The organism is Janthinobacterium sp. LPB2021202312-11-4, from assembly GCF_037049705.1.
GTDB lineage: Bacteria > Pseudomonadota > Gammaproteobacteria > Pseudomonadales > Pseudomonadaceae > Aquipseudomonas.
In genome coordinates this window covers 1-57,671 of sequence record NZ_JBAGKV010000033.1, presented here as the reverse complement: position 1 = coordinate 57,671, position 57,671 = coordinate 1, and the positions used below count along the sequence as shown (strand labels likewise).

The following is a 57,671-nucleotide window of genomic DNA, read 5'->3' as shown; positions in this document are numbered from 1 at the left end:
TGAGTTCACCACCGATTAACACCGGTAATACTTAACGTTCGCCCCTGTTGTTTCACTGGAGATACACCATGAAACTTGTGCTTGTCAGTACATTGACTGTTGCAGCACTGTTAGTTGGATGCTCCGTCCCCACCGCGCCTAAATCCGTCTCCGCCCTCGATACATTATTCAGCGCACCGGTCGGTCGATCCGCCGCCACCAGTGTTGCCAGCGGCAGCACGGTGTCCCTGGGCATTGTCTACAGCCCCGGCACCCAGGCCAATCGCGACTATCTACGCCACTACCAGGCCAACGCCGGCACCGGTTTCGGCCAGAGCCTGCTTGTGCAGCCGATCCACGATGCTTACGTCGCCACATCCAACCCGGACTTTGCCATCGATGGGGTCAAGGCCTCATTACAGCGTCAATTCGGCTCGGTGACGGTCTATCCGGACATGCAAAGCCTGCGCGCCGCCAGGCCGGATGTGGTCGCGATTGTCGACACCCACAGCCAATTGATGACCTCTCGCAGCTCGGACATCAAGGCCGATGTCAGCGCGGACTTTTATGATGCGAAGTTCAATTACATCGGTACGGCCCAAGGCCATGACGCTAAATCGTTGAGCCCGGTCTGGGCGGACTTTAAACGTAGCCAGGAGATTGTGGCGGATATTAATCAGCAACAGGACGTGCAAGTTCGCGCACTTCAGAAGTTTGACCAGTCGCTCAGCAATTTATTGACCAGGCCGGCAGATAAATTGTCGATGAATGCTGAGACCATGAAAGTCTTCAAGTAATCCGTACTTGCCGAATACATCATCGCAGGGCAGTGCCTCGCGATGATGTCGTTCAATCCCGTCACCTTGTCCCTGCCGAACTACCGTGATACGCCGGCACCACAAAAGCCATGACTCGCTCACACCTGTCAGCACTGACAGTTGACAACTTTAAAAAGCGTCAAAACAAACTTTTTATCGCGATTTATTACCCGCCACCTGTCAACTCTGACAGTAGACGCCAGCATTGGAAACTTGCATAAAAGAAGACTCAGATTGCGAAGAATCAAATTCGTTCTGACCCTTTCAATTGACAAGACGTGATGAGTTTTCAAGGAGAAATGCCATGGCTACTGCATCCAAACTTCCCGCTGGCTCCCTGGACCCCACCTTCGGTAATGGAGGTAAAGCGTTCCCGGTCTATCCCCCCGATCCCGTGGGATCTGTCAGGGGTTTCACCGTGGCCCCCGATGGCAAGTTGGTTCTGGCGGGCACGTTCGGTGATGACTACGCCATCATCCGTCTGGAAGCGGATGGGCGTGCCGATACGTCATTCGGTCAGGAAGGCGTTGTGACGGGCATGTTTGAGGAAGGATTCAGGTCTCGCGGCGCCAGCATCATCTTGTTGGAAGACGGCAAAATCCTGCTATCGGGACGTCGTTACGAGTCGGAACTCGATAACGAGGGAGTGCCTGCACTCGCAAGTCACCACGCGAATGGCAGTCTGGATACCCAATTCGGTAATCAAGGCACATTGGTGATTCGGGTACCTATTCTAAAAGGCGAGACTACTACTCGCCCTGAACTGTCAGATGATCAACTCACTTATAGCACCGATGGCGCAGTTCTTTTACCCGACGATAAAATCCTGTTAATCGGCAATTACACCGACACCCAACACCTAACAACTGGGCTGCTTATTCGTCTCAACCTTGATGGTACTTTCGATACGAGCTTTAACGAAGGCCGGGGATTTACGTTCATCAAACATCCGAGTTATTCAACGACGGTATTCACAAAACTGTCTCAACCCGACGGGAAAATTATCGTTGCAGGCGTCGCCGCCATCCCGAGAGAGTCAGGGACCGCAGGGTTGGTGGCACGTTATTTGGCTGACGGCACATTGGATTCAAGTTTTGGAGACGATGGATTTTTCCTCAACAACTCATCAGGTGAATCTCGTCTTCTTTCCTCAATCGCTCTACAAGACAATGGAAATATCGTCGCCGCTGGCAAGGTTGTTACTCCTACCGGCCTCATCAAGTGCCTGCTTTTAAGTTTGACCGCTTCAGGCACATTCGATCCTCTTTTTAATAATGGCCGACCCTTGGAAACCGTAGAGGACGATAACCCGACCGGGTTTGAATGGATTTCTGTCGTAACGCAATCAGACGCGAAAATTGTCGTTCAGGGGAACAGCCTGGGCAGACGGGAGGAGGTAGACGTCATCCTTCGCCGCTTTTCAGCGCATGGAACACAGGATCTAACTTTCGGTGATGAAACGGGACTAGTGCGTACCCACGTCGGTGAATCCTCTGATATCGGTACATCGATGGGATTGGACGGCAGCCGGATCATCGTCACAGGGTTGTACGACAGCGCAGGAGACGCCAATCCTTTTGTCCTGCGCTACCTGAGTTAAATCATCAAAAAAAAACCCCTTCTCTCTCAAGAAGGGGTTTTTTCATTCAGCGGCTGATCAGGCCACCGGTTCCAGCTCAAGGGCCGCAGCGGCAGGCACTACCGCCTGACCGCTCAACGCCAGGTCCAGCAACTCACGGTTGGCGACGGCGTACATGGCGTAGTCCGTGCCACTGGCGGCACGGATTTCCACCAGCATGGCGCGCCAGCGTTCGATCATGCCTTCGTGCGCTTCCATCCACAGCGCCAGGCGTGTTTCCACGTCTTGGGTGCCGTCGCCCTGTTGCAGGACCGAGATGGTGATCGCACGTTGCTGCCAGTCCACGTCATCACGGAACGCTTCACGGGCCAGGGCCTGCCAGTTGTTTTCAACCGGCAGCGCGCTGATCTGTTGCAGGTACCAGGTGATGTCCAGCGCGCTGCCGACGGCGAAGTAAGCCTTCGCGACGTCTGCTGCGTTCTGGCCGGTCACGTCCGACGCTTCGATGATCGGCAGCAAGGTGTACAGGTGAGTGGTGCCTGCAACCATGCGCGCCAGCAACTCAGGGACGCCAGCGGCGACGTACGCCTGATAACGGGTCTGCCAGCCTTCGCGGGTCGGGCCTTCCAGCAGTTCGTCGAGCTTGAGGCCCAGCGCTGCCAAGTGTGGACCGAAGTGCGCGACGTCACGGGCAGCGTTCTGCTCGTTGCGACGGCTGCGCAGGAACCAGCGCGTAGCGCGACGGCCCAGACGCATCAGCTCGTCCATCAACTCAAGTTGCACGTCAGCGGAAACCTGGTAATCCAGGGCTTCAATCTGACGGAACCAGTGCGGGAGATGGAAAATGTCACGCACGATCACATAAGCGCCGGCCACGTTCGCCGGGCTCATGCCGGTCGACTCTTTGAGTCGTTGAACGAAGGTGATGCCCATGTGGTTCACCAGATCGTTGGCGATCTGGGTGCTGACGATCTCGCGCTTGAGACGGTGACGGCGCATGGCTTCGGAGAACTTGCTCACCAGCGATGGCGGGAAAGCGGTTTCCATGTCGCGGGTCAGGTAATCGTCGTCCGGCACCAGGGAGTTGAGCAGCGCTTCCTTGAGGTCGATCTTGCTGTAGGAGATCAGCACCGAGAGTTCGGCACGGGTCAGGCCATGGCCTGCCGCAACGCGCTCGTTGATCGCTTCTTCAGCCGGCAGGAACTCGATGGCACGATCCAGCTTGCCACGGCCTTCCAGGTCGTTCATCAGACGCTTGTATTCGGCAATACGCGGCAAGGCACGACGGGCGGCCAGAGACAGCGCCTGCGTCTGCTTGTAGTTGTTGCCGAGCACCAGATTGCCCACTTCGTCGGTCATGCTCGCCAGCAACTGGTTACGTTGCTTGTCGGTCATGTCACCGGCCTGAACCACTTCGTTCAGCAGGATCTTGATGTTCACTTCGTGGTCGGAGCAGTCCACGCCACCGGCGTTGTCGATGAAGTCGGTGTTGGAGCCGCCGCCATTGAGGCCGAACTCGACACGACCCAGTTGGGTCATTCCGAGGTTACCGCCCTCGCCCACGACTTTGCAGCGCAGTTCGTTGCCGTTCACGCGCAGCGCATCGTTGGCCTTGTCGCCGACATCGGCGTGGCTTTCGGTGCTGGCCTTGACGTAGGTGCCGATGCCGCCGTTCCACAACAGGTCTACCGGCGCCTTGAGCAAGGCGTTCAGCAGTTCGGTCGGGGTCAGCTTGTCAGCCTGAATGTCGAAGCGCTCTTTCATCTGCGGGGAAATCGCGATGCTTTTCGCGCTGCGGGAGAAGATCCCGCCGCCTTCGGACATGATGCTGGTGTCGTAGTCCGACCAGGCCGAACGCGGCAGGTCGAACAGGCGCTGACGCTCGACGAAGCTGTTGGCCGGTTGCGGGTTCGGGTCGATGAAGATGTGCAGGTGGTTGAACGCTGCGACCAGTTGCAGCTTGTCGGACATCAACAAGCCGTTACCGAACACGTCACCGGCCATGTCGCCGACGCCCACGACCGTGATGCTGTCTTCCTGGACATTGATGCCGCGCTCGCGGAAGTGGCGTTGTACGCCGACCCACGCGCCTTTGGCGGTGATGCCCATTTTCTTGTGGTCGTAACCGGCGGAACCACCGGACGCAAACGCGTCACCCAGCCAGAAGCCGTAGTCGATGGCGATGCCGTTGGCGATGTCGGAGAAAGTCGCAGTGCCTTTGTCCGCCGCCACTACCAGGTACGGGTCATCGTCGTCATGACGCACGACGTTGGCCGGCGGAACCAGCGCGCCGTCCTTCAGGTTGTCGGTGATGTCCAACAGGCCCGAGATGAAGATGCGGTAGCAGGCGATGCCCTCGGCCGCGATCTCGTCCCGACCGCCGCCCAATGGCAGGCGACGCGGCAGGAAGCCGCCCTTGGCGCCAACCGGCACGATGACCGAGTTCTTCACTTGCTGGGCTTTTACCAGGCCCAGGACTTCGGTGCGGTAGTCTTCTTCACGGTCGGACCAGCGCAGGCCACCGCGAGCAACGTTGCCGAAGCGCAGGTGCACGCCTTCGACGCGAGGCGAGTAGACGAAGATTTCGAACTTCGGTACCGGCTTCGGCAGCTCAGGGATCAGGTGCGGGTTGAACTTGAAGCTGAAGTAGGACTTGTTATGGCCCTGGGCATCAGTCTGGTAGAAGTTGGTGCGCAGAGTCGCTTTGATCAGGTCCAGGTAGCGGCGCAGGATACGGTCTTCGTTCAACACCTGAACGTCGTCCAGCGCGCTGACGATGGCTTGTTCCAGGCGCTGCTGCTTGTCTTCCAAGTCATCGCCGGAGAGTTTGCGCGCCAGGTAGAAACGGGTCTTGAACAACCGGGTCAACTCGCGAGCGATGTCGGTGTGGTTGTTCAGGGTGCTGGCGATGTAGCCCAGGTCGAAGCCCAGACGAATCTGCTTCATGTAACGGGCATAGGCACGCAGCAGTGCCACGTCGCGCCATGGCAGGCCAGCGGTCAGCACCAGACGGTTGAACGCATCGTTCTCGGCATCGCCACGCACGATGTGGACGAAGGCGTCCTGCAGCGTGTCGTTGAGTTGCTGGATATCGAGTTCCAGGCCTTCGGCGGCGGTGAACGCGAAATCGTGAATCCAGAACTCGCGGCCATTGTTGTGACGCAGGCGATACGGGAATTCACCCAGCACGCGCAGGCCGAGGTTTTCCAGGATCGGCAACACGTCGGACAACGCCAGCGGGGTATCGGCGTGGTACAGCTTGCAATGCAGCTCGCGCTGACCGGACACCTGGCCCAGCGGCTGATAGAAGCTCATCACCAGCGGATTTTTTTCGGTCAGGCTCAGCAGGTGCTGCATGTCGACCACCGCCGAATGCGCCGCGAAACGCTCGCGGTAACCGGCCGGGAAGCCTTTCGGGAAGTCTGCCAGCACGTTGGTGCCATGGGCTTCGCCGAAGCTTTCAACAACGAGGCTGGCGTAGTCGTCCTGCCAACTGCGGCAGGCCTGAACCACTTCTTTTTCCAGCAGGACCGGGTCGATGTCGAGACGGTTCTTTGGATCGACGCGCAGAATCAGTTGCACGCGGGCCAGCACGGACTCGGAGAAGAAGGTCCAGAACTCGCAGTCCGAGGCTTTCAGGCGATCCATCAGCACTTGCTGGATCTTCTGGCGCACTTCGGTGGAGTAGATGTCGCGCGGCACGTAGGCCAGGCAGTAGCAGAAGCGGCCGTACGGGTCTTTGCGCAGGAACACGCGGATCTTGTTGCGTTCCTGGATCTGCACGATCGACATCACGGTGCTGAACAGTTCATCGACCGGGGTCTGGAACAGATCGTCACGGGGCAGTACTTCGACGACCTGCGCCAGTTCCTTGCCCAAGTGAGCCTTGGCCTGGAAGCCGGAGCGGCGTTCGATTTCCTCGACCTTGCGGCGGATGTACGGGATGACCCGCACGCTCTCGCCATACACCGAGGAGGTGTAGAGGCCCATGAAACGGCATTCCTTGATGACTTTGCCGTCGGCGTCGATTTCGCGGATCGACACGTAGTCAGGGTAAGCCGGACGGTGCACTCGGCTTGGGTGCGCAGCCTTGGCGAACGACAGCAAGGTCGGTTCGCGCAGGTAGTTCACGGCGTAGTCTTCGATGCGCAGGTCATCGTAGGTCAGGCCGGTACGCAGCAGCTTGGTCAGGCCGAGGAAGGAATTCTGGTCGTAAACGATGTGGCCGCCATCGGCTTCATCTTCAACCACGAACTCTTCATAGCCCAGGAAGGTGAAGTGGTTGCCCACCAGCCATTCCAGGAAGCTTTTGATTTCGGATTTTTCTTGCGGATCGACAGCGAACTGGCTGTTGTCCAGGCCGGTCAGGATTTCCTGGACCTTGGCTTTCATCGGCTCGAAATCGGCGACCGCGACGCGGACTTCGCCGAGCACCTGTTCCAGCTCTTTGCTCAGGACGTTGAGTTCGGCCGCGTTGGCGCAACGGTCGATTTCCAGGTACATCAGCGATTCTTGCAGAATGCCTTCGCCCTGGGTGCCCTTGGGCAGGATTTCCAGCAACTCGCCCTTGCTGCCGCGACGCACGCTCAGCACAGTGGTTTGCAAGGTGTGGATGCTGTAGCCGCGACGGTTCAGCTCGGTACGCACCGAGTCCACGAGGAAGGGCAAGTCGTGGTGCAGCACTTCGACCGCGGTGTGGGTCGACTGCCAGCCGTGGCGTTCGTAATCAGGGTTGTAGACGCGCACTTGCGGTTGCGCGTGATCGAAGCGCTCAAGCAGGCGCCACGCAGAAAGGGTGCAGCCGGCGAGGTCGGACAACCGACGTTGAGTCAGCTCGTCGAGGGAAATGATGCCGAAAAATTGTTCAGCAAACAGCGCCACTTGTGGCAGTGCCTGTTCACTGATGTGCTGCGCCAGTGCCGCTTGCAGTTGGTGCTGGAAGTCGGCTTTGCTGGCTGCGGTGAAGAACGCCATCTGTGGTACTCCGCTTGGGCTTGTTATTGATGGAAGCGTCGCGTGCATAACCCCTTTCGGGGCGATCCGTCACCCTGTTCCTGATTCTCGGGCAGAGGAAACAGGGAGACAGGTGGGTGAAGCTGGACGAGACACTCAGGTCACATTCACCTTCCATGAATGGGTATCGGCAAAAGCGACTGTACGATGAATTGCACAATGCCTTTACGGGTATCCATTCGATGCGCAGCTTAACGAGTGCGGCAACGCCTGTGCTTGCGGCGCTGCGACATATTCGGTCATCCGCACGCAGCTTGCGCCTTGTGCATCGGACAACACTAGCAGCCACGCGGCAAAACGGGAGGTTTAAGCCCGGTTTTGCGGCACATCCGTGCCAGAAATGACCAGCAACACACCGGTTGTTCACGACACGGGCTCTGACACTCAAACGAGCAGAAATTCCCGTCTGCTGGCAGAATCGCCGTTTGTTCGTCTTCACCATGCTCGTCGAGCCAGGAATTCCCCATGCAAATGACCACCGCCCTCTTGATCGTCAACCCGTGCGATGACGAAGAAGACAACATGGCCATGCTCTGCTGCCACAGTGATCAGGGCGATATGTTCCTGATGACCCGCTACCCGGACGAGGATGCGCTGGACATCACCCTCGACGGCGAGCCGTCCACCCTGGACGGCGTGAAAGTCACCCTCAGCCCTACCCGCCTGCTGATCGAAATCGCAGCGGGCGATGTGGATGCGCTCAATGGTGATGACTCTTTGGAAATCATTCACAACACCGATGCCAGTGATTTGGCTGAGGTGGAAGAAACCTTGCAGAACATTCTCAAGGGCACGGGCACCTATATAAGCGAGCTCGCCTGATAGATCGCTAAAAGATCGCAGCCTTCGGCAGCTCCTACAGGGGCCGTGTGGTGCATGGCCATTGCGTCGAACGCAGTCGGTGTAGGAGCTGCCGAAGGTTGCGATCTTTTGATCTTCCCCACCCACCGCACATTTTCTGAAAAATGCCGTTAGTCGCCACCCCCCGCGATGCATTAAAGTAACGCCCCCAGCCCTGGCGTTATTCGAACGTCTTCGGTCACCCTTTCCAGGAACAGTCATCGATGGAACATCGTGAAGCGCTGCTTGCGCTGCGAACCTTTCTTTCAACGCAGATTCTCGGCCAGGAAAAACTCATCGAGCGCTTGCTCATCGCCTTGCTCGCCGACGGCCACATGCTGGTCGAGGGCGCACCGGGGCTGGCCAAGACCAAGGCCATCAAAGAGCTCGCCGAAGGCATCGAAGCGCAGTTCCATCGCATCCAGTTCACCCCCGACCTGTTGCCGGCCGACATCACCGGCACCGAGATCTATCGCCCGGAAACCGGCAGCTTCGTGTTCCAGCAAGGCCCGATCTTCCACAACCTGGTGCTGGCGGACGAAATCAACCGTGCCCCGGCCAAGGTCCAGTCGGCGCTGCTCGAAGCCATGGCCGAGCGTCAGGTCAGCGTCGGGCGCAGCACTTACGAGTTGTCGCCGCTGTTTCTGGTGATGGCCACGCAAAACCCGATCGAGCAGGAAGGCACCTACCCGCTGCCCGAAGCCCAGCTCGACCGTTTCCTGATGCACGTCAAAATCGGTTTCCCGGACGCCGCCGTCGAACGGCGCATCCTGCAACAGGCTCGCGGCGAAGCCCTCAACGGCGAAACCAAGCCTGAACGCCGGGTCAGCCAGCAAGCAATCTTCGCCGCACGCAAGGAAATCCTCGGCTTGTACATGGCCGACGCCGTGGAGGAATACCTGGTGCAACTGGTCATGGCGACGCGCACGCCGGCCAAGTTCGACCCGGAAATGGCCGAATGGATCGCCTACGGCGCCAGCCCGCGCGGCTCGATTGCCCTCGACCGCTGCGCCCGCGCTCACGCGTGGCTTGCCGGACGCGACTTCGTCAGCCCGGAAGACATTCAAGCGGTGCTGTTCGACGTGTTGCGTCACCGCATCATTCTGTCCTTTGAAGCCGAAGCGGCGGGCATCGATCAGGACCGGGTGGTCCAGCGGATTCTCGACGTCGTAGCCGTCGCTTGACCCCGATGAACGCCCTCCTGCCGCCCGAGCCGGGCATCCGCGTCAGCCTCGCCGAGCTGATCGAGATGCGCCATCGGGTGCGCGAAGTGCAATTGTTCTCCACGCCGAGCCAGCGCAGCCCGTTGATCGGCCTGCACCACTCCAAGCTGCGCGGCCGTGGTGTCGATTTCGATCAAGTGCGGGTCTATCAGGCCGGCGACGACGTGCGCACCATCGACTGGCGCGTCACCGCCCGCACCCAGGAGCCGCACACCAAACTGTTCCATGAAGAACGCGAGCGGCCGATTTTCATCATGGTCGAGCAAAGTCGTCGGCTGTTTTTCGGCTCGGGGCTGATGTTCAAATCGGTGCTCGCCGCCCAAGCCGCGAGCCTGATCGGCTGGGCCGCCCTGGGGCATAACGACCGGATCGGCGGCTTGGTGTTCGGCGATAACGAGCACTACGAAATCAAGCCCCGGCGCAGCAAGCAGAGCCTGTTGCAATTGCTCAACCGACTGGTGCGGGTCAACCAGTCGCTGCACACCGAAAGCGAGCAGAACCGCGATTCGCTGAACATGGCCCTGCGCCGCGCCCGCGAGGTGTTGCGCCCCGGCAGCCTGGTAATCGTGATCTGCGACGAACGCGCACTGACCGAAGGTTCCGAGCAACAACTGAGCCTGTTGTCGCGCCATTGCGATCTGTTACTGCTGCCGCTATCCGATCCGCTGGACCACGCCCTGCCCGCCGCCGGGCTTTTGCGTTTTGCCGAACGCGGCGCGCAATTGGAACTCGACACGCTGAATTTCGACCTGCGCCAGACCTACCGCGCCCAGGCCGAAGCGCGCATCGCCCGCTGGGAATTGCTCGCGCAAAAGCTGCGGGTGTTGTTGATGCCCTTAAGCACCCAAAGCGAGATGGTCGAGCAACTGCGCGAATACCTGAACCCACAGAAACCGGGGAAAGGTCGATGAGCAGCCTCGAACAACTGCAACCGCTGATGACCCCGCCACCCATTGGTTTCTGGCCGCCGGCGCCGGGTTGGTGGCTATTGCTGTTGTTGCTGCCGCTGATCGGTTTCGGCCTGTGGCAATTGCGCCGGTTCATTCCCGACAAACGCCCCATCGTGCGCGCCGAACAACCGCTGGACCCGGTGCGCATCGCCGCCCTGGTCGAACTGGCACAGATGCCCAAACCCTACGACGGCGCGCCGGCCGGGGCCTGGTTGCAGCAACTCAACGGCTTGCTCAAACGCTTGTGCCGCAACCATTACCCCTACAGCCAGAGCCACACCCTCAACGGCCGCAAATGGCTGGCGTTCCTCGACAACCGCTGCCCTGCCGCCGGCCTGACGCGCTGGATGGTGCTGGTGGAAGGCGCCTACAAACCCGAATGCAAACTCGACGACAAGGCCATCGCCGGCCTGACCCAAGCCGTCGACACCTGGATTCGCAAACATGTTTGAGTTCGCCTGGCCGTGGATCTTCGCGCTGCTGCCGCTGCCGTGGCTCATGCGCGTGCTGCTGCCGGTGGCCGACAGCGGCGAACCGGCGCTTAAAGTCAGCTTCCTCAGCGACCTCGAAGGCCTGACCCGCCGCCGTGCCCGCGCCAATCTGCCGGCCTGGCGCCAGCAAGCGCCGTTTATTCTGCTGTGGCTGTTGCTGCTGATCGCCGCCGCGCGCCCGCAATGGCTCGGCGAACCGCTGCCGATTGCCGCCAGTGGCCGCGACCTGCTGGTGGCGGTGGACGTGTCCGGCTCGATGGATTTCCCCGACATGCAATGGCAGGACGAAGACGTCAGCCGGCTCTCGCTGGTGCAGCACTTGCTCGGTGATTTTCTGGAAAGCCGCGAAGGCGACCGGGTGGGTTTGATCCTGTTCGGCAGCCAGGCGTATCTGCAAGCGCCGCTGACCTTCGACCGGCGCACGGTGCGGGTCTGGCTCGATGAAGCGCGGATCGGCATCGCCGGCAAGAACACCGCCATCGGCGATGCCATCGGCCTGGCCCTCAAGCGCTTGCGGATGCGTCCGGCGCAAAGCCGCGTGCTGATTCTGGTCACCGACGGTGCCAACAATGGCGGCGAAATCGACCCACTGACCGCCGCGCGACTGGCCGCCAATGAAGGGGTGAAAATCTACCCGATCGGCATCGGCGCCGACCCGGAGCAAAGCGGTACCTTGGGCTTCCTCGGCGTCAACCCGAGCCTGGACCTCGACGAGCCGGCGCTGAAAGCCATCGCCCAAGCCACCGGTGGCCAGTACTTCCGCGCCCGTGACGGCAAGGAACTGGAAGCGATCAGGGCCACCCTCGACAAACTGGAACCGGTGACCCAGCAACCGACCCAGGCCCGCCCGGCCCAGGCGTTGTATCACTGGCCGCTGGCCTTCGCGTTGCTGTTGAGCCTGTTGCTGGTGGTGCGCGAGCGCTGGCCGGACAACCCGCTGCAACGCTTCCTCAGCAAGGACCTGTTTTTGCAAAGCCAATTGCCGGACTGGCGCCAGCGGCTTAAACGCCTGCGCCTGCGGAGGCGCCGATGAGTGCGCTCTGGCCTTACTGGTTCCGCCCGTGGTGGCTGATGCTGTTGCCGGTGCTCGGCTGGTTGCTCTGGCAACTCTGGCACCGGCAGAAACGCGCCGGGCGCTGGCAGATGATTCTGCCGCCGGCCTTCCACGCGGCGCTGCTCAGCGGCGGGAAAGGTCATGACAGCAAATTGCCGTGGGTGGTGCTGGGCCTGGCCTGGGTGCTGACCATTGGCGCGTTGCTCGGGCCGAGTTGGGAACGGGTTGAACAAACCAGCCAGAAACCCGCCGACCCGTTAGTGGTGCTGCTCGAACTGACCCCGGAAATGCTCGCCACCGACAGCCCGCCGACCCGGTTGGAACAAGCGAAGCGCAAGCTGTTCGACCTGCTGCAAAGCCGCAGCGATGCCCAGACCGCGATCGTCGTCTACGCCGGCAGTGCCCACACGCTGGTGCCGCTGTCGGATGACTTGTCCACCAGCCGCAACCTGCTGGACGCACTCAAGCCTTCGTTGATGCCCGAGGCCGGTCATCGCGCCGATCTGGCGGTGTTGAAGGCCCTGGCGCTGCTGGATCAGGGTGCACTCGGTCAGGGCCGGATCTTGCTGATCGGCTCGTCCCTGAACGAACAGGAGCGCTTCGGCATTGAGCGGGCCCTGAACGGCAAGTCCACGGAATTTTTGATGCTCGGCGTCGGCACCCCCGAGGGGGCGCCGGTGGCTCAAGAAGACGGCAGCTTCCTCAAGGACGACCAAGGCGCGATTCTGGTGCCGCACCTGGACAATCCAGGCTTGAAGGCCTTCGCCAGTGACTTGGGCGGCCGCTACCACGCGTCAAGGCTGGACGATGCCGACCTCGGCGCCCTCGGCCTGCTCGATGGCCCGCGCAACCTGCGTAACGATGGCCAGACCCTGCGCCTCGACACCTGGGCCGATCAGGGTTACTGGCTGTTGCTGCCGCTGTTGCTGCTGGCCTCTTTTGCCGGGCGTCGGGGCTGGTTGTTCTGCCTGCCGCTCCTGTTTCTGCTGCCGCAACCGAGTTACGCGTTCGACTTTGAAGACCTGTGGCTGCGTCCCGATCAACGGGGCCTGCATTTGCTCAGGCAGGAACACCCGGCCGAAGCCGCGCAACACTTCGAAGACCCACAATGGCAAGGCGTCGCGCTCTACGAGGCCGGCGACTACAGTGGTGCCGCCGAGCGCTTCGCCCAAGGCAACGACGCGCGGGCGCACTACAATCGGGGGAACGCCCTGGCCAAAAGCGGTGAACTGGAAGCCGCGCTGGATGCCTATGACCAGGCCCTGGAGCGGCAGCCGGATTTGCGTCCGGCGCTGACCAACAAGGCGTTGGTGGAAAGCCTGATCAAACAGAAAGCCACGCCGCCGGCGGTTGAACCGGACAAGACTGAAGGCGACGAGAGCGGGACGACCAGCGAAGGCCCGCCACCCGGCTCTGCGACACAACCGTCGAGCAGCGGCGAGCCGAAAACCGATGCTCAACCCGCCACGCCAGACACCGAACAGTCGTCCACCGCCGCGCCGCAACCGGGGGCCAACGAGGTACCGGGCAGCGAACTGGGTGATGAGCAAAGCACCACGCCACCACGGCGTCCGGCCAACGACAGCCTGGAAGGCGAACAAGCCCAGGCGCTGGAGCAATGGCTGCGCAAGATTCCGGATGACCCCGGCGAATTGCTCCGGCGCAAATTCTGGTACGAACAGCAACAACATCAGGATCAGGGAAAAACTCGATGACCCGCTTCACCGCTTTCTTGCTCGCCCTGCTTTTCTGGACTGTTCAGGCCCAGGCTGCGGGGCTGGTCGCCAGTGTCGACCGTAGTCGCCTCAACTCCGGCGAAACGGTCGAGCTGACCCTGGAATCCAACGACGTGACGCTGTTCGGCAAACCCGACCTGACGCCGCTGGAACCGCTGTTCGAAGTGCGCGGCACCCGCCAGGTCAACCAATTGACCACGATCAACGGCGACAACCGCGCCACCACACGCTGGATCATCACGCTGTTGCCCAAGCAAAACGGCAGCGTCGAGATCCCGTCGCTGCAATTGGGCGAAGTCCGCAGTCAGCCGATCAGCATTCAAGTGGTCGAAAGCGAAAACCAGGACACCGCAAAAACCCTGGCACCGGTGTTTATCGAGGCCAGCCTCGACCAGGCCAGCGTGTACGTGCAGGCCCAGGCGATCCTGACCTTGCGCATCTACCATTCGGTGTCGCTGTACGACGACAGCAGCCTGACCCCGTTGCAGATTCCCGATGCGCGCATCGAACAACTGGGCGAGTCGCGCACCTATGAAAAGGTCATCAATGGCCTGCGCCATGGCGTAATCGAAATGCGCTACGCGATCTTTCCCCAGCACAGCGGTGTGTTGACCATCCCGACGCAGGTGTTCAGCGCCACGTTGGTGGACACGCAACCGGCCCAGGACGCCTCCGCGCAAGGGCCCAAATCCGGCAAATTGCTGCGCGTCAGCTCCGCCGAGATACCGCTGACGGTCAAGGCCAAACCCGCCACCTACCCGGCCGACGCCCCTTGGTTGCCTGCCCGCAGCCTGAGCCTGAGCGAAAGCTGGAACCCGGAACCGGATCACGCCCAGGTCGGCGACTCCCTGACCCGCAGCCTGACCCTGAAAGCCGAAGGCCTGGCCAGTTCGCAACTGCCGCCATTGCCCGCCACCGATATCAGCGGCTTGCGCCGCTACCCGGACCAACCGGTGCTGGGCAACCAGAACAGCGAACGCGGCCTGATCGGCAGCCGTGAGGACCGTGAAGCCCTGGTGCCCGCCCACAGCGGCACCCTCGAGTTACCGACGGTGGATGTGGTCTGGTGGAACACCTTCGAAGATCATCTGGAACACAGCAGCCTGCCGGCCCGAACCCTGCAAGTGACGAACAATCCGAGTCTGGTGGTCGACACTCCGGCGGGCACTGCGCAAGTGAATTACGCCGCCGACAGCGAAGCCTTGTGGTGGTGGAAACTCAGCACGGTGATCTTCGCCTGCACCACCCTGCTCGGCTTCGGCCTGTGGTGGCGCGCTCGCTGGCAACCGGCAATCCTGCGCGCCGCGCAAACCGGCCCGAGCCCACGTACAGTGCTCGACGAACTCAAGCGTGCCTGCCAGGCCAACGATCCCCACGCCACCCGCCAGGCCCTCGACGCCTGGGCCCGGCAACAACCGGAAACCCTGGCCGACATGGCGGCGCGTTTCGTGCCGCTGTCGGACGCACTGGACGGTTTGAACGGCGCGCTCTACAGCGAAACCGGCCAGCACTGGCAAGGTGAAGACCTGTGGCGCGCGACCCGGGCGATCCCGTTGGCCGAGCGGGTTCAGGACCCGGTGGGTGATAGCGGGTTGCCGCCGCTTTATCCGAAGTAGCTGTCAGAAAAGATCGCCGGCCCGGCTGCGATTCTGCTTCACGGAAATGCCCTACAAAGGATATCGAATCGACTGACTTCGCCATCGCGAAGATTCACGCAGAGTCCTGTGCCTTAAATGACACAGGGATGCGCGGATGTTCAAAACGGCGAACGAAGGTGTTTTCACACTCGACATTGCAGGGTTTTCCTACGATCTTCAGGTCCTCAGGTTCCGCGCCAAGGAGGCGCTGAACCAGCCCTACGAAGTCAAACTCGAACTGGTGAGCGAACGACCCGTTCTGGATCTCGAGTCGCTGTTGCATCGCTCGGCCTTTCTGACATTCGGCCCCGACAACGCCGGGATTCACGGCCAGGTCTATCGAGTCGCGCAAGGCGACTCGGGCAAACGCCTGACTCACTACCAGATCACTCTGGCACCTCGCCTCGCCTACCTCGCGCATCGCCACAACCAACGTATTTTCCAGCACCTGAGCGTGCCGCAGATCATCGGCAAAGTACTGACTGATCACGGCATACAAGCCGATACCTGGCGCTTCCAACTCAACGCTGAGTACCGGCCGCGACTCTACTGCGTGCAATACACCGAGTCAGATCTGCACTTTGTTCAAAGGCTGTGCGAGGAAGAAGGGCTGCACTTTCACTTCCAGCACAGTGCCGCCGGGCATGTGTTGGTGTTCGGCGATGACCAGACGGTATTCCCGAAACCCAAGAGCCCGACGGCGTATGCCCAAGGCAGCGGCATGGTTGCCGAAGCCCCGGTCATTGATCGCTTCCAGATCAGCCTGGAAACCCGCACCACTCACGTCAGCCGCCGGGACTACAACTTCAAAAAGCCACGCCTGCCGCTCGACAGCGAGAGCAAGGGCGCGCAATTGCCTCATTTGGAGGACTACGCCTTCCCCGGGCAATTCGCCGAGCGCGAACGCGGCAAGCATCTGGCCAGGCGGGCGCTGGAGCGCCATCGCGCTGACTACCGGCGAGCCCGTGGGCGCAGCGATCAAAGTGCCATGCGCAGCGGTCACTTTGTTGACCTGATCGAACACCTGCGCAGCGACTGCAACGGTTTGTGGCTACTGACGGAGGTTGAGCATGCGGGTGAACAACCTCAGGTGCTGGAAGAGTCGATTACGCACAGCAATCCTGACGATGGCTTCAGCCAGGGCTACCGCAACCAGTTCGTCGCCACGCCGTGGGACGTGATCTTCCGCCCGGCCCTTGAACACCCCAAACCGCAAATGGCCGGCCATCAGCATGCCGTGGTCACCGGACCGCCCGGTGAAGAGATCTACTGCGATGAGTACGGCCGCGTAAAAGTCCAGATGGCGTGGGACCGCGACGGTCAACGCAACGAACACTCAAGTTGTTGGCTGCGCGTTGCCGCTGGTTGGGCGAATGACCGCTATGGCAGCGTGCTGATCCCGCGAGTCGGCATGGAAGTGCTGGTGGGCTTCAGCGAAGGCGATCCGGACAAACCCTACGTGCTCGGCTGCTTGCCGAATGCGGCGACGCCCGTGCCACTGGATCTGCCCGCTCAGCACACGCAAAGCATTTTGCGCAGCCAGAGCAGCCCCGGTGGTGGCGGTTACAACGAGTTGCGCATCGAGGACAGAGCCGGCTCAGAGGAAATTGCCCTGCGGGCCCAGCGGGACTTCGTGCAACACGTGCTCAACGACGAACGCATTCAGGTCGATAACCAACGCAGCGTCGTGGTCGGTGGTATCGCCAGCCACGAGCTGCGCGGCGAAGAACACCACCTCACCCACGGCAATCGCCTCACGGAGCTCAAACAGGACGATCACCTGCTGGTGCTGGGCGACCAGCACATCCGCGTCAGCAGTCAGCGACTCAACGCCACCCAGTACCTTCACCTCAGCGCCGGGCAGCACGTCGTCATCGATGGTGGATTGCACCTGACGATGAAGGCCGGCGGGCAATGGCTGACGCTGGGGCCGGACGGCATTTTCAGCAACCTGCCGATTGCACAGGGCGGCGTCCCGGCCGACGGTTTGCCGGCTGAGCCGTTGATGCCGGGCGCGGTGCCGCTGTTGAAGCTGACCTTCGACGCCACCCAACAACGCCAGGCGCTGGTTTCAACCCGCCGTTCTCGCTGCCTGATTTGCGAGGCCGCCCTCGCATGAATCTCTCGACCGCTTTACCTGCCGATCTGCCGTGGAACGAGCAACAGGCGTTTGTGTTGCTCGATGGCGCGACCCTCAGCGATTTGCCGGAGCGCCTGAAGCAACTGAGCCCTGGCGCCAACGCCATCGCGCTGTATGACTGTCCGTCGTTCACCGCGCTGCGGGATATCTCACCGCTGTTAGTGGCCGTTCAACAACCTGATGAACCGCTTGTTCAGTTCTATCTGGAGCACGCGCACGAGGAATGGGGCGTGCTGCTGTTCAGCCCGGCCTCGGCGCACGACATCGCCCAGCACTTGCGCAAACTGCTGACGGTTGAGCTGCCCGAGGGGCTGCCGGTTTTCCTGCGACTGGCCGATGCCGCCGTGGCGCGAATCCTGTTCGGGGGTAGCGATCAGCGTTTGTTTGGGCCGTTGTCCTGCGTGGTGACCGCCGATGGCGTCGCGGCGGATTGGCAGCGGCATCAACCTCGGCTGGCCGAGTGCCCTGAGTTGCCGACGCCCTATCGCCTGAGTGCTGAGCAGAATGCGGCGCTGGACCACGCTGATCGGCGTCGCACATTGCTTGAACTCGACGCTCACCTGCTGAGGTTTTTCTCCGAACGCCCGCACGGCGCAACCGTGGCGGAGCGCTGGCCGATGCTTGAACAGCTGGAAGCCGAGGCCGACATGCTGGGTCTGGGCTGCCAATCCGAGTTGTTTTATTACGCCAACGTCGTGGCATGGCTGGACGGTTCATCGCTGGACCAGCATTCCCACATCGACCGTTTGCTCCATACGCCCTCCCTGCAACCCATCGGTGAGCGTATCGCGCTGGCCGCAAACATGGCCCTTCAATGGGCCAGTGAACGAGGCCGACCATGAACCATCCTGCGAATCTCGCCGCCGCAGCGGCCTCCAAATCCGCCTTCGGCTCCCCCGGCGCCTGCCCTTTGCGGCAAACCCACGTGCAGCTCCTGCCTGTACGTTATGGCCTGGTGGAGAAGATCGTTGACCCCATCGCCAAACTGAAACTGCCCTACGCCCTCCAGACCCGGCCAATGGGCATTCGCATGCTGCGCGACGGCTGGCTGTATGTGATCGACAGCGTCACCGGGCACTTGCACGAATACCGCGTGCTCAACGGCGTGGTCAGCGCCTTGCTGCACAAGGGCGCCAAGGTTGATGGCGATCAACGCACGGCCATCGAAGAACGCCCGGCGCTGATCTTTTCACGGCGCAGCACCTTGCATGTGTGCTTCGCCGAAGTGCAGTGGACCGCCGCCAAATGCGCGCAAGTGACTGACAGCCGCGAGGAGCGCGAGCACTTTATGCAAGCTGTTGACCTCGGCCCGGTGAACTGTGAAACCGGGGGCGAGCATTTACTGACGGTTGGGCAAACCAAGCAGTGGCTGGCGGAGATTGCGACGGTCCCAGCCCAGCAGGCCCAAGCGGAAAAGGACCGTGCCGAGCATGAAAAGGGCTCGCCGCCGGACGCCGTTTTGTTGTCCACGGTGCAGGTCAGCGACGTTCCCGAACATGAGCGCGAACCGTATCTGTGGGAAACACCCCGGCGCTTTCGCGAGGCACACATCGGCGAATTTCTTGGGCGGGTGCGCGCGGCGTATCAGGACGACACGCTGTTCCTGGCGGTGCAGGACGACCTCGGCGTGCTGCGTGATCTGGCCGAGTATCAAGACGCGGTGGTCGGCTGGGTCGATGCCTGGAGCAATGCCGAGCACAACGCGCGTAATTATTTGCTGGCGTGCTACATCGAATCCCTGAGCCAGCTCAGCCCGGCGGATGTTGAAAAACTGGGGGATGTCAGCGACGACCCGGCGGTCAACGCGCTGTTGGGCGATCTGCAACAGTTGCCAGAACCCACTCTGGAGCGCACGCGCAAAGCCCTGCTGGATTACCTGAACAAGGGCGGCAAGGTCGAGCCTGTCGACGGACCAACCCCGCCGGAATTGCTGCAGTTGCGCAAGCAAGCCGAAGCCGACGTCAAAGAGATGCTCAAGTATCAGGGCGGCACGCCAGACTTCACGGCTCAAAGGCGCGCGATTGATGACGCAGACCGCAGTTACTACACCCGTCAGCACTTTGCGATGGCCCCCGCCGACTTCGTTGAGCGGCACCTCAAAGCCCTGATCAAACTCGGCAAGGAGCAAAACAAACGCATCGAGGACGTGATCGAGGGCTCCACTTTCACCGGCAAACGCGGGATCAACGATTTCATCGACCGCGAGGCCATGGACGACGAGCTGTTTCAGTACCGCGCCGACCTTGGTCGCTGGAACCGCCTGCTCGAACGCATCACTGCTGACCGCACGGAGCTGGTGTGTGCCGGGCGCTATCACCGTTCGGCCTGGTACTACGACGCGCATGCACCGCAGCAATTGGCCGAGGTTTTCGCCGCCGAATACGCCTGCGTCAAAGACATCTGCCGCAGCGACCATGCCAGTGAAAAGATGCTGGGTTATCTGGAAAAACACCCGGAGTTGACCCGACCTGGGTTTTACACCTTACCGCTCCGGGCTCGGCCTGATTTGCTGGTGCAATACAGCCTGCTGTCCAATGCCGGGACCGGCCTGTACAGCAAACTGCCGCACTGGTTGCAGACCCTGCAAACCATCGAACAACCGCACCTGCCAGCCCTCGACGAAATGCCCGAACACACCCGCGACATGGCCGACGCGGTGCAGCAAAGCTACAGCCCGGCGCTAAACCTGGGGCTGAGCCGAGCGCTGGAGGGTTTCGATCTGACGGGTGGGAAAATCCCCGACCTCGACGAACTGTTCCGCCATCTGCCCAAAGCGCTGCCGGCGCGAATACTCGATGCGGCGAAAACCACCGGCGTGACGTTCACCGTCGCCACCCCGGGTGAGCACACGGCGCTGCAATCCGACCTCAAGGACGTGCTCAGCGAACGCGCCTACCTCAAAAGTCTGACCCAAGAACGCAACCGGCTGACCCATAACAAAAACCTGCCGGGCCACAGAACCCAGCGGGCGATGGAGTTGCAGACCGAGATCGTTCGGGTGCGGGCGCAGTTGACTCAACTCGAAGGCCGACTGGCCGGTGCGCTGAGCCCGATTGCCGAACTGCCGGATCGGTCGGTGCGCACCTACGGCGCCACACCGGCTCGGGCGGGGGTGACCGTGGTGTTTCCACCCGCGCAGCAGCAGGAGGTGAGGAGTTTGCTGATGAATATTCGGCAGGGGGTGCAGAGCGTGCCGAGGGCAGAACTGATCAAGAGCGAAGGGGTTGGGTTGTTGGTGTTTTTGGCGCAGGTGGTGAATTTGGTGGTGGTTTATCGAGAGATGATGAGGCAGACCAAAAACGAAAAGATACGTGCTGATTTCTTCGCTGCGCTCGCCGCTACCGGTGCAGCTGGTTTTACCGCAGCTCAAGGCTTGGCAGACACCGCACTGAAGGCTCGCAGCGATAAGTTGGTTTTGGCCGCTCAACATCATGCTTTGGAGAGTGTGCATGTGCAGATGGGGAAGATGCACATCGGATTGGGCGGTTTTACTTATGTTCTAGGTTTGGCATCGTCATTGTCCAGCCTCAATGCACAACACCAGAATTGGGAGCACGCGACGCGCAGCGGCAATCGCGCAGCCCAAAACAGTGCGGCTCTTGCCACGGTGGGTGCCGGCGGCATGGCGGCTGTTAATGCCTATGGTCTCAGTCATACCGCGCACGCCACTTTTAAAGTGATGACTGCCGGCAGCCCAGCAGCGCGAACAGCCGCCTGGGCCGCCGCTGGCACACGCCTCTCCACCGTGTTTTTCCGGGTCAATCTGGCCGGGGCATTGTTCACCGTACTGGAATTCGGCGGCACTTGGCTATTCAACCGCTACAACATCAGCGCCCACGACAAATGGCTCAAAACCACGCCTTGGAGCCTGGACACCGATGAGCGCGGTGACTACACCCTGGATCAGTACCAACATTACCTCGGCGAGTTACTTCACGCCCCGACGGCACATCTTGGCTTGATCAAGCATGACTCATTGCTGAAAAACCTGTTTTTGCGCCCCAAACCCAGCGATATCCATCTCGAGCTACCAAGGGTGAAACTAAGCGACTTCCAGCCCCCATTAAGCGGCAACCCCTCTCACCGATTGGGCATTGGTGCCCATCGGCTTTACCGTCCACTTGATAGTCGCGGTACCGCCCGGGAGCGCAAGGATGTGATCAGCGAAGAAGTGTCGGATAGCCTGCAAGTGGTGCAAGCCGACCCGCTGATTTTATGCCTGCGCTATCCGCTGAATCGCAGTAACCCGATGGCGCCCGTGGTCGAGACACTGGAGCTGGCGGTGTGCGTGCAACTACTGAATGCCAAAGGACAATGGATCTCCCGCACCCACATCATTCATCTCAACCCTCGTGGCGAAGGCCGTTTTCCTTCGCTGCCGCGCAACACAGTCACCGAGCATCCGCCTGTGTTGCTGGTTGAAACCCATCTGCTGGAGACGGTCGACCATGCCCAACAACCTGAATGACCCCGTGCCGACACCGCACCTTGAGCAATCGCGCAAAGCCGGAGATATCGAGCCCTTTCCAAGCGGCAAGATCACCTATCTCGCCCCGCTACCGCTTCCTACGCCAATGCCACCTAGTGGTCCTCATATCGGGGAGTTAAATGAGGTGTATATGGACTTTGGGTTGGGGTCGCCGGAGGTGTTTTCATGGCAGGTCATTTTAGGTTTGCCTTTCAGCGGCGCATTTATGATCGCTTTTCTATTTCCATTATTTACCGGGTTTCTAGGAATTGTTTTTGGTTACGGTATGCAAGATATATGGGACTCAATGATTGGCATATTCCATGAAGGTTATGGATATGCAGCGACGACAGGTTTTATCACCCTCTTCATCGGCCTCTGCGTCTGGCTCCACAACCACAATAAACGCGCCGAAACCATCCCCACCCGCTTCAACCGTCAACGCCGCGAAGTCTGCTTCATGCCCGAAGACGCCGCCGAACCGCTCTTCGTCCCCTGGGAATCCCTCCGCGCCTGGGTCATCGAAGCCCAGGGCGTCACTCAGTACGGCGTCCGTCGCCAATACGGCATGGGCATCGGTTTCCAGCACGGCGAAACCCTGACCAGCGTCGAGTTCCCCTGCGCCGGCCTGCCCATCGCCATCAGCTACTGGGAAGCGATTCGCGGCTACATGGAGTACGAGGTCAACGACCTCAAGTCCATCCAGGACCCGCTCGACCTGCAAGGCCCCGACGACCCGCCCCACGAAGGCCTGCACACCTTCCACAACGCCCGCGCCCGCATGCACCAGCAAATCCGCGACGGCTCCCGCAATCGGGTCTCGGGGTTTTTCTGGTACCTGTACCACGTGATGACCCTCTGGACGATTCCCAACCACCTGACCGAATGGGAAATCCGCCGCATCAAAGCGATGGGCCAAAAGATGTTGCCCGAGGTGATGCAGCAATGGTCCGAGCCATTGCCGAAGGCGCAATGGGCGAAACCGAGTGATGACTTGCTCAGAATGAGCGAACAAGTTCGACGTCTACATAAACGTCAACCGGGACGCGCCATTACTCAGATTTTTGCCGAGGTGCAGCGCTTGAATGCCGGCAACAAACAACGCGCATGAAACCGAGCGACTTCCAGCCTCCCTTGAGCGGTAACCCCTCTCATCGCTTGGGCATTGGTGCCCATCGGCTTTACCGCCCGCTCGACAGTCGCGGTACCGCCCGGGAGCGCAAGGATGTGATCAGCGAAGAAGTGGCGGATAGCCTGCAAGTGGTGCAAGCCGACCCGCTGATTTTATGCCTGCAATACCCGCTGAATCGTAATAACCCGATGGCGCCCGTGGTCGAGACACTGGAGCTGGCGGTGTGCGTGCAAGTATTGAATGCCAAGGGGCAGTGGATGTCCCGCACCCACATCATTCATCTCAACCCTCGTGGCGAAGGCCGTTTTCCTTCGCTGCCACGCAACACAGTCACCGAGCATCCTCCTGTGTTGCTGGTTGAAACCCATTTGCTGGAGACGGTAGACCATGCCCAACAACCTGGATAAATCCGTGTCGGCAGCGCACCTTGAGCAATCGCGCAAAGCCGGGGATGTCGAGCCTTTTCCAAGCGGGAATATCACCTATCTCGCCCCTCTGCCGCTGCCTACGCCGATACCGCCCAGTGGTCCTCATATCGGGGAGTTAAATGAGGTGTATATGGACTTTGGGTTGGGGTCGCCGGAGGTGTTCTCATGGCAGGTCGTATTAGGCGGACCATTCACCCTAGCCTTTATGATTGCTTTTTTAATACCTCTGTTCAGCGGCTTCATGTTTTTCCTGTTAGGCCAAAGCTGGGACGATATACATGACATCACAACTCGTATGTTCATAGAGGAGGCGTATGAGCTTGCCCTAGTATCCGGCTTCATCACCCTATTCATCGGCCTCTGCGTCTGGCTCCACAACCACAACAAACGCGCCGAAATCATCCCCACCCGCTTCAACCGTCAACGCCGCGAAGTCTGCTTCATGCCCGAAGACGCCACCGAACCGCTCTTCGTCCCCTGGGAATCCCTCCGCGCCTGGGTCATCGAAGCCCAAGGCGTCACTCAGTACGGCGTCCGTCGCCAATACGGCATGGGCATCGGTTTCCAGCACGGTGAAACCCTGACCAGCGTCGAATTCCCCTGCGCCGGCCTGCCCATCGCCATCAGCTACTGGGAAGCGATTCGCGGCTACATGGAGTACGAGGTCAACGACCTCAAATCCATCCAGGACCCGCTCGACCTGCAAGGCCCCGACGACCCGCCCCACGAAGGCCTGCACACCTTCCACAACGCCCGCGCGCGCATGCATCAACAAATCCGCGACGGTTCACGCAATCGAGTTTCGGGATTTTTCTGGTACCTGTACCACGTGATGACCCTCTGGACGATTCCCAACCACCTGACCGAATGGGAAATCCGCCGCATCAAAGCCATGGGGCAAAAGATGTTGCCCGAGGTCATGCAGCGATGGTCCGAGCCATTGCCGAAGGCGCAATGGGCGAAACCAAGTGAAGACTTGCTCAGAATGAGCGAACAGGTTCGCCGACTGCATAAACGTCAACCGGGACGCGCCATTACTCAGATTTTTGCCGAGGTGCAGCGCTTGAACCCCGGCGGCAAACTCAGCGGCTGAAACCGCTTGTGTGGCGAGGGGGCTTGCCCCCGGTTGGGCTGCGCAGCAGCCGCAGTACCGGATAAATCGTTTTATCAAACAGATCGCAGGGGCCGCTTCGCGCCCCAACGGGAGCAAGCTCCGTCGCCACAGGCATGCCACTTGGTCACGGGCCTGTGGTTTGATCAGATCCGTCGCGCCATCCAGTGTATTTGCCAGTAAACTCCCTCCCCTTTAGCCGCCCATCATTTCCCGCGCGGCCATCACCTTATTTGCGACGGAGTACGCCTTGCGTCTGTTCCACACCTCCGACTGGCACCTTGGGCAGAACCTGCACGGCCAGGACCGCGATTTCGAGCACGGTTGTTTTCTTGAGTGGCTGTTGCGCCAGTTGAAGCTGGACCAGCCCGATGTGCTGCTGATTGCCGGCGATATATTCGACACGGTCAACCCGCCGGTCAAAGCCCAGGAACGTCTCTACGATTTCATCGTCAGCGCCCACGAGCAGCAGCCGTTGCTGACCATCGTGATGATCGCCGGCAACCACGACTCCGGCTCGCGGATCGAACTGCCCGCGCCGTTGATGCGGCGTTTGCGCACCCACGCGTTGGGCCGAGTGCTGTGGCTCGATGACGGTCAACTGGATGCCGAACGCCTGCTATTGCCGTTGCCCGATGCCACCGGCGCGATTGCCGGCTGGTGCCTGGCGCTGCCGTTCCTGCGACCTGCCGAGGTGACCGGCGCGCAGTTGGGCGACAACTATTTGCGCGGTATCGGCCAGGTGCATGAATGGCTGATCGAAGCGGCCAACGCCAAGCGCACGCCGGGCCAGGCCTTGATCGCTATCAGCCACGCGCACATGGCCGGCGGTTCGGTGTCGGAAGATTCGGAGCGCAGCCTGATCATCGGCAACGCCGAAGCCCTGCCCGCCAGCCTGTTCGGGCCGAGCATCAGCTACGTCGCCCTCGGTCATTTGCACAAGCCGCAGAAGGTCAACGGTGAGGAACGCATCCGCTACAGCGGCTCGCCGATTCCGTTGTCGTTCTCCGAGATCAACTATCAGCATCAGATTCTCGACGTCACCCTTGATGGCGAAACCCTGGTCAGCGTCGAGCCGAAACTGATCCCCCGCGCCGTCAATCTGCAACGGATCGGCCCTGCGCCGCTGGCGGACGTCCTGCTGCAACTGGCCGACTTGCCGAACATCGACTTGCTCGCCGATCTCCAGCGCCAGCCGTGGCTGGAAGTGCGGGTGCGCCTCGACGAGCCGCAACCAGACTTGCGTCACCAGGTTGAAACCGCTCTGGAAGACAAGGCTGTGCGACTGGTGCGAATCGCCGCCGAATATGCCGGCAACGGCGGTAAGGATGGGACGGATGACGGCGCCACGTTGATTGAACTGGACCAGCTCTCGCCCCAGGAACTGTTCAGCCGCGCCTGGCAGGATAACTATGGCAGCGAGGTCGATGAGCAAACCCTCAAGGACTTTGCCGAGCTGTTGCAAGACGTGCAGATGGAGAGCGAACAGCCATGAAGATCCTCGCGATCCGCCTGAAAAACCTCGCCTCCCTGGCCGGGCCGTTTGAGATCGACTTCACCGCCGAACCGTTGGCCAGCGCCGGACTGTTTGCCATTACCGGCCCGACCGGCGCCGGCAAAAGTACCTTGCTCGATGCCTTGTGCCTGGCCCTGTTTGGCGCCGTGCCGCGCCTGAACAACACCGGCCGTGACGCCAAAGTGCCGGACGCTGACGGCGAAATCGGCACCGGCGACCCGCGCACCTTGCTGCGGCGCGGCACCGGCGAAGGTTATGCCGAAGTGGATTTTGTCGGCATCGACGGCCGCCGCTACCGGGCGCGCTGGGAGGCCAATCGGGCGCGGGAAAAGGCTGGCGGCAAGCTGCAAGCCAGTCGCCAGAGCCTGCGGGACATCGATCAGGATCAACTGCTGGCCAGTCAGAAAGGCGAGTACAAGGCGCAGCTCGAAGCCGCGCTGGGCCTGAACTTCGAACAGTTCACCCGCGCCGTGCTGCTGGCCCAGAGTGAGTTCAGCGCCTTCCTCAAGGCTGACGACAACGACCGCAGCGAACTGCTGGAAAAACTCACCGATACCGCGCTCTACACCCGTTTGGGTCGCCGGGCATTCGACAAGACCAAAGAGGCCCGCGAAGCCCACAAGCTGTTGCAGGATCAGGCCACCGGTGTCACGCCGCTGCCCCCTGAAGCACGCGCCGAGCTTGATGAGCGCTTCAACGAAGCCCAACAGCAACTCAAGACCCAACAAGCGCAACTCAAGCAGCTTGAGCAGCAACACACCTGGCTCAAAGACCTGCGCCAATTGCAGGACGAGCAACAGAGCGCCACCGAGCAACTGCACAGCGCCCAGCAGCACTGGGAAAGCCTGGCCGGCGAGCGACTGAAGCTGACACGCCTGGAACAACTGGCGCCACAGCGGCATCAATTTGCGCGCAAAACCGAACTCACCGCCCAACTCACACCGCTGGCCGCGCAGATTCAGCAACACACGCAACAGCAACAAGAACTGACCGAGCGCCAGACCCAACTCGAACAGAGCCTGAGCAGCGCCCACGCCGCGTTGACCGAGGCACAAAACCAGCACAGCGCCGGCACACCCTTGCTGCGCCAGGCTTTTGAAGAGCAAAGCACCCTCGCCCGCCTGGCGCGAGAGGCCAGCCTGAGCGCTGAACTCAAGCAACAAGCGGAACTGGCCTGCACCCAGGGCCAAGGCACGATTCAAGGGTTGCTCGACCAGCAAAAACGGGTCGCCGAACGTTTACAACGCATCGCCGGGGAGCTTGAGCAAAGCGTTCATCTGGCGCCGCTCAGCGATGCCTGGAACGCCTACCGCGATCGTCTGCAACAACTGATGCTGATCGGCAATCGCCTGAACAAAGGCCAAGCCGAACTGGCCGATCTGCAGCACAACGCCACCCGCGCCGCTGAAGAACTGAGCGCGCAAAAGCAGAACCTGGAAGTGCTCTACAAAGAGGCCGGCGCCGAGCCCGAAGCCGTGGCCGAGCAGATTCAGTTGCTGAGCACGCTGTTGCAGGACAACCGCAAGCAACTGCGCGCATTCGAAGAACTGACGCGCCTGTGGGCCAGCCAACAGGAACTGGACAAGCGCGGCGCCGAGCTGCAACAACGCCAGCTCAGCGCCCAGCAAGAACGTGAACGCCTGACCCAGGACGGGGTGAAAACCAAGGACCAATTGACCGTCGCCGAGCAAACCCTGACCGTCACCCGCGAACTGCTGGAACGCCAACGCCTGGCCCGCAGTGAAAGCGTCGAAGAGTTGCGCGCACAGTTGCAGGACGATCAGCCATGCCCGGTCTGCGGCAGCCCGGATCATCCTTATCATCAGCCCGAAGCGCTGCTGCAAAGCCTCGGCCGGCATGACGAAAGCGAACTGACCAACGCGCAGAAAGCCGTCGATCTGCTGAAAGAAAAACTCACCGATCTGCGGGCTGAAGTCGGCGGTTTGATTGCCCAGCAAAAGGAGTTGCTGCAACAACAGGAACACCTCGCCACGCAGCAACAGAGCCTGACACCCAGCGTCGAAGCCCATCCGCTGTCCGCTCAGTTGTTGAATCAGGACGCGGTCAAACGCGATGCCTGGCTGGCCCAACAAAACAGTCAGCTAAACCAGAGCATCACCCAGGATGAACAACGGCAAACCGCCCTGCTCACCCTGCAACAGGACGCCGCGCGCCTGGCCCAGCAACTGCGCAACGCCGAAACGGCGAGCCAGCAAGCGACTCAGCACCTGAGCACTCAGCAACAGGCGTTGAGCAGTGATCGCCAACGGCTGGACGAAGAACTCACGGCGTTCAGCACGCTGCTGCCGGCCGATACGCTGCAAGCCCTGCGCACTGAGCCTGCCGCGACGTTCATGCAACTCGACCGGCAGATCGCCCAACGCCTGGAACAACTCGACCAGCAGCGCGACGAACTCGGCGAACAGCAACAACGCCAGCAGACACTGGAGAAAGAACAGGACCGCCAACTGACTCGCGCCCAGCAATTGGACGCCGCGCAACAGCAGTTCAGCGTGCTGGCCGAGCAACAACAGGCTTGCCAGCAGAAACTCGCGCAATTACTCGGCGAGCACGCCAGCGCCGAACAGTGGCAGCAGCAACTTGATCGCGCCGTCGAACAGGCCCGTCACGCCGAAGCCGCCGCCAATCAGGAACTGCAAACAGTGCGCACGCGGCTGGTGCAATTGGCCGCAGAGCTCAAGGCGCAGCAAGAGCGTTCGCACGCCCTGGAAGCTGAAGACCGCGAACTGAGCAGCAAGATTGCCGACTGGCGCGCGCGGCATCCGGAGCTCGATGACGGTGGTCTGGAAGCGTTGCTGAGCGTTGACGATCAACAGCTGAGCGAATTGCGCCAACAGTTGCAGCACAGCGAAAAAGCCATCGAACAGGCCAAGGTGCTGTTGCAGGAGCGCGATGAGCGCCTGCTCAAGCATCAGGCGCAACACAACGGCAACCTCGACGCCGAACAACTGGCCACCGCGCTGACGGAACTGCAAAACCTGTTTGCCGCCAGCGAACATCGCTGCGCCGAATTGCGTGCCGAACAGGCCGAGGACCAACGCCGGCAGAACGCCAATCAGGCCCTGGCCCAGCAAATCGCCGACGCCTACACCGAGTACCAGCGTTGGGCGCGCCTGAGTGCGTTGATCGGCTCGGCCACTGGCGACACGTTCCGCAAAATCGCCCAGGCTTACAACCTCGACCTACTGGTGCACCACGCCAACGTGCAACTGCGGCAACTGGTGCGGCGCTATCGCCTCAAACGCGGCGGCAGCATGCTCGGCTTGTTGGTGATGGACACGGAAATGGGCGATGAACTGCGCTCGGTGCATTCGTTGTCCGGCGGCGAGACGTTCCTGGTGTCGTTGGCGTTGGCGCTGGGGTTGGCGTCGATGGCATCGAGCACGTTGAAAATCGAATCGCTGTTTATCGACGAAGGCTTCGGCAGCCTCGATCCGGAATCCCTGCAACTGGCCATGGACGCCCTCGACGGCTTGCAAGCCCAGGGCCGCAAGGTCGCGGTGATTTCCCATGTGCAGGAAATGCATGAGCGGATTCCGGTGCAGATTCAGGTCCGCCGTCAGGGCAACGGCCTGAGTACCCTGGAGGTGAAATGACCACGTTGTATTCCTTCCGCCGCTGCCCTTACGCCATGCGGGCGCGCATGGCCCTGCGTTATTCAGGGGTTGAGGTGCAGATCGTCGAAGTCAGCCTGAAGGCCAAACCTGCCGAAATGCTCGCGCTGTCGAGCAAAGGCACGGTGCCGGTGTTGGAGGTGACGGGTCAGGTGATCGATGAAAGCCTGGCCATCATGCGCTGGGCTTTGGCGCAGAACGATCCGCAGGATTGGTTGCTCAAGGACGACCCCGCCGGGAGGCTGCTGATGGCTGAACTGATCGAAGAAAACGATCAGGTCTTCAAGGTGCACCTCAATCGCTACAAATACGCCGAACGCTACCCCGAGCAGCCGATGGAACATTACCGGGCCGAGGGTGAGGTGTTCTTGCGCAGGCTCGATGAGCGGCTGGAGGGGCGTGACTACTTGCTCGCCGGGCATCCGAGCCTGGCGGATGTGGCGTTGATGCCATTTGTGCGGCAATTCGCCCATGTGGATCGGGAATGGTTTGGGCAGGCGCCTTATCCACGGCTTCAGGTGTGGCTGCAACGATTTCTGGAATCTGAACTGTTCACCTCGATCATGAAGAAATGAATCCCGTGCAGACGCCGCCGAGGGCTGCAATTTTTCGATCGCCACGTCTGAAAACCTTGTAGGAAAACACCCTTTGTGGCGAGGGAGCTTGCTCCCACCGGGCTGCGAAGCGGCCCCAATCCCCTGCCGCCCATTTCCTCAGACATTTCCGAGCACCCGGTTTACAAGGGCTTCGCCCTCAAGCGCTGCCAATCCCCATCATCACAATGGGCTAAAAGGCGTCCTACCCTCCGGTTGCGAGCCCCAAAGTGGCCACCTATATTCGCCCCGTCGCCGACAGTAATGGGCGATAGGGTTTCGCAGCCCTGTAGAAGTGGAGACACACCGTCAAATGACAACTGTGGCAAAATTCGCCACCGTTACGTTTTATGGCGGCTGTGTGTGGGAGACCTTCGGGTCTGCCGGTTTTAGTCTCTTCTCCGGTCTGCGAACCCGCACATAGCTGCCACCCATTTGTTTCGCAGCAGAAAGGTGGCACTTCTTATCAATTGAAGAGCTGATCCTATGACAAAGAACAATCCGCCTCGCCGCTTCACCCCCATGTCCCAATTCGCCACCGACTACCCCGTCCTCCTCATCGACAGCGACGCTCCCCTGCGTGAACTCCACAACTGCGTCAGCGAACGCCTCAACGCCGTCCTCAAATACCTGAACCTTATGGCCTGCACCAGCCTCCCCGACTACGCCGAAAACGACATCAACACCGTCACCAACATCGCCCGTGTGTTGCTCCAGGACGTCAGCGATGTGTTTCGGGTAATTGAGCATCGCGGGTTTGATACGCCTGAACCTAAGGAAGGTCTGAAGTACCCACCGCTTTTTTGAACTCCAAATGGTTGGAGTATCAAAAAAACGGTGGGTACTTCAGACCTTCCCTAGCCAGGCTTAATTACGAATCGATTCAAGTGCGTTTCTTTTTACCCGAACAAAGAAGCAAAATAAGGCGATTAAAAACACGAGGACCGTCACACCAAAATAAGTAACCCCCTCCAATGGCAAAAACTCCTCAACGAACATCATAATAAAAAACGTAGACAGCATGGAGACAGCAATAAGATTATAATAAAAAACAGCCATTGGAGGCTCTTTAAAATCTGTAGTGACCTCAAGCACTTCGGGTTTCAGATCCGGCACACCATATCGGATACCTATAACCAACTGAATAACAAATATAAGACCAGCCACTGCATTAAAATCCCATCCATCCAGCACAATAAACTCTGTTATTAACCTGACAAAAAGCGCTGCATACAGCATGCAAACCATAATAATCATAAAATACAAAACAACCATTTCACCAATATTTTTTATACGCAAAACCAGCCCTCCCCCCAATCGAACAAATCGCGCTATTCACAGATAGAGCAAATCATCTGCCGCGGCGTGCACCGCCAGAATAAAAACCAACATAAACTATTATCAACATAAATATAACAAACACACCCACAGCAACTAACCAAGAAGTAGCCAAACTTAGTAACTCAACTTCTTCCGCCTGATGCATGAAAATTATAGTCCCTGCTGCGGCCGCAATAGTCATACTGATCCAAGAAGCGATTAGACTACTGAACGCTTGAGCTTTTCAGAAAAGACCCTATCAATTATGAACGAGCGTACAAACAAACGGGAAAGCTGGCACTGGCCTTTGAAGCTTTAGTCGATACAATCACAATAAAAAATATAGCAGAAGAAAAAAATTTAAAATAAGTCAAACCTCAAATATATTACCTTTTTCGACGAAGCTTCATTATACAAAGACATAAACAGAAAAAAACCAATACGAAAATAGCCGCACTAACGAAAAACGAAAGGCTGCCTTGCTGCGAAATTGCTTGATCAATTTGCAGATCGATCACGGCAGTCAAAAATAAAGAACTGATAAAAGCACCAAAATACGCAACCCAAGCAGAGTCTCTGCGGGGATTCCAATCGCGCCCATGTGAAACATCAACATAACTGGGAAAACAATAATAAAAGTTAACGAACAACAAAAAAACAAAAATAAGGCCTAGCACCAGCCAATAATAAATACCACTTAAAGGGACCGCCTTTTCTATTAACTTCGCAAGGAATGCCGCATAAAGTATAGAAAGCATAACTGCTAGCAAGTCCGAAATTAAAACGGTGAAGAAAACCCGCAACCGCATTATTACCCCCTCAGGAAGCCTGATACCCTTTTTGGGTCCCCATACAATCTGCACATGCATCCAAAATTATAATCCTGTCATTACTACTACTCACTCTAACAAACGACATCAAAGGACGACGATCCGAAGACTCCTACACACCACCTTCTTTTTTCTTACATATTTCTCCCAAAACTCCAAAAGCAACGCACCAAAAAAACCAAACCTATAAAGGGTATTCAAACGGGAAACCTAGGGGTTCAGTTGAGCAATAAAAGATATTTTTAGACCTGCGCAAATAATAAAAGTCCGAAACCTGAGCGGGAATCGGACTCTTATCATGCGAGGAAAATCAAATTTGAGCGATGCCAGAGTTCATCGCTATCAGAAGTTCGCCGGCGTATTCGCGCTAATAATCTCCGCCTCATCCGCCCCGATATTGCGAAACCGATGGGGCAACGTCGTCGGGAAGTAATACCCGTCCCCGGCATTCAGCACACTGATCTGCCCATCCACCGTGAGCTCGACCGTCCCGCGAGTTACCAGCCCGCACTCCTCGCCTTCCGAGTGGACGATGGGTTCCTCGCCGGAGCTGGCACCCGGCGCGTATTGCTCGCGCAACAAGCGCATCTGCCGGCTCGGTACGGAGGCGCCGATCAGCAGCAATCGCAGGCCATGACGGCCGAGGTCGGGCTGTTCATTGGCGCGGAACACGTATTGATGCTCGCGCGGTGGCTGGTCGAAGGTGAAGAAGTCCGCCAAAGACATGGGGATGCCTTCGAGCAGTTTTTTGAGGGAACTGACGGAGGGACTGACGCGATTTTGTTCGATCAGGGAGATGGTGGCATTGGTGACGCCGCTACGCCGGGCCAGCTCGCGCTGGGACAGTTTGTAGCTTTCGCGTACTAATTTGAGTCGTGAGCCCGTGTCCATGACAGCCTTATGTGTGTGAACGACTTAAGGGGGTTATGGGGGTGGATGGCGGGCGACTTTTGGCCGCGAGGAACACCGCTTCCCTGTCCCAGAAACATGAAAGGCGGGTATTAAATCACGTTTGTTCGTGTTGCTCAGCAGGTTAGATGGGTGGTGGGGTAAAAAGGTTGGTGCTGGTGATTTGGGGGGGGCAGTCAGGGTTGAGGGTGACTGGCAGGGCCTCATCGCGAGCAAGCTTTGCTCCTACAGGTTTGGGCCTGGCGGGGCACACTTTTTGTGCTCGGCGCGGATCTCTTGTGGGAGCGGGCTTGCTCGCGAATGCGGTGGGTCAGCCATATCTTTGGTGACGGATATGCCGCCTTCGCGAGCAAGCATCGCTCCTACGGGGACTAACTAGATACCGAACCGGTCGCGCAGCGCGTAGTACGCGGCGCCCATGGCGGTGAGCGGGGCCTGGAAGGTGCGGCCGCCGAGCATCGGCATGTGCGGCAGGGAGGCGAAGGCGTCGAAGCGTTCGGCGTCGCCGCGGATCATTTCCGAGATCAGTTTGCCGGCCAGGTGTGAGCAGGTGACGCCGTGGCCACTGTAGCCTTGCATGTAGTAGGCGTTTTTCTCGATGCGGCCGAATTGCGGCATGCGTGACATGGTCAGCAGGAAGTTGCCGGTCCAGCGGTAGTCGATTTTCACGTCCTTCAACTGCGGGAAGGTCTTGAGGATTTTCGGTTTGATCAGTTGCTCGATGTCGTCCGGTTCACGGGCGCCGTAGACCACGCCGCCGCCGTAGAGCAAGCGGTTGTCGGCGGTGAGGCGGTAGTAGTCGAGCAGGTAGTTGCAGTCTTCGACGCAGTAGTTATTTTTGATCAGGCTGCGCGCAACCTTCTCGGACAACGGTTCGGTGACGACGATTTGCGAGCCGCAGGGCATGCTTTTGCGCGTCACGCGGTTGTCGAGGTCTTGTGGCAGGTAGGCGTTGCCAGCGATCAGCAGGTACTTGGCGCGGACCACGCCTTTGGCGGTGCGCACGGTGATCGATTCGCCGTAGGTGATTTCCACCGCCGCCGATTGTTCGTAGATTTTGCCGCCCAGACCGATGATGGCCGAGGCTTCGCCCAGGGCCAGGTTCAGCGGGTGGATGTGGCCGCCCTGCATATCGAGCAGGCCGCCGACGTAGTTGTCGCAGCCGACTTCGCGCTTGATATCAGCCGCGCCGAGCAGGGTCAGGTTTTTGTTGCCGTAACGCTCCCAACTGCTCTTCTGCTCGGCCAGGCCTTTGAGCTGCTTTTTGTTCAGCGCAGCGAAGATGCCGCCGGGCTTGTAGTCGCACTGGATGTCGTAGTGCTGGATACGCTGACGAATGATGTCGGCGCCTTCGAAGATCATGCTGCCGAGGATTTCAGCGGTCTTGTCGCCATAGCGTTCTTCGATCACATCGACGTCGCGGCTGTAGGAGTTGACCAGTTGGCCGCCGTTGCGACCGCTGGCGCCGAACCCGACTTTGGCGGCTTCAAGCACGGTCACGCTGTAGCCCGCTTCGGCGAGGAACAGGGCCGAGGACAGGCCGGTGTAGCCGGCGCCGATCACGCAGACGTCGCATTCCACCAGCTCTTCAAGCACCGGGAATTCGCCGGTGAAGTTGCGGGTGGCGGCGTAGTAGCTGTTTACATGTGTTGTGGGTTTCATAGGTTTCTCCGATGGCCGCAGGCTGGCCTGCGACCGCCGCTGTAAAGGTGTTAGAGCTTGATCCAGGTCGCTTTGAGTTCGGTGTATTTGTCGAACGCGTGCAGCGATTTGTCCCGACCGTTACCCGACTGCTTGAACCCGCCGAACGGCGCGGTCATGTCGCCGCCGTCGTACTGGTTGACCCAGACGCTGCCGGCGCGCAAGCCGCGAGCAAAGGTGTGGGCCTTGCTCAGGTTGCTGGTCCAGACGCCCGCCGCCAGACCGAAGATGCTGTCGTTGGCAATCGCCAAGGCTTCTTCCTCGGTGTCGAAAGTGATCAGCGACAGTACCGGGCCGAAAATCTCTTCCCGGGCGATGGTCATGGCGTTGGTCACGCCATCGAAAATAGCCGGTTCCACGTACAGGCCACCGGTGCTTTCGAGGGTGCGGCTACCGCCGGCAATCAGTTGCGCGCCCTGGTCCTTGCCGACCTGGATGTAGCGCAACACATTGTCCAATTGACGCTGATCGACGACGGCGCCGACGGTGGTTTGCGGATCGAGGGCATGCCCCGGTTTCCAGGCTTGCAGCGCTTCCACCAGCAGCGGAATGAACTGCTCGCGAATCGAGCGCTCCACCAGCAGACGCGAACCGGCGGTGCAGACTTCGCCCTGGTTAAAGGCTATCGCCCCCGCCGCTGCTTGTGCTGCCGCGCGCAAATCCGGCGCGTCGGCGAACACCACGTTTGGACTCTTCCCCCCGGCTTCGAGCCAAACGCGTTTCATGTTGCTTTGCCCGGCGTAGATCAGCAGTTGCTTGGCAATCGCGGTGGAACCGGTGAAGGCCAACACGTCGACGTCCATGTGCAACGCCAGGGCCTTGCCGACGGTGTGGCCATAGCCCGGCAGGACGTTGAACACGCCTTTCGGGACGCCCGCATCCAGCGCCAATTGCGCGATGCGGATCGCGGTCAGCGGCGACTTTTCCGAAGGTTTGAGGATGAACGAGTTGCCGGCGGCCAGGGCCGGGGCGAACTTCCAGCTGGCCATGATCAACGGGAAGTTCCACGGCACGATGGCCGCAACAACACCGGTAGGTTCACGGGTGATAAGGCCGAGTTGATCGTGGGGCGTGGCGGCGACTTCGTCGTAGATCTTGTCGATGGCCTCGGCGCTCCAGCGGATCGCGTTGGCGGTCGCCGGGATGTCGATGCTCATGGAATCGCTGATCGGCTTGCCCATGTCGAGGGTTTCGAGCAGGGCCAGTTCTTCCTGGTTGGCCAGGATCAGATCGGCGAAGCGGATCAGGATTCTTTTGCGCTCGGCGGGAGCTTTTTTCGCCCAGATGCCGGACTCAAACGTCTGGCGTGCGACGGCAACGGCCGCGTTGGCGTCGGCTTCGTCGGTGCTGGCGACGTTGGCCAGGAAACGGCCGTCGACCGGGCTGATGCATTCGAAGGTGTCACCGCTCAATGCCGCGCGGTATTGGCCATCGATAAAGGCCCGGCCTTCAATGGATAAGGACTGGAAGCGTTGCTCCCAGTCGCTGCGAGTGTTTGTCATTGTTGTGACTCGACGCAGGGGAATAAGTGATAGTCAGTTAAAAACTTGAAATGCGATCCCTGTGGGAGTGGGCTTGCTCGCGAAAGCGGTGTGTCAGGCGACATCTATGTTGACTGTGCTGCCGTCTTCGCGAGCAAGCCCGCTCCCACAGTTGATCGGTGTTGTCCGTAAGGTTCGTGAACGACACAAATCCACCGTAGGAGCTGCCGAAGGCTGCGATCTTTTGATCTTGATCTTAAAAAGCAAGATCAAAAGATCGCAGCCTTCGGCAGCTCCTACGGGGTTTTTCACTGGCGGTTAGACCGTGTGCAGATACCAGTTGTACTCAAGGTCCGAGATGGAGTTTTCGAACTCGGCCAACTCGCTTTCCTTGCACGCCACAAACACGTCGATGTACAGCGGGTCGATGTATTTGGCCATGACTTCGCTGTCGTCCAGCTCGCGCAATGCATCGCGAAGGTTGTTCGGCAGGCTTTGCTCGTTCTGCTCGTAGCTGTTGCCTTCGACCGGCGGGCCCGGTTCGATTTCGTTGGTCAGACCGTGGTGAATACCGGCCAGAACCGACGCCATCAGCAGGTACGGGTTGGCATCGGCGCCCGCGACACGGTGTTCGATACGCACCGAGTCCGCGGAACCGGTTGGCACACGCACCGCAACGGTACGGTTGTCGATGCCCCAGCTTGGCGAGTTCGGCACATAAAACTGCGCGCCGAAACGACGGTACGAGTTGACGTTCGGGCACAGGAAGGCCATCTGCGCCGGCAGGGTCTCGAGCACACCGCCGATCGCGTGACGCAGCGCGGCGTTCTGCTCGGGGTCCTCACTGGCAAAGATGTTGTTGCCTTCTTTGTCGAGAATCGAAATGTGCACGTGCAGACCATTGCCCGCCTGGCCCGGATACGGCTTGGCCATGAAGGTGGTGTCCATCTCGTGGTCGTAGGCGATATTCTTCACCAGACGCTTGAGCAACACCGCGTAGTCGCAGGCCTTGATCGGGTCGTTGACGTGATGCAGGTTGACTTCGAACTGCGCCGGGGCGCTTTCCTTGACGATGGCGTCAGCCGGGATGCCCTGCTCTTTCGCGCCTTCGAGGATGTCTTGCAGGCAATCGACGTATTCGTCGAGGTCGTCGATCAGATACACCTGAGTCGACATCGGACGCTTGCCGGACACCGGCGAACGTGGCGATTGCGGACGACCGTTCACGTTGTCCTGGTCGATCAGGTAGAACTCAAGCTCAAACGCCGCACAAATGGTGAGGCCCATGTCGTCGAACTTGCTCACGACCTGACGCAGCACTTCGCGAGGGTCGGCAAAGAACGGCTGGCCTTCGAGTTCGTGCATGGTCATTAACAGTTGCGCGGTCGGGCGCTTCTGCCAGGGCTCGATGCTGAGGGTATTGGGGATGGGGAAGCAGATTCGATCCGAGTCGCCGATGTCCAGACCCAGGCCGGTGCTTTCCACCGTAGAACCGTTGATGTCCAGAGCAAACAGCGAGGCCGGGAGGTTGATGCCTTTTTCGTAAACCTTATGAAGACTGGTGCGTTCGATGCGCTTGCCGCGCACCACACCGTTCATATCCGCAATCAGAAGGTCGACGTACAAAACCTCAGGATATTTCTTAAGGAATGCGTTTGCTTCGTTGAGTTGAACGGCACGCAGAGGGACCGACATGATGCACCTATTAGCTGTTAATTATTATGTTCACTTCACGTTCACGAGCCCAGTCAATCCGAAAGGCAAAGTGAAGTCAATAGCGCACAGCTGGCCTTTCAACCTTTATTTTCGGGCCTTTTATGGGGACGAGAGTGCTAGATAGGTCCCGCACACCGCGTAAATCCTCAGGATCGGACGACCGGCGTTTAGAATTTTTTACATGAGAGTTGTTAATTAAAATCAACAAGGCTAAGCTCCGGAAAAGCTCGTTCAAGTGTGAAACTTCGAGGTGATAAAAATGGCATTCAAGCCATTGATCGGCGTTACAGCGTGCATCAAACAGATTGGCCTGCACCCCTACCACGTCAGCGGCGACAAGTACTTGCGTGCTGTCAGCGTCGCGGCGCTGGGGCTGCCCGTGGTCATTCCCTCCCTGGGCGAACTGACCGAAATCGAGGACCTGCTCGCACAGCTCGACGGTCTGTTGCTGACCGGCTCGCCATCGAATGTGGAACCCTTCCACTATCAAGGCCCCGCCAGCGCCCCCGGCACGGATCACGATCCGGCGCGGGACGCCACGACCCTTCCTTTATTGCGTGCAGCCATCGCGGCCGGTGTGCCGGTGCTGGGCATCTGCCGTGGCTTCCAGGAAATGAACGTGGCGTTCGGCGGCAGCCTGCATCAGAAGGTCCACGAATTGCCCGGCATGCTTGATCACCGTGAAGCGGACAGCCCGGAGCTGGCGGTGCAATACGCCCCGGCCCATGCGGTGACGGTGCAGCCGGGTGGCGTGTTCGAAGCCATGGAGCTGCCGAAGGTGTTCCAGGTGAACTCGATTCACAGCCAGGGCATCGACCGACTCGCCCCCGGCCTGCGCGCCGAAGCGCTCGCGCCGGACGGTTTGATCGAAGCGATCTCGGTGGACCACAGCCCGACCTTCGCCGTCGGCGTGCAATGGCACCCGGAATGGCAGGTGCTGAGCAACCCTCCTTATTTGAGTATTTTCCAGGCGTTTGGCGATGCGTGCCGCAAGCGCGCGGCGCGGCGTAATTTGCGCTGACGTAAAACACATTTGATCCATTTACTGCCCCCGTGGGAGCGGCGGGCGCGCGTTTGTGCGCCCGTTCCTCACGACAACAACACACTGCGATAACAACAAGCACGACCAGGCAGCCAGGACGGCGGCGCCGAATAAGCCCGAGCGGTAGGGGCCAGTGAGTCATGCGTGACCCCCTGTAGGAGCTGCCGAAGGCTGCGATCTTTTGATCTTGAAGAGCAACGTCAAAAGATCGCAGCCTTCGGCAGCTCCTACAGGGGCCGCGTTTGAATTGATTGGCACCGCACCGCCAGGGCTTGCAATCAACTATTAAGTCAGGCCGCGTTGGCCCGACGACTGAAACCTGTTGGGAGTTTCACATGGCAAATGCCTCCAGCACTTACAGGAAGGCTCTTGAAGGTCACCAGGCACCGAAAAAGGTGTTGGTGAAAATCGACCGGGTCACCAAGAAGTTCGACGAAACCACCGCGGTGGACGATGTGTCCCTGGAAATCCACCAAGGCGAAATCTTCGCCCTGCTCGGTGGTTCCGGTTCGGGCAAATCGACCCTGCTGCGCATGCTCGCCGGTTTCGAGCGGCCGACCGAAGGGCGAATCCTGCTCGATGGTGTCGACATCACCGACATGCCGCCCTACGAGCGGCCGATCAACATGATGTTCCAGTCCTACGCGCTATTCCCGCACATGACCGTGGCGCAGAACATCGCCTTCGGCCTCAAGCAGGATCGCTTGTCCGCCAGCGAAATCGACGCCCGCGTCGAAGAGATGCTGCGCCTGGTGCACATGACCCAATACGCCAAACGCAAACCCCATCAGTTGTCCGGCGGCCAGCGTCAGCGCGTCGCCCTCGCCCGCTCCCTGGCCAAACGTCCGAAGCTGTTGCTGCTCGACGAACCCATGGGCGCCCTGGACAAGAAGCTGCGTTCGCAGATGCAACTGGAACTGGTGCAGATCATCGAGCGGGTCGGCGTGACCTGCGTGATGGTGACCCACGACCAGGAAGAAGCCATGACCATGGCTGAACGCATCGCGATCATGCACCTGGGCTGGATCGCCCAAATTGGCAGCCCGGTGGACATCTACGAAGCGCCGGTCAGCCGCATGGTCTGCGAATTCATCGGCAACGTGAACGCCTTCGACGGCACCGTGGTCGACGATCAGGAAGGTCACGCGATCATCCACAGCCCGGACCTGGAACAGAAGATCTACGTCGGCCACGGCGTCAGCACTTCGGTGCAAGACAAGACGATCACCTACGCCATCCGCCCGGAAAAAATGCTAGTCAGCACCCTCAAGCCCGAGCAGCGCTACAACTGGTCCCAAGGCAAGGTGCATGACATCGCTTACCTCGGCGGCCACTCGGTGTTCTACGTCGAGTTGCCTGGCGGCAAAATCGTGCAGTCGTTCATGGCCAACGCCGAACGCCGGGGCGCACGTCCGACCTGGGACGACCAGGTTTACGTGTGGTGGGAAGACGACAGCGGCGTGGTACTGCGCTCATGAAAACCTTCAATCAGCAATTCCTGAGGTTGGTCCCCAGCGGGCGCAAGATGGTGATCGGCATTCCGTTCATCTGGCTGTTCCTGTTCTTCATGCTGCCGTTCTTCCTGGTGATGAAAATCAGCTTCTCGGAAGCGGCCCTGGCGATTCCGCCGTACACCGAAATCTACAACTTCGTTGACCAGAAGCTGCAAGTGCTGCTGAACCTGGGCAACTACGCGCTGCTGACCCAGGATGAGTTGTACATCTCGGCGTATCTGGGTTCGTTGAAGGTCGCGTTGTTCAGCACCCTGGCGTGCCTGGTGATCGGTTTCCCGATGGCCTACGCCATCACCAAGGCGAGCAAGGAAGCGCAAAACGTCCTGATGCTGTTGATCATGATGCCGACCTGGACCGCGATCCTGATCCGCGTTTACGCGTGGATGGGCATCCTCAGCAACAACGGTTTGCTCAACGCATTCTTGATGTGGACCGGTCTGACCTCGGCGCCGATCGAGATCCTCAACACCAACACCGCCGTGTACATCGGCGTGGTCTACGCGTACCTGCCGTTCATGATCCTGCCGCTGTACGCCAACCTGGTGAAACACGATGGCAGCCTGCTGGAAGCCGCGTCGGACCTGGGTTCGAGCAACTTCAACAACTTCTGGAAAATCACCGTGCCGCTGGCCAAGAACGGCATCATCGCCGGTTGCATGCTGGTGTTCATTCCGGTGGTCGGCGAGTTTGTGATCCCGGAACTGCTGGGTGGCCCGGAGACGCTGATGATCGGTCGCGTGCTGTGGCAAGAGTTCTTCAATAACCGCGACTGGCCGGTGGCGTCCGCCCTGGCGGTGGTGATGCTGTTGATCCTGATTGTGCCGATTCTGCTGTTCAACCGCAGCCAGGCCAAAGAGATGGAGGCACGGGGATGAAACGCTTCGGATTTTCAAAGTTCATGCTGATTTTCGGCCTGTCGTTTATCTACCTGCCGATGCTGATTCTGGTGATCTACTCGTTCAACGCCTCGAAACTGGTGACGGTGTGGGGCGGCTGGTCGGTGAAGTGGTACGTCGGCTTGCTCGACAACACCCAACTGATGGGCTCGGTGGTGCGCTCGCTGGAAATCGCCTGCTACACCGCGATTGCCGCCGTGGCGCTGGGGACTTTGGCGGCGTTCGTGCTGACCCGCGTGACCCGTTTCAAGGGCCGCACGCTGTTCGGCGGTCTGGTGACGGCGCCGTTGGTGATGCCGGAAGTGATCACCGGTCTGTCGTTGTTGCTGCTGTTCGTGGCGATGGCGCAGTTGCTCGGCTGGCCGAAAGAACGCGGGTTGGTGACGATCTGGATTGCCCACACCACGTTCTGTGCGGCGTACGTGGCGGTGGTGGTTTCGGCGCGTTTGCGTGAGCTGGACCTGTCCATCGAAGAAGCGGCCATGGACCTGGGAGCGCGGCCATTGAAGGTGTTCTTCCTGATCACCATCCCGATGATCGCGCCATCGTTGGCGGCCGGCGGCATGATGTCGTTTGCCTTGTCGCTGGATGATTTGGTGTTGGCGAGCTTCGTGTCCGGGCCAGGCTCCACCACGTTGCCGATGGAAGTGTTCTCGGCGGTGCGTCTGGGTGTGAAACCTGAGATCAATGCGGTCGCCAGCCTGATTCTGCTCGCTGTATCGATCGTGACGTTCATGGTCTGGTACTTCAGCCGCCGCGCCGAAGCCACCCGCAAACGTGCGATCCAGGAAGCCATGGACCAGACCGCCAACGAATCCTGGCAGCAACCTGAAAAGCGACTGGCTGGAGCCACCGCCTAATGTAGGAGCTGCCGCAGGCTGCGATCTTTTGATCTTGCTGCTAAAAATCAAAAGATCGCAGCCTCGTTTCACTCGGCAGCTCCTACAGGGTGATAAGCCCGCTTCCTCGCTACAGATTTTATGTTCATTGCAATTTTGCTTTGCGTACCTGAATAAAAAGAAATGGAGTTGTACCGATGAAAATGTTTGGCAGGACTCTGCTGACACTGTCCTTACTGGGCGCCATGGCTACGGTTGCCCAGGCCGACGACAAGGTTCTGCGCGTCTACAACTGGTCCGATTACATCGCCCCGGACACCGTCAAAAAGTTCGAAGACGAGACCGGCATCCGCGTGACTTACGATGTGTTCGACAGTAACGAAACCCTTGAGGCCCGCTTGCTGGCCGGCAAATCCGGCTACGACATTGTGGTGCCGTCCAACAGTTTTCTGGCCAAGCAGATCAAGGCCGGCGTCTATCAGACCCTGGACAAATCCAAGCTGCCGAACTGGAAAAACCTTAACCCGGTGCTGCTGAAAAACGCCTCGGCCAGCGACCCGGACAACGCTCACGCCTTCCCGTACATGTGGGGCTCGATCGGCATCGGCTTCAACCCGGCCAAGGTCAAGGAAGTACTCGGGGCCAATGCGCCGACCAATTCCTGGGACCTGCTGTTCAAACCGCAAAATGCGGAAAAACTCAAAGCCTGCGGCATCAGTTTCCTCGACTCGCCCACCGAAATGCTCCCGGCCGCCCTGCACTATCTGGGCTACCCGGTGAATTCCCAGGACAAGGCGCAAATTGCCGAAGCGGAAGCACTGTTCATGAAGATCCGGCCGTCGGTGGCTTACTTCCATTCTTCGAAGTACATCTCCGACCTGGCCAACGGCAACATCTGCGTGGCCGTCGGTTACTCCGGCGATGTGTTGCAGGCCAAGGCTCGCGCCAAAGAGGCCGGCGACACCGTGAAAATCGACTACAGCATTCCGAAGGAAGGCGCCGGCAGCTTCTACGACATGGTCGCCATCCCACGGGACGCGGCGAACGTCGACAACGCCTACCTGTTCATGAACTTCCTGATGCGCCCGGACATCATCGCCGAGATCACCAATAACATCGGCTACAGCAACGCCAACGCGGCGGCGACGCCGTTGGTGGACGAAGCGATCCGCGACGACCCGGGCTCGTACCCGCCGCAAGAAGTGATGGCGACCTTGTATGCGATTCCGGACATGCCGATTGGCATTCAACGCGTAATGACCCGAGGCTGGACCCGGGTAAAACTCGGCAAATAACCCACGCCGGACTGCCTCTGTAGGAGCTGCCGAAGGCTGCGATCTTTTGATCTTGTTTTCGACGTACTGAAGAGCCTGAAGATCAAAAGATCGCAGCCTTCGGCAGCTCCTACGGGTATGGGTACAGCTTTTTTCCGTCTTCCGTTCATGCAGCGCTTTACCACCGCTGCACCTCCTGCGAACGGCCTCACCTGGCTCCTCGGTTAAGGTGAATTTCAGGCGCCCTCGGGCGCCTTTTTTTGTGGCCTATAGTTGAAGGGGTTCGAATCAACCGGAGGGCGTCATGCGAGAGGTCATCAGCAAAGAGCCATGGTGGGCAATGCCGCCACAACCCGGCCAGGATGAGTCCGAGCTGGAATGGGGCTGGCTGGTTCACTACAGCGAAGGTGAGCCGCGTTTCGAGTTTGTCCGGGAGCGACCGACGGACAGCGAAATCCGTAACCGCAAGAGTTGCAGGATCACCCCGTCGCCGGAGTGATCCTGGGGTGACTGTTTACGCTTGCACGATAATGTTGAACCCGCCAAACACCATGCGCTGGCCATCGAACGGCATTGGATTGACGTCCTGCTGCATGCGCGGGTCGCCCATGACTTTCTGCATCCCGGCATCGCGGGTGGCTTTGTCGGGCCAGACGATCCAGGAAAAAATCACGGTTTCGTCTTCCTTGAGTTTCACTGCCATTGGAAACGAGGTCACTTTGCCGTCAGGCACGTCATCGCCCCAGCATTCGGTGATGCTCAAGGCGCCAGCCTCTTTGAAGATGACGGCGGCGGTCTCGGCGTGTTTCTTGAATTTTTCGCGGTTGGCGGTGGGGACAGCGGCGATTAAGCCATCGACGTAGGACATGGTCGTTCTCCTGCTGGGTTGGGGACCAATATGTGGAAACCGTGAACTTGTGGTGAGGGGGCAGCCCCCTCGCCACAGGGACGATGTTCATCCTTGCTGATATTGGTCAGGGGTCGATCTGTTGAGTAGTCGCTGCGCTCGGGCTCCATTCGACAGTGCCCTGCCCTGAACCGACCGACGGCGCAGCGCCGCCGCCCAGGCTGCCCTCGATCTGCCCGGCCATGTACAGCGTTCCGGCCATCACCCCGCTGGTCGGGTTCTGCACCAGTTTCGTCCAGGCTTTGTCGAAGGTGTTGCCCAGGCTGCTGCGGATCAACGCTTCGCTGTCCGGCCGGTCGTGGGCCTGAATCATCGCGCGAATCCCCGCCACGCCTACGGTAATCAAACCTCCAGCCAGTTTGCCCGCCGCCGCAGCCACGGCACTGGCGGCGCCACGGGTGGGCATCTCGGCCTCCATCCGTTCGCTGGCACGCTTGGCCACCGGCGCCATGGCGGTTTCGGTCGAATCAACGCCCTTGCTGCCGCCGGCCTTATGGATCTTGTCGATCAGCGCTGCGTAGGCCGGCAAGGTGTTCAGCGGCTCGGCGTGCACCACCTGATACAGCGAAGCGTCCCGAGCCGGTGGCGGGCCGAGGGCAATTGCCGGAATCTTTTGCAGACGCCCGTTGAGCTGCGCCATCGGTACGCCGTGACGCTGGGAAATTTTCTGCAACTCTTCCTGAAGGATGTCCACGTAGAACGCCGTGGCCAGGCCGAGAATCGCATCGGGATCGATCTCCACTGCGACCGGCGCCAACACCCGCTCCTGATACTGCTCCAGCAGGTACGCGGCCAAGCGCTTGGCCGAGGCATCCTGCTCGCCGCCCGCGCTCATGGTGTACCAACTGACCTTCATCGACAGCCACTCCTGGGTCCAGTAACTGCTGAACCAGGGAATGAAGTTTTCTTCAGTCAGTTGATAGACCCGCGTGCGCCAGTAATCCATGGCCCCGCGCGAATAGATTTTTGTCTGTTCGGTGGCCGATTGCGACGCGGCGACGATCTCCCGATCCACCTGCTGCCAGGTACCCGGCGAAATCACCACCACGGGCGCCACCACCGGGGCACGCGCGGTCGTGGCGCATCCGGCCAATACGACTAACACAACAACGATCAGCGAACGCAGGTTCAAGATCGCGGTGTCCTACAGTCATTATCGAGCGAAATGCCCGATGCTCATAAAGCTATTGAGTTGAGTATAGGTCGCGGGTTTTGGCCGTTCGTCTGGAGGGTGGTGGTGCCCTTGAGGGCGCCTTCGCGAGCAAGCCCGCTCCCACAGGGGAATGCGCTTCAACTGTGGGCGTGGGCTTGCTCGCGAAGAGGCCTGTAAATGCAGCGCCGATCTACAGCATCATTCCTGTCGATATTCACCATCGTCACGAATGCCTTCCGCAACAAAACCGCCCGGCGCAGGATCAGCCCATTCCCAACGCAACCCCCGCATCGGAGGGGCACATCATGTTGATCCATCTCCTGACCTGCCTGGCCCTGACATCCGTCACGCTGACCTTGTTTTCGCGTTTCTTCCTGGACATCGTCAACACCGAGGAGCAGCCATCATGATCCCGATCGTCACGTTGGCCGTGAGCTTCCCGGTGTTCGGCAACAACTACTATTCGCAACAGATCGCGCCGCGCAAAGAACTCGCACTGGTGTTCGACAAAAATTTCGAACCCTTGCTGATACCGGCAGCGGCCAACCACTTCAATAACGAAGTGGTCGGGCTCAATGATCAGTTCCGGTTCTTGAATGATGTGTTGGTCGAGCATTTGCTGGACGCGGAAATGTCCCAGAGGCCATCACGTCCGTTCACGTTTTAACTCGGCGTTACTTGCCCAGGTTCTGATTCATCAAACCGGGTTGAAGATTCGCACTTTGCCACTGGCGCAAGTTTTCGCAGCCTTGCACGTTGATTTCAGCCGCATTGCTGCGAGCGTCACAGGTCATTGACCACTTCTGCCGCAGCGACGGGTACTTGATAAAGTCCGCTCGGGTGGGCGGTTCACAACCGGATAACAATGCGGCCGACATCACGACAGCCGCCAATTCCCAGGCAGCCGGATACCTTGTTCTTAACATCATGTTTATTCGTTTTCGGTTAAGGAAAACGCTCTTGATAGGTTTAAACGGAATCTGACAACTGGCCAGCCGATCAGGGTACGCAAGAATCCTATGGTTTGAATGGCTCCACTGCTAGAGCCACTTACAGACCATTTCGTAGAACCATTTCCGTCGTAAACGCCGCCCCTACAGCGTCCTCTGACTATTGCCGATACCTCTCACCTGTTCGATCCCCCAATCAAACGCGTCTTGCATATCCAGCAGATGCGGTTTCGGGGCGAGAGGCTTTGTCGTGCGCTATTTACCCGGTGACAGGGAACCTTCCGCCCTCTCAGCTTATCCCTTGATAATCGACTAAGCTGAAAAGACTGAACCCGTGCCCCTTGGCGCAATGATGACGCCAACTCAGTCCCGCCGAAGAAACGTCCACCGTTCTGCGAATAGAATGCTAAATTTCCCCGCCAGTTAATTTGCGTTGATGGAATGCAGGTAACCGATTGCGACTGCAGTAACTAAATCACCCTGCCGATCATTTCCAAGGCAGGTGCAAGCCTCATTCTTTTATCGCGGCGTCAGGACGTCGCCTTTTAAGGCACAGCATGACCACTTCATCCGACCCGTCCTCCACTGTTGCCGAATCACCGCAACCCCCACTTCACCCACTCGATTTTGGTGTTGTCGGCATTGGTGCGTCCGCTGGTGGGCTGCAAGCGATCAAGCTGTTTTTTGAAAACATGCCCCAGGACAACGGCATGGCGTTCGTGATCATCCTGCACCTGTCGCCGGATCACGAAAGCATTGCCGACAAGATCATCCAGGAATCGACCAAGATGCCGGTCCGACAGGTCACCGAAACGGTGCCCATCGAGCGCAATCACGTTTACGTCATTTCACCGGCCCATCGACTGACGATGAATGACGGCAACCTGGAGGTCAGCCCGATCGATCCGCGCCAGGGCCGCACCTCGGCGATCGATCTGTTCTTCCGCGACCTGGCGGATGTGCATCGTGAGCGAGCGTTTTGCCTGGTACTGTCCGGCACTGGTTCGGATGGCGCGGTCGGACTGTCACGCATCAAGGAACAGGGCGGCGTGACCCTGGCGCAGTCGCCGGAAGACGCCGAGTTCGACGGCATGCCCCGTGCAGCCATTGAGACCCACATGGTCGATCTGGTGTTGCCCGTCGTCGAGATGCCGCAGAAATTGTTGGAGCTGTGGCGCAACGCCAAAGCCATCACCCTGCCCACGGCCAACGATCAAGACCTGCAAAGCTTTGCTTCGACCAGCGAACGCGAAGCCGCGAACGCCGAACAATTGCTGCGTGACGTGCTGATCCAGTTGCGCGCCGGCACCGGCCACGATTTCAAGCATTACAAACGCGCCACCGTGTTGCGCCGCATCGAGCGGCGGATGCAAGTCACCGCGCAACCCGACCTCGGTGCCTACTACCAGTACCTGCTCAAAAGCCCCGAAGAAACCAAGGCACTGTTGGCCGACATGCTGATCGGCGTGACCAATTTCTTCCGCGACCGCGAGGCCTTCGAAGCGCTGGAGCGGGATGTGGTGCCGCAACTGGTCAGCGCCGCCGTCTCGGCGCACCCGGAAAAAGAAGAGATCCGCGTCTGGTCCGCCGGCTGCTCCACGGGCGAGGAAGTCTATAGCCTGGCGATGCTGGTCAACGACCAGATGCAACTGGAATCAAGCCAGGCCTCGTTGCAGTTGTTCGCCACCGACATCGACGAGCGCGCCATCAGCGTCGGTCGCAGCGGGCTGTACCCGCAAGCGATCATCACCGACGTGCCGCCGACCCGCCTGCGGCATTACTTCACCAAGGAAGACCAGCAATACCGGATTCGCAAAGAGCTGCGCGAGAAGGTCTTGTTTGCCAAGCACAGCCTGTTGGTCGACCCGCCGTTTTCGCACATGGACCTGATCGTCTGTCGCAACCTGCTGATTTACCTGGACCGCGAAGTCCAGCGCGAAATCCTGCAAATGTTCCACTTCGCCCTGCGCCCCGGCGGTTTCCTGTTTCTGGGCACCTCCGAAAGCGCCGATGCCTGCCACGACCTGTTTGCCCCGGTCGACAAACGCAACCGGATTTTCCGAGCCAAGACTGGCACCGCCAATAGCCGACGCGCCCCGACCATGCCACGTGGAGGCTATGTGCGAACCGATATTTCCCGTCAAGCGCCACCCAGCAGCACGCCACGCAAACTGTCGTTTGCCGACATCCACCAACGGGCCCTGGAACACTCCGCTCCGCCTAGCATGATCGTCGATACCAATGCCGACATCCTGCACATGAGCGAAAGCGCGGGCCGTTACCTGCGGCATGTCGGCGGCGAGCTGTCGCGCAACTTGCTGACGCTGATCCTGCCGGAGTTGCGCCTGGAAGTGCGCACCACATTGTTTCAGGCGCAACAAAGCAGCCAGGTGGTCAAGTCCCGTGCGGTGATGCTCAAACGCGAGGATCGCAGTTACAAGGTCGATCTGGTGGCGCACCCTTACCGCGACGAAGATTCGGACAGCGAGTTCGTGCTGGTGATTTTCGAAGAACTCGAAGTCGACGCTTCCGACGTCAGCACCGGCGCCACGCAGCCATCGGAAAACCAGGTGTTATCCAACCTTGAGCGTGAATTGCAGCGCACCAAATTGCAGTTGCAAGACACCATCGAACACTCGGAAGTCTCCAGCGAAGAGCTCAAGGCTTCCAACGAAGAAATGCAGGCGATCAACGAAGAACTGCGCTCGGCCACCGAAGAGCTGGAGACCAGCAAGGAAGAATTGCAGTCGATCAATGAAGAGTTGCTGACGGTCAACTTCGAGCTCAAAACCAAAGTCGAAGAAACCGACAAGATCAACGACTATCTGACCAATTTGATCGCTTCCACCGACATTGCCACGGTGTTTATCGACAGTAACTTGCGCATCAAATGGTTCACGCCCCGAGCCACCGAGATTTTCAACATGCTGCCGGTGGACACCGGGCGCTCGTTGCTCGACATCACCCATCGCCTGGACTATGAAGACCTGGCGGCCGATGCGGCGCTGGTGTTCGGCTCCTTGAGCATGATCGAGCGTGAAGTCAGCAGCACCGATAATCGTTGGTACATTGCGCGGATCTTGCCTTATCGCTCCAGCGAAAATCACATCGACGGCACCGTGCTGACCTTCATCGACATCACCAAACGCCGCGCCGCCGAAGAGGAGCTGCGCATGGGTGAAGAACGCATGCGCCTGGTCGCCGAAAGTACTCGCGACTACGCGATCGTCACCCTCGATGAACAAGGCATCATCACCACCTGGAACAAAGGCGCCGAATTGATCTTCGGCTACAGCAAGTCCGAGGCTGAAGGCGCTTATTACGACTTCCTGTTTTCCCCCGAAGACCGCGCCGCCGGCGTTCCGGAAACCGAACTGTTGGCAGTGAGAACCCACGGGCGCAACGAAGACGAACGCTGGCACTTGCGCAAGGACGGCAGCCGCTTCTTTTGCAGCGGCGAAGTGACCTTGCTACAGGGCGACAACCTCAAGGGCTACGTAAAAATTGCCCGGGACCTGACGGGCCACAAACGCCTGCACGAAGAGCAAAATCAGCAACTGGTCGAAACCCAGAGCAGCAGCCATTTGAAGGACGAGTTCTTTGCGGTGATGTCCCACGAGCTCAAGCACCCGCTGAACCTGATCCAGCTCAACGCCGAATTGCTGCGGCGCCTGCCGGTGATCAAATCCACGGACCCGGCGGAAAAAGCCGTCAAAACCATTTGCGACGCGGTCAGCAGCCAGGCGCGGATCATTGATGATTTGCTCGACGTCGCGCGCGTGCGCACCGGCAAGCTACGGCTCAAGCGCAGCACCGTGGACTTGAACCGGATGCTGCAAGACGTGCATGACGTGGTCGCCAATGCCCACCCGGGCGTCGACGTGACGCTGCAAATGAACGAAACCTTGGTGATCGATGCCGACCCGACTCGCGTCGAGCAAGTCATCTGGAACCTGGTGAACAACGCCCTGAAGTTCACCCCCGCGGGTGGCCAGATTCAGTTGATCGCCACCCGCGAGGCCGGCATGGCCCGGCTCGATGTGCATGACAGCGGCCTCGGCCTGAGCGCCGAGAGCCTGCATGAAGTGTTCGACCTGTTCGGTCAGGCGGCCAATCAACACGCGACCCATCAACGCGATGGCCTGGGTATCGGCCTGTCGCTGGTGCGGCAGTTGACCGAAGCCCATGGCGGCAGTGTCGACGTCAGCTCTGCCGGCCTGGGTCAGGGCTGCACGTTTACCGTGCGCCTGCCCTTGAGCCACCCCCATGATGAAGTGGCGCCTTCAACGCAGACCGGCGAACAATCCGGGCGCCTGGCGGGCCTCACCGTGTTGCTGGTGGATGATTCCCGGGACGTTCTCGACACCCTGAAGATGCTGCTGGAAATGGAAGACGCCCACGTTATCGACTTCAGTGAGCCGCGCCGGGCGCTGGAAGCTGCCCAGACCGGCCGCTACGACGTGGTGGTGTCCGATGTCGGGATGCCGGGCATGAACGGCCATGAATTGATGCGCGCCTTGCGGGCGTTGCCGCATATCCAGCAAGTCCCGGCGATTGCCTTGACCGGCTACGGCGCGGAAAGCGACATCGAGCAATCCCGCAAATCCGGCTTCGACCGGCATCTGGGCAAACCCGTGTCGTATGACGAGCTGATCGAGACCATCGAAGAGCTGCGACAGACGCGGGGGTACTGATGTTTAAAAATGCAGCCACGCCAATGTACCCAACACCACACTGGCGCCGGCTGCTGTATAGGCCATTTTTTTCAGCCATTGCTTGCGGGTCAGCAAGGTGATTGCCGCCAGGGAAATGGCGATCTGAATCGCCGTCATCGCCTGGGCCCAGCGGTGATGCTGATGCAGGGCCTGTTCTGATTTTTCATCCCACACCCGAACCTCTTCCTCCAGGGTTTCGGCTTTCTTGCGCACCACTTCCTTTTCTTTTTTGTAGCGCTCGGCTTCGGCCACGTAGTGCGCGGCATCGACGCCGGGGATGTGGGTCGCCAGTTCCGCCAGATTTTGGCGGCTGGATTTGGCCTGGTAGTAATTCCACTGGTTGGACGCTTCGGTTTTCTCGATGGCGGCGTTGTTCTTGTCCATCGCCGCTTCGCTCTCCGTGGAGCCCGCCTGATAGCTGAGCAAGGCGCCCAGGGTCGCCATGATGGCCGTCATCACAGCGATTTTGCTGGCGAAATTATCGCCGTGGGCATGGGCGTGATGGGTGACGTGTTCGACATGATGTTCGTGGGGGCTGGGGACTTCGAACGCTTCAGACATGGCTTTGACTTCAGGGGTTGGACAGAGGCCGAAGTGTAATCGGCGCCCTCACCCCAAGTGCTTCCATTGCACAGCCGTTCAGCCCAGGTTCAGGCTGGATTGACCCGGCGTTGCTCCAGCAGATGAACCATCAGGCAGGCATACAGCGTAACCCCGATAAACAGCGCCATGCGCACGGCAAATGCGGTGTAGACATCCTTGCCGGCAGCGCTGTCCTGCACCGACTGACCCAGCAGGATAATCAGCGTGATCAGCGTGTTGAGCCAGAACCCCGGGCTGAACCGGGTCGGACTCAGGGCATAGAGCTTGCGCGCCAGCACCAGGCCGAACAGTAGCATCCACAGGAAGAACATCCACACATGCACAAACAGGCTGAGGGCGCACCAAAACAGGATCGCCAGCACGCCGCCAAGCAGCGTCGAGCCCAGCAACTCGCGACCGGCATTACGCGCCGTCGTCGCGCAGCTCTGCTGACCGAGGCTGACCGCTTTAAGGATGATCGGCAGATAACTGGCCGGATCGATCAGCGCCAGCAGAAACGCCGGCAGCACGATCAAAGTCGCCCGCAGCGCGACCCGATCAACCTCCTCGACGGGCAGTGTCGGCGCGGCGGCTGGCGGCGCGAAGGCCGGTTCGGGAAACAGCCCATGACTGACCGTCACCACAATCACTGCCAGCAGCAAGCCTTTGACCAACGCGCCGATAACCATCAGCGCCAGTTCGAAACTGGCGGTGCCGGCCGCTGAAATCATGGTCAGGCCGATCACCAGAAACGTGACGATCAACGTGTTGCCGCCGCGCAGGCCAAAGCGAAACACCACGAACAGACCGACGCCAATCAACAGCAAGCCACTCAACGGGTAATAACGCAGCAGCGGAATCAACAGCAGGCCGATGCCGGTGGTCAGCATCGCCACCAGCGCCAGCGCAATGCCAGCCTTGAACGGCAACGGTTGGTTGAGAGTGGCGAGAAACAGCAGCGCCAGCACCGGCGCGAGAAACGGAATCGGCAACGCCAGGCCGAAACTGGCGGCCAGGCACAGCGCCGTGCCCGTCGCCAGGCGCAAGGAACGCTGGTCCCTGGGTGTTCGCTTAGTAGGCATACGACAACCAGCTCATGAAACTCAGAAACAGCCGACCGAGCGGGTTAAGCGGATTGCCTGATGCCGGGAACGCCATGACCTCGGCCTGCCCGCCCGCGCGGATGGCGCGACTGTCGCGCAGGGCGTTGATGGCGTCCTCATCGAACTCGATCACCACCGGAAAACGCTGGGCCGGACGCAGCCAGTCGCGGCTGTTCTGGATGCTCGGCAAGGTGCCGGGCGCGGTGGTCTGACCGACGCTGACGCCATAGCCGACGCTGCGCACCCGTCCCTCGAACACCTCGCCCGGCAGCGCGTCCAGTACGATCGCCACCGGGGTGTCGGGTTTGACCAGGCCCAGGTTGTTTTCGGTCATGTCAGCGCTGATCCACACGTCGTGGATGGCGATCAGGGTCATCAGCGGGCTGCCGGCGGCGGCGAACTGACCGACGTCGGTGCGCAGGTCGGTGATCAGTCCGGCCGAACGCGCGCCGACGCGGGTATTGGCCAAGTCCAGTTCGGCTTTCGACAACGCCGTGGCGGCGCTGCGCAGTTGGGCGTTCTCCGCCTCGTTGCCACCCTCCTGCTCCCGTGCCCGCAGCACTTCGGCTCGGGCCGCCTCGACCTGGCTGCTGGCCTGTTCAAGATTGGCCCGGGAGACTTCCAGCAGGCGCACGGACACCGTGCCACGGTCGGCGCGGTACAAGCCTTCCAGCCGTTGATTGTCCTGCTGCGCGCGGAGTTCGTTGGCCTGTGCGGCGCGCAACGAGGCTTGCGCCGAGGCGATGCCGGCGGTGCTGGCGCCGATCTGGCGGCGGGTCGCTTCAAGGTCGGCACGGGCCCGGTCAACCGCGATCTGGTAGGGCTGCGGATCGACCTCGAACAGAATGTCCCCGGCCTTGACGTCCTGATTGTTGCGCACGTTCACCCGGATCACCCGCCCCGCCACTTCCGCCGCCACCGGAATCACAAACGCCCCGACCCGCGCCTGCTGCGTATAAGGCGTAAAACGGTCAGCCAGCACGTACCAGGCGAGGCTGACGAGGATCAGCAGCAACACCCACTTGATACCTTTTTTCGCCGGGTCGGCGACCGGTACCGGCGCCTCGGCTTCCGGCGTTTGGACCGTAGGCTCCGTGGCTTCACTCATGCTTGTTCACCTTGTCGGGCTGGGGAAAGGCTGGCTGCGGCACGGCAGGCTCGTCGAGCAGGCCGTCCCAGTCAGTGCGGTTTTCCATTTGCTTGCGAGTGGCGTGATCGACCAGGGGCTGGGCGGCGTACCAGCCACCGCCAAGGGCCTTGTACAGGGCGATCAAATTACTGACGGCATTGGCGCGGCTGACCAGGTAATTGTCCTGTTGTTCGAGCAAGGCCCGTTGCGCATCCAGCACCCGCTGAAAGTCGGAAAAGCCTTCGCTGTATTGAGCGCGGGCCAGCACCAGCGAGCGCTTGGCCGCCACTTCGGCCTGACCCAGGATGCGTTCACGCTCCAGGGACTGGCTCAAGCCGCTGGCGGCATCGTCGGCCTCCCGGGCGGCCTGGCGAACGGTGTCGCGGTAGGCCTCGATCAACTGTTGCAAACGCGCATCCTGCACCCGCACGTTGTTGCTGATCCGGCCGTGATCGAACAGGTTCCAGCGCAAGCTCGGGCCACCGACCAGGTCCAGGCTGTTGGGCGTATTACCCACGGAACTGGCGGTCCAGGCGATGCTGCCGAGCAAGCTCAGGGACGGGTAGAAATCGCTTTCGGCCACGCCAATCAGCGCCGATTGCGCGGCCACATTCAGCTCGGCGGCACGCACATCCGGACGCCGCAGCAGCAGGTTGGCCGGCACGTCTTGCAACACCGCACGGTCAATCAACGGAATCAATGCTTCATTGGCCGTCATTTGCGGCAACTCACCGGGTGCTTGCCCGGTCAGCACCGACAGGGCATTGCGGGTCCGGTGCAGTTGGTCTTCGAGGCTGGGAATGCTGGCCAGGGTGCCGAGGTATTGGGTCTTGGCCTGCTGCCAGTCGAGCTCGGCGGTCTGGCCGCTGTCGAACAGCTTGCGGGTGATGTCCAGGCTGCGCTTCTGCTGCCGGGTGTTGTCCCGGGCAACGCGCAGTCGCGCCTCGGTGGTGCGCAGCGAAAAGTAGGTGTCCGCGACTTGCGCGCGCAGCAGCACCAGTACGTCTTCGTAGTTGGCCTGGGCCGCGAAGTAGCTGGCATCCGAGGACTCGATGGCCCGGCTGAAACGGCCCCAGAAATCCAGTTCCCAGCCCACGTCGAAGCCTTCGCTGAATTGCCAGAAACGGCTGTCCTGCCGGTTGCTGCCGCTGTATTGACGGCGCTGCGCGTACAGCAGATCGACATTGGCCTGCTGCAATTGCGGATAACGCCCGGCCTGGGCAATGCCCAATTGCGCCCGGGCTTCCATCACCCGCAGACCGGCGATTTTCAGGCTGGCATTGTGCGCATCCGCGTCGTTGATCAGTTGCTCAAGCACCGGGTCGTTGAACACTTGCCACCACTGGCGCAGGTCCGGGTTAGCGCCGCGCTCGCTGGCGTGCTCCAGCGCCGGGGTACTCCAGCGCTTGACCCAGTCCTCCCCCGGCGCCTGAAAATCCGGGCCCACGCGCATGCAGCCGCCGAGGCCGAGGAGCAGCCAGAGCGGCCCCGACCGGATCAGCATGGCGGCACGTGAACCCATGGATTTTTTTCCGGCAGAGGAAGATGACTGGAGCATAGCCGCCCCGATGAAAGCCGGATGACGACAATCAAAAACCGAACGCTCGCGCTTCAGCTGCTACGCTTTTGGGGTGTTATTCCAACCGCGACGATCCATCAAAAAGGTACGACCGTCATGACCACCCAACCCCACTCTGCTGGCTGGCGCTTCAAACTGGGCATCGTCATTCTCTGCCTCATGCTGGGGTCATGGCTGATGGTGCCGCTGGCGGCAGCGGTTGGCGTGCCGGGCTCAAAGGTCGCCACGTTGATGGGTGTCTTGTTTATCAGCAACAAGGTCCTGTTGATTCTGGTCATCGCCGTCATGGGCAAGGCCGGGTTCCAGCAGTTGAAGCGCAGCGTGTTTGGCTACGTGACGTCACTGGCGCCCAGCGCGGAAACCGAGGTCGGCCCGGTTCGGCATCGCGTCGGTCTGGTGATGTTCTGCTTGCCGCTGATCTCGGCCTTTCTCGAACCCTACGTCGATAGCCTCTGGCCGGGGCTGCGGCCAAACCTCTGGCAGGTCCAGGTATTGGGCGACTTGATGCTGATCGGCAGCTTTTTTGTGCTGGGTGGCAACTTCTGGGACAAAGTGCGTGCGTTGTTCATCCGCACCGCCCGGGTGGCGAATGCCTAGCAAGCATCGAAAGGAAAACCGCCAATGACGCGTTTGACGGCAAAAGACTTCGCCCCTGAACTGCTGGAACTCTACGACTACTACGTGCACGGCCAGATCAACCGACGCGAGTTTCTTGACCGAGCGGCGTTGTTCGCCCTGGGCGGTTTGACCGCATCGGCCCTGCTCGCGGCCCTGAGTCCGAACTACGCCCTGGCCGAGCAAGTGGCATTCACCGACCCGGACATCCTCGCCGAGTACATCACCTACCCCTCGCCCAAGGGCCACGGCCAGGTGCGCGGCTATCTGGTGCGCCCGGCGAAAACCAGCGGCAAGGTGCCGGCGGTAGTCGTCGTGCACGAGAACCGTGGGCTCAACCCGTACATCGAGGACGTCGCCCGGCGCGTGGCCAAGGCCGGCTTCATTGCGCTCGCCCCCGATGGCCTGACGTCCGTGGGCGGCTACCCCGGCAACGATGACAAGGGCCGGGAACTGCAACAAAGCGTCGACCCGGAAAAACTCATGAACGACTTTTTCGCCGCTATCGAATGGCTGATGAACCACGCCGCCGGCACCGGCAAAGTCGGGATCACCGGCTTCTGCTATGGCGGTGGCGTGGTCAACGCGGCGGCGGTGGCCTACCCGGAACTGGGCGCGGCGGTGTCTTTCTACGGCCGTCAGCCCGAGGCCAAAGATGTGCCGCGCATCAAGGCGCCGCTGTTGCTGCACTACGGTGAACTGGACACACGCATCAACGAAGGTTGGCCGGCGTTTGAACAAGCGCTGAAAGCGGCGAACAAAACCTATGAGGCTTACATTTATCCCGGCGTGAACCATGGTTTTCACAATGATTCCACACCGCGCTATGACAAAGCCGCCGCCGAGCTCGCCTGGAGTCGCACATTGGCTTGGTTCGGGCGCTATCTCGCGTCATGAATTAAATAAACACCGCTATAACAACCGTCATACTTGTTAGTGCTGAACAATACTTAGCCCGCTCATTATTAATGGCGATAACCACTATGAAAAAACGCCACCCCTAATCGCCAATCCTGATATCAACCTTGTACCAACCCATCACTTCGCGATAAATAAAAGAATATTAAAAATTT

The 57,671-nt window shown here is 59.9% G+C and carries 43 protein-coding genes; 30 read left to right on the top strand and 13 right to left on the bottom strand.

Annotated elements, in window-relative coordinates:
- Window positions 1-68 precede the first annotated feature (68 nt).
- Together V5E99_RS26295 and V5E99_RS26290 are read left to right on the top strand one after the other, a co-directional pair.
- Complete coding sequence (locus V5E99_RS26295) at window positions 69-776, top strand: hypothetical protein (protein ID WP_499805214.1); 708 nt, start codon at window positions 69-71, stop codon at window positions 774-776.
- A gap of 325 nt (window positions 777-1,101) precedes the next feature.
- Window positions 1,102-2,397, top strand: coding sequence for a hypothetical protein (locus V5E99_RS26290; RefSeq protein ID WP_499805213.1), 1,296 nt, complete (start codon window positions 1,102-1,104; stop codon window positions 2,395-2,397).
- A 57-nt stretch (window positions 2,398-2,454) separates the two neighbouring features.
- Here V5E99_RS26290 and V5E99_RS26285 read toward each other — a convergent pair whose 3' ends face one another.
- Window positions 2,455-7,350 carry an NAD-glutamate dehydrogenase gene (locus tag V5E99_RS26285; protein ID WP_499805211.1) on the bottom strand — a complete coding sequence of 1,632 codons (4,896 nt, stop codon included), beginning with the start codon at window positions 7,348-7,350 and terminating at the stop codon, window positions 2,455-2,457.
- Between the two features lie 504 nt (window positions 7,351-7,854).
- On the opposite strand from V5E99_RS26285, the gene V5E99_RS26280 reads away from it, so the two are divergent.
- From V5E99_RS26280 to V5E99_RS26200, 17 genes are all read left to right on the top strand, one after another.
- Window positions 7,855-8,211: a hypothetical protein gene (locus V5E99_RS26280; RefSeq protein WP_499805210.1), complete on the top strand. Its 357-nt coding sequence runs from the start codon at window positions 7,855-7,857 to the stop codon at window positions 8,209-8,211.
- Between the two features lie 242 nt (window positions 8,212-8,453).
- The gene (locus V5E99_RS26275; protein ID WP_003218556.1) at window positions 8,454-9,413 is read left to right on the top strand and encodes an AAA family ATPase; all 960 of its coding nucleotides are present in this window, start codon (window positions 8,454-8,456) and stop codon (window positions 9,411-9,413) included.
- Between the two features lie 5 nt (window positions 9,414-9,418).
- The gene (locus V5E99_RS26270; protein WP_499805204.1) at window positions 9,419-10,363 is read left to right on the top strand and encodes a DUF58 domain-containing protein; all 945 of its coding nucleotides are present in this window, start codon (window positions 9,419-9,421) and stop codon (window positions 10,361-10,363) included.
- The gene (locus V5E99_RS26265; RefSeq protein ID WP_499805203.1) at window positions 10,360-10,854 is read left to right on the top strand and encodes a DUF4381 domain-containing protein; all 495 of its coding nucleotides are present in this window, start codon (window positions 10,360-10,362) and stop codon (window positions 10,852-10,854) included. Before V5E99_RS26270 ends, V5E99_RS26265 begins: the two co-directional genes overlap by 4 nt.
- Entirely contained in the window at window positions 10,847-11,926 is a 1,080-nt protein-coding gene (locus V5E99_RS26260; RefSeq protein ID WP_499805201.1) for a vWA domain-containing protein, read from the top strand. The genes V5E99_RS26265 and V5E99_RS26260 overlap by 8 nt, the downstream gene beginning before the upstream one ends.
- Window positions 11,923-13,662 carry a tetratricopeptide repeat protein gene (locus V5E99_RS26255; RefSeq protein WP_499805200.1) on the top strand — a complete coding sequence of 580 codons (1,740 nt, stop codon included), beginning with the start codon at window positions 11,923-11,925 and terminating at the stop codon, window positions 13,660-13,662. The genes V5E99_RS26260 and V5E99_RS26255 overlap by 4 nt, the downstream gene beginning before the upstream one ends.
- Entirely contained in the window at window positions 13,659-15,299 is a 1,641-nt protein-coding gene (locus V5E99_RS26250) for a BatD family protein (protein ID WP_499805198.1), read from the top strand. The genes V5E99_RS26255 and V5E99_RS26250 overlap by 4 nt, the downstream gene beginning before the upstream one ends.
- A gap of 136 nt (window positions 15,300-15,435) precedes the next feature.
- Complete coding sequence (locus tag V5E99_RS26245; protein ID WP_499805197.1) at window positions 15,436-17,439, top strand: type VI secretion system Vgr family protein; 2,004 nt, start codon at window positions 15,436-15,438, stop codon at window positions 17,437-17,439.
- Window positions 17,436-18,302: a DUF4123 domain-containing protein gene (locus V5E99_RS26240; protein ID WP_499805195.1), complete on the top strand. Its 867-nt coding sequence runs from the start codon at window positions 17,436-17,438 to the stop codon at window positions 18,300-18,302. The genes V5E99_RS26245 and V5E99_RS26240 overlap by 4 nt, the downstream gene beginning before the upstream one ends.
- Window positions 18,299-21,928, top strand: a complete 3,630-nt coding sequence (locus V5E99_RS26235) for a toxin VasX (protein ID WP_499805194.1) — start codon at window positions 18,299-18,301, stop codon at window positions 21,926-21,928. Before V5E99_RS26240 ends, V5E99_RS26235 begins: the two co-directional genes overlap by 4 nt.
- Window positions 21,909-23,039: a SoxR reducing system RseC family protein gene (locus V5E99_RS26230; RefSeq protein WP_499805193.1), complete on the top strand. Its 1,131-nt coding sequence runs from the start codon at window positions 21,909-21,911 to the stop codon at window positions 23,037-23,039. Before V5E99_RS26235 ends, V5E99_RS26230 begins: the two co-directional genes overlap by 20 nt.
- On the top strand, window positions 23,036-23,467 hold the full coding sequence (locus V5E99_RS26225) for a hypothetical protein (protein WP_499805191.1): 432 nt from the start codon (window positions 23,036-23,038) through the stop codon (window positions 23,465-23,467). The genes V5E99_RS26230 and V5E99_RS26225 overlap by 4 nt, the downstream gene beginning before the upstream one ends.
- Window positions 23,448-24,581, top strand: a complete 1,134-nt coding sequence (locus V5E99_RS26220) for a hypothetical protein (protein ID WP_499805189.1) — start codon at window positions 23,448-23,450, stop codon at window positions 24,579-24,581. The genes V5E99_RS26225 and V5E99_RS26220 overlap by 20 nt, the downstream gene beginning before the upstream one ends.
- A gap of 268 nt (window positions 24,582-24,849) precedes the next feature.
- Window positions 24,850-26,094, top strand: a complete 1,245-nt coding sequence (locus V5E99_RS26215; RefSeq protein ID WP_499805188.1) for an exonuclease SbcCD subunit D C-terminal domain-containing protein — start codon at window positions 24,850-24,852, stop codon at window positions 26,092-26,094.
- The gene (locus tag V5E99_RS26210) at window positions 26,091-29,732 is read left to right on the top strand and encodes an AAA family ATPase (RefSeq protein ID WP_499805187.1); all 3,642 of its coding nucleotides are present in this window, start codon (window positions 26,091-26,093) and stop codon (window positions 29,730-29,732) included. Before V5E99_RS26215 ends, V5E99_RS26210 begins: the two co-directional genes overlap by 4 nt.
- Window positions 29,729-30,325 (top strand): glutathione S-transferase, encoded by a 597-nt coding sequence (locus V5E99_RS26205; RefSeq protein ID WP_499805185.1) that lies wholly within the window; start codon window positions 29,729-29,731, stop codon window positions 30,323-30,325. The genes V5E99_RS26210 and V5E99_RS26205 overlap by 4 nt, the downstream gene beginning before the upstream one ends.
- Window positions 30,326-30,829: 504 nt before the next feature.
- On the top strand, window positions 30,830-31,150 hold the full coding sequence (locus V5E99_RS26200) for a hypothetical protein (protein WP_499805184.1): 321 nt from the start codon (window positions 30,830-30,832) through the stop codon (window positions 31,148-31,150).
- A gap of 60 nt (window positions 31,151-31,210) precedes the next feature.
- On the opposite strand, the gene V5E99_RS26195 is transcribed toward V5E99_RS26200, so the two are convergent.
- The 6 genes from V5E99_RS26195 to V5E99_RS26170 all read right to left on the bottom strand — a co-directional run bounded on the left by V5E99_RS26195 (window position 31,211) and on the right by V5E99_RS26170 (window position 38,279).
- On the bottom strand, window positions 31,211-31,642 hold the full coding sequence (locus V5E99_RS26195) for a hypothetical protein (RefSeq protein WP_499805183.1): 432 nt from the start codon (window positions 31,640-31,642) through the stop codon (window positions 31,211-31,213).
- Window positions 31,643-32,049: 407 nt separating this feature from the next.
- The gene (locus tag V5E99_RS26190; RefSeq protein WP_499805182.1) at window positions 32,050-32,532 is read right to left on the bottom strand and encodes a hypothetical protein; all 483 of its coding nucleotides are present in this window, start codon (window positions 32,530-32,532) and stop codon (window positions 32,050-32,052) included.
- A 303-nt stretch (window positions 32,533-32,835) separates the two neighbouring features.
- Window positions 32,836-33,384, bottom strand: a complete 549-nt coding sequence (locus V5E99_RS26185) for a cupin domain-containing protein (RefSeq protein ID WP_007895886.1) — start codon at window positions 33,382-33,384, stop codon at window positions 32,836-32,838.
- Window positions 33,385-33,777: 393 nt separating this feature from the next.
- Window positions 33,778-35,064 carry an NAD(P)/FAD-dependent oxidoreductase gene (locus V5E99_RS26180; protein ID WP_499805181.1) on the bottom strand — a complete coding sequence of 429 codons (1,287 nt, stop codon included), beginning with the start codon at window positions 35,062-35,064 and terminating at the stop codon, window positions 33,778-33,780.
- Window positions 35,065-35,114: 50 nt separating this feature from the next.
- A complete protein-coding gene (locus V5E99_RS26175) occupies window positions 35,115-36,605 on the bottom strand; it encodes an aldehyde dehydrogenase (RefSeq protein WP_499805180.1) in 1,491 nt (496 codons plus the stop codon).
- A gap of 297 nt (window positions 36,606-36,902) precedes the next feature.
- Complete coding sequence (locus V5E99_RS26170) at window positions 36,903-38,279, bottom strand: glutamine synthetase family protein (RefSeq protein WP_499805178.1); 1,377 nt, start codon at window positions 38,277-38,279, stop codon at window positions 36,903-36,905.
- Between the two features lie 280 nt (window positions 38,280-38,559).
- Between V5E99_RS26170 and V5E99_RS26165 the strand changes: the two genes are divergently transcribed.
- The 6 genes from V5E99_RS26165 to V5E99_RS26140 all read left to right on the top strand — a co-directional run bounded on the left by V5E99_RS26165 (window position 38,560) and on the right by V5E99_RS26140 (window position 44,364).
- Window positions 38,560-39,321 (top strand): gamma-glutamyl-gamma-aminobutyrate hydrolase family protein, encoded by a 762-nt coding sequence (locus V5E99_RS26165; RefSeq protein WP_499805177.1) that lies wholly within the window; start codon window positions 38,560-38,562, stop codon window positions 39,319-39,321.
- Window positions 39,322-39,677: 356 nt separating this feature from the next.
- The gene (locus tag V5E99_RS26160; RefSeq protein ID WP_499805176.1) at window positions 39,678-40,820 is read left to right on the top strand and encodes an ABC transporter ATP-binding protein; all 1,143 of its coding nucleotides are present in this window, start codon (window positions 39,678-39,680) and stop codon (window positions 40,818-40,820) included.
- On the top strand, window positions 40,817-41,731 hold the full coding sequence (locus tag V5E99_RS26155) for an ABC transporter permease subunit (protein WP_499805174.1): 915 nt from the start codon (window positions 40,817-40,819) through the stop codon (window positions 41,729-41,731). The genes V5E99_RS26160 and V5E99_RS26155 overlap by 4 nt, the downstream gene beginning before the upstream one ends.
- Complete coding sequence (locus V5E99_RS26150) at window positions 41,728-42,612, top strand: ABC transporter permease subunit (protein WP_499805173.1); 885 nt, start codon at window positions 41,728-41,730, stop codon at window positions 42,610-42,612. The genes V5E99_RS26155 and V5E99_RS26150 overlap by 4 nt, the downstream gene beginning before the upstream one ends.
- Window positions 42,613-42,788: 176 nt before the next feature.
- Window positions 42,789-43,886: a polyamine ABC transporter substrate-binding protein gene (locus V5E99_RS26145; protein WP_499805172.1), complete on the top strand. Its 1,098-nt coding sequence runs from the start codon at window positions 42,789-42,791 to the stop codon at window positions 43,884-43,886.
- A gap of 283 nt (window positions 43,887-44,169) precedes the next feature.
- The gene (locus V5E99_RS26140; protein ID WP_499805170.1) at window positions 44,170-44,364 is read left to right on the top strand and encodes a hypothetical protein; all 195 of its coding nucleotides are present in this window, start codon (window positions 44,170-44,172) and stop codon (window positions 44,362-44,364) included.
- Window positions 44,365-44,379: 15 nt separating this feature from the next.
- Here V5E99_RS26140 and V5E99_RS26135 read toward each other — a convergent pair whose 3' ends face one another.
- Together V5E99_RS26135 and V5E99_RS26130 are read right to left on the bottom strand one after the other, a co-directional pair.
- Window positions 44,380-44,733: a DUF1428 domain-containing protein gene (locus V5E99_RS26135; protein WP_499805169.1), complete on the bottom strand. Its 354-nt coding sequence runs from the start codon at window positions 44,731-44,733 to the stop codon at window positions 44,380-44,382.
- 106 nt (window positions 44,734-44,839) lie between these two features.
- Window positions 44,840-45,904, bottom strand: coding sequence for a hypothetical protein (locus V5E99_RS26130; protein ID WP_499805167.1), 1,065 nt, complete (start codon window positions 45,902-45,904; stop codon window positions 44,840-44,842).
- Window positions 45,905-45,984: 80 nt separating this feature from the next.
- Here V5E99_RS26130 and V5E99_RS26125 point away from each other — a divergent pair, with 80 nt between their 5' ends.
- The 3 genes from V5E99_RS26125 (at window position 45,985) to V5E99_RS26115 (ending at window position 51,569) form a co-directional block, all read left to right on the top strand.
- The gene (locus V5E99_RS26125; protein WP_499805166.1) at window positions 45,985-46,335 is read left to right on the top strand and encodes a hypothetical protein; all 351 of its coding nucleotides are present in this window, start codon (window positions 45,985-45,987) and stop codon (window positions 46,333-46,335) included.
- Complete coding sequence (locus V5E99_RS26120; protein ID WP_499805165.1) at window positions 46,332-46,592, top strand: hypothetical protein; 261 nt, start codon at window positions 46,332-46,334, stop codon at window positions 46,590-46,592. The genes V5E99_RS26125 and V5E99_RS26120 overlap by 4 nt, the downstream gene beginning before the upstream one ends.
- A gap of 840 nt (window positions 46,593-47,432) precedes the next feature.
- Window positions 47,433-51,569 carry a CheR family methyltransferase gene (locus tag V5E99_RS26115; RefSeq protein ID WP_499805164.1) on the top strand — a complete coding sequence of 1,379 codons (4,137 nt, stop codon included), beginning with the start codon at window positions 47,433-47,435 and terminating at the stop codon, window positions 51,567-51,569.
- A 3-nt stretch (window positions 51,570-51,572) separates the two neighbouring features.
- On the opposite strand, the gene V5E99_RS26110 is transcribed toward V5E99_RS26115, so the two are convergent.
- From V5E99_RS26110 to V5E99_RS26095, 4 genes are all read right to left on the bottom strand, one after another.
- The gene (locus V5E99_RS26110; protein ID WP_499805163.1) at window positions 51,573-52,151 is read right to left on the bottom strand and encodes a DUF4337 domain-containing protein; all 579 of its coding nucleotides are present in this window, start codon (window positions 52,149-52,151) and stop codon (window positions 51,573-51,575) included.
- An 89-nt stretch (window positions 52,152-52,240) separates the two neighbouring features.
- Window positions 52,241-53,254, bottom strand: coding sequence for a DUF2955 domain-containing protein (locus V5E99_RS26105; RefSeq protein WP_499805162.1), 1,014 nt, complete (start codon window positions 53,252-53,254; stop codon window positions 52,241-52,243).
- Window positions 53,244-54,383 (bottom strand): HlyD family secretion protein, encoded by a 1,140-nt coding sequence (locus V5E99_RS26100; protein ID WP_499805161.1) that lies wholly within the window; start codon window positions 54,381-54,383, stop codon window positions 53,244-53,246. The genes V5E99_RS26105 and V5E99_RS26100 overlap by 11 nt, the downstream gene beginning before the upstream one ends.
- Complete coding sequence (locus V5E99_RS26095; protein ID WP_499805159.1) at window positions 54,376-55,926, bottom strand: efflux transporter outer membrane subunit; 1,551 nt, start codon at window positions 55,924-55,926, stop codon at window positions 54,376-54,378. Before V5E99_RS26095 ends, V5E99_RS26100 begins: the two co-directional genes overlap by 8 nt.
- A 153-nt stretch (window positions 55,927-56,079) precedes the next feature.
- Here V5E99_RS26095 and V5E99_RS26090 point away from each other — a divergent pair, with 153 nt between their 5' ends.
- Window positions 56,080-56,580, top strand: a complete 501-nt coding sequence (locus V5E99_RS26090; RefSeq protein ID WP_499805157.1) for a transporter suffix domain-containing protein — start codon at window positions 56,080-56,082, stop codon at window positions 56,578-56,580.
- A 24-nt stretch (window positions 56,581-56,604) separates the two neighbouring features.
- Window positions 56,605-57,495 carry a YghX family hydrolase gene (yghX, locus tag V5E99_RS26085; RefSeq protein ID WP_499805156.1) on the top strand — a complete coding sequence of 297 codons (891 nt, stop codon included), beginning with the start codon at window positions 56,605-56,607 and terminating at the stop codon, window positions 57,493-57,495.
- The last annotated feature ends 176 nt before the right edge of the window (window positions 57,496-57,671 follow it).

Coding starts and splice junctions, on each gene's coding strand:
- V5E99_RS26165 (WP_499805177.1), top strand. CDS start 38,560: ATGGCATTCAAGCCATTGATCGGCGTTACAGCGTGCATCAAACAGATT.
- V5E99_RS26205 (WP_499805185.1), top strand. CDS start 29,729: ATGACCACGTTGTATTCCTTCCGCCGCTGCCCTTACGCCATGCGGGCG.
- V5E99_RS26100 (WP_499805161.1), bottom strand. CDS start 54,383: ATGAGTGAAGCCACGGAGCCTACGGTCCAAACGCCGGAAGCCGAGGCG.
- V5E99_RS26155 (WP_499805174.1), top strand. CDS start 40,817: ATGAAAACCTTCAATCAGCAATTCCTGAGGTTGGTCCCCAGCGGGCGC.
- V5E99_RS26275 (WP_003218556.1), top strand. CDS start 8,454: ATGGAACATCGTGAAGCGCTGCTTGCGCTGCGAACCTTTCTTTCAACG.
- V5E99_RS26290 (WP_499805213.1), top strand. CDS start 1,102: ATGGCTACTGCATCCAAACTTCCCGCTGGCTCCCTGGACCCCACCTTC.
- V5E99_RS26260 (WP_499805201.1), top strand. CDS start 10,847: ATGTTTGAGTTCGCCTGGCCGTGGATCTTCGCGCTGCTGCCGCTGCCG.
- V5E99_RS26220 (WP_499805189.1), top strand. CDS start 23,448: ATGCCCAACAACCTGGATAAATCCGTGTCGGCAGCGCACCTTGAGCAA.
- V5E99_RS26295 (WP_499805214.1), top strand. CDS start 69: ATGAAACTTGTGCTTGTCAGTACATTGACTGTTGCAGCACTGTTAGTT.
- V5E99_RS26175 (WP_499805180.1), bottom strand. CDS start 36,605: ATGACAAACACTCGCAGCGACTGGGAGCAACGCTTCCAGTCCTTATCC.
- yghX (WP_499805156.1), top strand. CDS start 56,605: ATGACGCGTTTGACGGCAAAAGACTTCGCCCCTGAACTGCTGGAACTC.
- V5E99_RS26095 (WP_499805159.1), bottom strand. CDS start 55,926: ATGGGTTCACGTGCCGCCATGCTGATCCGGTCGGGGCCGCTCTGGCTG.
- V5E99_RS26105 (WP_499805162.1), bottom strand. CDS start 53,254: ATGCCTACTAAGCGAACACCCAGGGACCAGCGTTCCTTGCGCCTGGCG.
- V5E99_RS26090 (WP_499805157.1), top strand. CDS start 56,080: ATGACCACCCAACCCCACTCTGCTGGCTGGCGCTTCAAACTGGGCATC.
- V5E99_RS26225 (WP_499805191.1), top strand. CDS start 23,036: ATGAAACCGAGCGACTTCCAGCCTCCCTTGAGCGGTAACCCCTCTCAT.
- V5E99_RS26270 (WP_499805204.1), top strand. CDS start 9,419: ATGAACGCCCTCCTGCCGCCCGAGCCGGGCATCCGCGTCAGCCTCGCC.
- V5E99_RS26150 (WP_499805173.1), top strand. CDS start 41,728: ATGAAACGCTTCGGATTTTCAAAGTTCATGCTGATTTTCGGCCTGTCG.
- V5E99_RS26160 (WP_499805176.1), top strand. CDS start 39,678: ATGGCAAATGCCTCCAGCACTTACAGGAAGGCTCTTGAAGGTCACCAG.
- V5E99_RS26180 (WP_499805181.1), bottom strand. CDS start 35,064: ATGAAACCCACAACACATGTAAACAGCTACTACGCCGCCACCCGCAAC.
- V5E99_RS26235 (WP_499805194.1), top strand. CDS start 18,299: ATGAACCATCCTGCGAATCTCGCCGCCGCAGCGGCCTCCAAATCCGCC.
- V5E99_RS26135 (WP_499805169.1), bottom strand. CDS start 44,733: ATGTCCTACGTCGATGGCTTAATCGCCGCTGTCCCCACCGCCAACCGC.
- V5E99_RS26170 (WP_499805178.1), bottom strand. CDS start 38,279: ATGTCGGTCCCTCTGCGTGCCGTTCAACTCAACGAAGCAAACGCATTC.
- V5E99_RS26115 (WP_499805164.1), top strand. CDS start 47,433: ATGACCACTTCATCCGACCCGTCCTCCACTGTTGCCGAATCACCGCAA.
- V5E99_RS26240 (WP_499805195.1), top strand. CDS start 17,436: ATGAATCTCTCGACCGCTTTACCTGCCGATCTGCCGTGGAACGAGCAA.
- V5E99_RS26265 (WP_499805203.1), top strand. CDS start 10,360: ATGAGCAGCCTCGAACAACTGCAACCGCTGATGACCCCGCCACCCATT.
- V5E99_RS26200 (WP_499805184.1), top strand. CDS start 30,830: ATGACAAAGAACAATCCGCCTCGCCGCTTCACCCCCATGTCCCAATTC.
- V5E99_RS26110 (WP_499805163.1), bottom strand. CDS start 52,151: ATGTCTGAAGCGTTCGAAGTCCCCAGCCCCCACGAACATCATGTCGAA.
- V5E99_RS26230 (WP_499805193.1), top strand. CDS start 21,909: ATGCCCAACAACCTGAATGACCCCGTGCCGACACCGCACCTTGAGCAA.
- V5E99_RS26250 (WP_499805198.1), top strand. CDS start 13,659: ATGACCCGCTTCACCGCTTTCTTGCTCGCCCTGCTTTTCTGGACTGTT.
- V5E99_RS26185 (WP_007895886.1), bottom strand. CDS start 33,384: ATGGACACGGGCTCACGACTCAAATTAGTACGCGAAAGCTACAAACTG.
- V5E99_RS26190 (WP_499805182.1), bottom strand. CDS start 32,532: ATGCATGTGCAGATTGTATGGGGACCCAAAAAGGGTATCAGGCTTCCT.
- V5E99_RS26245 (WP_499805197.1), top strand. CDS start 15,436: ATGTTCAAAACGGCGAACGAAGGTGTTTTCACACTCGACATTGCAGGG.
- V5E99_RS26140 (WP_499805170.1), top strand. CDS start 44,170: ATGCGAGAGGTCATCAGCAAAGAGCCATGGTGGGCAATGCCGCCACAA.
- V5E99_RS26255 (WP_499805200.1), top strand. CDS start 11,923: ATGAGTGCGCTCTGGCCTTACTGGTTCCGCCCGTGGTGGCTGATGCTG.
- V5E99_RS26145 (WP_499805172.1), top strand. CDS start 42,789: ATGAAAATGTTTGGCAGGACTCTGCTGACACTGTCCTTACTGGGCGCC.
- V5E99_RS26280 (WP_499805210.1), top strand. CDS start 7,855: ATGCAAATGACCACCGCCCTCTTGATCGTCAACCCGTGCGATGACGAA.
- V5E99_RS26285 (WP_499805211.1), bottom strand. CDS start 7,350: ATGGCGTTCTTCACCGCAGCCAGCAAAGCCGACTTCCAGCACCAACTG.
- V5E99_RS26120 (WP_499805165.1), top strand. CDS start 46,332: ATGATCCCGATCGTCACGTTGGCCGTGAGCTTCCCGGTGTTCGGCAAC.
- V5E99_RS26210 (WP_499805187.1), top strand. CDS start 26,091: ATGAAGATCCTCGCGATCCGCCTGAAAAACCTCGCCTCCCTGGCCGGG.